The 56176-nt window shown below is 72.9% G+C and carries 55 protein-coding genes (1 of these 55 cut by a window edge); 23 read left to right on the top strand and 32 right to left on the bottom strand.

Annotated elements, in window-relative coordinates:
* The 8 genes in view from DV20_RS08705 to DV20_RS08670 are tightly spaced (at most 11 nt apart) and all read right to left on the bottom strand, a layout consistent with a single transcriptional unit that may run on beyond the window.
* On the bottom strand, positions 1-249 hold the 5' end (the start) of the coding sequence (locus DV20_RS08705; RefSeq protein ID WP_043778164.1) for a CoA transferase. Its footprint begins 1320 nt before the window's first position; 249 of the gene's 1569 nt are visible here — the first part of the coding sequence; its start codon is at positions 247-249; its stop codon lies beyond the left edge, outside the window.
* Positions 246-1031 carry a methyltransferase gene (locus DV20_RS08700; RefSeq protein ID WP_043778162.1) on the bottom strand — a complete coding sequence of 262 codons (786 nt, stop codon included), beginning with the start codon at positions 1029-1031 and terminating at the stop codon, positions 246-248. The genes DV20_RS08705 and DV20_RS08700 overlap by 4 nt, the downstream gene beginning before the upstream one ends.
* A 9-nt stretch (positions 1032-1040) precedes the next feature.
* Positions 1041-2597, bottom strand: coding sequence for a class I adenylate-forming enzyme family protein (locus DV20_RS08695; protein ID WP_043778201.1), 1557 nt, complete (start codon positions 2595-2597; stop codon positions 1041-1043).
* Positions 2598-2608: 11 nt separating this feature from the next.
* Complete coding sequence (locus DV20_RS08690) at positions 2609-3970, bottom strand: protoporphyrinogen/coproporphyrinogen oxidase (protein ID WP_043778161.1); 1362 nt, start codon at positions 3968-3970, stop codon at positions 2609-2611.
* A complete protein-coding gene (locus DV20_RS08685) occupies positions 3967-4932 on the bottom strand; it encodes a UbiA family prenyltransferase (RefSeq protein ID WP_043778160.1) in 966 nt (321 codons plus the stop codon). The genes DV20_RS08690 and DV20_RS08685 overlap by 4 nt, the downstream gene beginning before the upstream one ends.
* Positions 4929-5600, bottom strand: a complete 672-nt coding sequence (locus tag DV20_RS08680) for a class I SAM-dependent methyltransferase (protein WP_043778158.1) — start codon at positions 5598-5600, stop codon at positions 4929-4931. The genes DV20_RS08685 and DV20_RS08680 overlap by 4 nt, the downstream gene beginning before the upstream one ends.
* A complete protein-coding gene (locus DV20_RS08675; protein WP_043778155.1) occupies positions 5597-6736 on the bottom strand; it encodes a DegT/DnrJ/EryC1/StrS family aminotransferase in 1140 nt (379 codons plus the stop codon). The genes DV20_RS08680 and DV20_RS08675 overlap by 4 nt, the downstream gene beginning before the upstream one ends.
* Entirely contained in the window at positions 6733-7938 is a 1206-nt protein-coding gene (locus DV20_RS08670) for a DegT/DnrJ/EryC1/StrS family aminotransferase (protein ID WP_043778153.1), read from the bottom strand. The genes DV20_RS08675 and DV20_RS08670 overlap by 4 nt, the downstream gene beginning before the upstream one ends.
* Positions 7939-8191: 253 nt before the next feature.
* Between DV20_RS08670 and DV20_RS08665 the strand changes: the two genes are divergently transcribed.
* From DV20_RS08665 to DV20_RS08640, 6 genes are read left to right on the top strand one after another with little or no spacing between them, the layout of a single operon-like run.
* Complete coding sequence (locus tag DV20_RS08665) at positions 8192-9178, top strand: Gfo/Idh/MocA family oxidoreductase (RefSeq protein WP_043778151.1); 987 nt, start codon at positions 8192-8194, stop codon at positions 9176-9178.
* Positions 9168-10022 carry a sugar phosphate isomerase/epimerase family protein gene (locus DV20_RS08660; RefSeq protein WP_043778148.1) on the top strand — a complete coding sequence of 285 codons (855 nt, stop codon included), beginning with the start codon at positions 9168-9170 and terminating at the stop codon, positions 10020-10022. The genes DV20_RS08665 and DV20_RS08660 overlap by 11 nt, the downstream gene beginning before the upstream one ends.
* The gene (locus DV20_RS08655) at positions 10016-11284 is read left to right on the top strand and encodes a M20/M25/M40 family metallo-hydrolase (protein ID WP_043778146.1); all 1269 of its coding nucleotides are present in this window, start codon (positions 10016-10018) and stop codon (positions 11282-11284) included. The genes DV20_RS08660 and DV20_RS08655 overlap by 7 nt, the downstream gene beginning before the upstream one ends.
* Positions 11265-12356: an Ldh family oxidoreductase gene (locus tag DV20_RS08650; RefSeq protein WP_043778144.1), complete on the top strand. Its 1092-nt coding sequence runs from the start codon at positions 11265-11267 to the stop codon at positions 12354-12356. Before DV20_RS08655 ends, DV20_RS08650 begins: the two co-directional genes overlap by 20 nt.
* Positions 12353-13255: a Gfo/Idh/MocA family protein gene (locus DV20_RS08645; protein WP_043778142.1), complete on the top strand. Its 903-nt coding sequence runs from the start codon at positions 12353-12355 to the stop codon at positions 13253-13255. Before DV20_RS08650 ends, DV20_RS08645 begins: the two co-directional genes overlap by 4 nt.
* Entirely contained in the window at positions 13252-13656 is a 405-nt protein-coding gene (locus DV20_RS08640) for a DUF6917 domain-containing protein (RefSeq protein ID WP_043778140.1), read from the top strand. The genes DV20_RS08645 and DV20_RS08640 overlap by 4 nt, the downstream gene beginning before the upstream one ends.
* A gap of 62 nt (positions 13657-13718) precedes the next feature.
* Here DV20_RS08640 and DV20_RS08635 read toward each other — a convergent pair whose 3' ends face one another.
* The 6 genes from DV20_RS08635 to DV20_RS42980 form a co-directional block, all read right to left on the bottom strand.
* Positions 13719-14252, bottom strand: coding sequence for an EF-hand domain-containing protein (locus DV20_RS08635; protein WP_043778137.1), 534 nt, complete (start codon positions 14250-14252; stop codon positions 13719-13721).
* Positions 14253-14311: 59 nt separating this feature from the next.
* Positions 14312-15565, bottom strand: coding sequence for a nucleotide sugar dehydrogenase (locus DV20_RS08630; RefSeq protein WP_043778135.1), 1254 nt, complete (start codon positions 15563-15565; stop codon positions 14312-14314).
* Complete coding sequence (locus DV20_RS08625; protein ID WP_235190750.1) at positions 15562-15882, bottom strand: hypothetical protein; 321 nt, start codon at positions 15880-15882, stop codon at positions 15562-15564. Before DV20_RS08625 ends, DV20_RS08630 begins: the two co-directional genes overlap by 4 nt.
* Before the next feature lie 611 nt (positions 15883-16493).
* Positions 16494-16733 (bottom strand): DUF2188 domain-containing protein, encoded by a 240-nt coding sequence (locus DV20_RS08620; protein WP_043778130.1) that lies wholly within the window; start codon positions 16731-16733, stop codon positions 16494-16496.
* 195 nt (positions 16734-16928) lie between these two features.
* The gene (locus DV20_RS08615) at positions 16929-17411 is read right to left on the bottom strand and encodes an OsmC family protein (RefSeq protein WP_084093381.1); all 483 of its coding nucleotides are present in this window, start codon (positions 17409-17411) and stop codon (positions 16929-16931) included.
* Positions 17412-17544: 133 nt separating this feature from the next.
* Complete coding sequence (locus DV20_RS42980) at positions 17545-18258, bottom strand: STAS domain-containing protein (protein ID WP_051735856.1); 714 nt, start codon at positions 18256-18258, stop codon at positions 17545-17547.
* 338 nt (positions 18259-18596) lie between these two features.
* Here DV20_RS42980 and DV20_RS08605 point away from each other — a divergent pair, with 338 nt between their 5' ends.
* Positions 18597-21731 carry a glycoside hydrolase family 2 gene (locus DV20_RS08605; RefSeq protein WP_043778128.1) on the top strand — a complete coding sequence of 1045 codons (3135 nt, stop codon included), beginning with the start codon at positions 18597-18599 and terminating at the stop codon, positions 21729-21731.
* A 215-nt stretch (positions 21732-21946) separates the two neighbouring features.
* Here DV20_RS08605 and DV20_RS42975 read toward each other — a convergent pair whose 3' ends face one another.
* The gene (locus DV20_RS42975) at positions 21947-24025 is read right to left on the bottom strand and encodes a caspase family protein (RefSeq protein ID WP_051735855.1); all 2079 of its coding nucleotides are present in this window, start codon (positions 24023-24025) and stop codon (positions 21947-21949) included.
* A gap of 45 nt (positions 24026-24070) precedes the next feature.
* Here DV20_RS42975 and DV20_RS44775 point away from each other — a divergent pair, with 45 nt between their 5' ends.
* From DV20_RS44775 to DV20_RS08580, 4 genes are all read left to right on the top strand, one after another.
* Positions 24071-24427 carry an effector-associated constant component EACC1 gene (locus DV20_RS44775; RefSeq protein WP_051735854.1) on the top strand — a complete coding sequence of 119 codons (357 nt, stop codon included), beginning with the start codon at positions 24071-24073 and terminating at the stop codon, positions 24425-24427.
* A gap of 115 nt (positions 24428-24542) precedes the next feature.
* The gene (locus DV20_RS08590) at positions 24543-24902 is read left to right on the top strand and encodes a hypothetical protein (protein WP_043778126.1); all 360 of its coding nucleotides are present in this window, start codon (positions 24543-24545) and stop codon (positions 24900-24902) included.
* Between the two features lie 33 nt (positions 24903-24935).
* Positions 24936-25898 carry an SDR family NAD(P)-dependent oxidoreductase gene (locus DV20_RS08585; RefSeq protein WP_063607784.1) on the top strand — a complete coding sequence of 321 codons (963 nt, stop codon included), beginning with the start codon at positions 24936-24938 and terminating at the stop codon, positions 25896-25898.
* Positions 25895-26119 (top strand): DUF6480 family protein, encoded by a 225-nt coding sequence (locus DV20_RS08580; protein ID WP_043778124.1) that lies wholly within the window; start codon positions 25895-25897, stop codon positions 26117-26119. Before DV20_RS08585 ends, DV20_RS08580 begins: the two co-directional genes overlap by 4 nt.
* Before the next feature lie 9 nt (positions 26120-26128).
* On the opposite strand, the gene DV20_RS08575 is transcribed toward DV20_RS08580, so the two are convergent.
* From DV20_RS08575 to DV20_RS08555, 5 genes are all read right to left on the bottom strand, one after another.
* Complete coding sequence (locus tag DV20_RS08575) at positions 26129-27220, bottom strand: spore photoproduct lyase family protein (RefSeq protein ID WP_043778122.1); 1092 nt, start codon at positions 27218-27220, stop codon at positions 26129-26131.
* Between the two features lie 82 nt (positions 27221-27302).
* On the bottom strand, positions 27303-27845 hold the full coding sequence (locus tag DV20_RS08570) for a hypothetical protein (protein ID WP_152603660.1): 543 nt from the start codon (positions 27843-27845) through the stop codon (positions 27303-27305).
* Between the two features lie 356 nt (positions 27846-28201).
* Positions 28202-29140, bottom strand: a complete 939-nt coding sequence (locus DV20_RS08565; RefSeq protein ID WP_043778120.1) for a sensor histidine kinase — start codon at positions 29138-29140, stop codon at positions 28202-28204.
* Positions 29137-29463 (bottom strand): STAS domain-containing protein, encoded by a 327-nt coding sequence (locus DV20_RS08560; protein WP_235190748.1) that lies wholly within the window; start codon positions 29461-29463, stop codon positions 29137-29139. The genes DV20_RS08565 and DV20_RS08560 overlap by 4 nt, the downstream gene beginning before the upstream one ends.
* Positions 29464-29572: 109 nt before the next feature.
* Positions 29573-29881: a DUF3099 domain-containing protein gene (locus tag DV20_RS08555; RefSeq protein WP_043778114.1), complete on the bottom strand. Its 309-nt coding sequence runs from the start codon at positions 29879-29881 to the stop codon at positions 29573-29575.
* A 444-nt stretch (positions 29882-30325) separates the two neighbouring features.
* On the opposite strand from DV20_RS08555, the gene DV20_RS08550 reads away from it, so the two are divergent.
* The 7 genes from DV20_RS08550 (at position 30326) to DV20_RS08520 (ending at position 35488) form a co-directional block, all read left to right on the top strand.
* Positions 30326-30967: a signal peptidase II gene (locus tag DV20_RS08550; RefSeq protein ID WP_043778113.1), complete on the top strand. Its 642-nt coding sequence runs from the start codon at positions 30326-30328 to the stop codon at positions 30965-30967.
* A gap of 84 nt (positions 30968-31051) precedes the next feature.
* Positions 31052-31843: a formate/nitrite transporter family protein gene (locus DV20_RS08545; protein ID WP_043778188.1), complete on the top strand. Its 792-nt coding sequence runs from the start codon at positions 31052-31054 to the stop codon at positions 31841-31843.
* Positions 31844-31897: 54 nt separating this feature from the next.
* Positions 31898-32374 carry a hypothetical protein gene (locus DV20_RS08540; protein WP_043778111.1) on the top strand — a complete coding sequence of 159 codons (477 nt, stop codon included), beginning with the start codon at positions 31898-31900 and terminating at the stop codon, positions 32372-32374.
* A gap of 95 nt (positions 32375-32469) precedes the next feature.
* Complete coding sequence (locus DV20_RS08535) at positions 32470-33303, top strand: alpha/beta hydrolase (protein WP_235190747.1); 834 nt, start codon at positions 32470-32472, stop codon at positions 33301-33303.
* Between the two features lie 167 nt (positions 33304-33470).
* Entirely contained in the window at positions 33471-34259 is a 789-nt protein-coding gene (locus DV20_RS08530) for an ATP-binding protein (protein ID WP_051735852.1), read from the top strand.
* A gap of 180 nt (positions 34260-34439) precedes the next feature.
* Positions 34440-34784 (top strand): STAS domain-containing protein, encoded by a 345-nt coding sequence (locus tag DV20_RS08525; protein WP_051735851.1) that lies wholly within the window; start codon positions 34440-34442, stop codon positions 34782-34784.
* A 347-nt stretch (positions 34785-35131) separates the two neighbouring features.
* On the top strand, positions 35132-35488 hold the full coding sequence (locus tag DV20_RS08520) for a VOC family protein (protein WP_043778109.1): 357 nt from the start codon (positions 35132-35134) through the stop codon (positions 35486-35488).
* Here the strand turns inward: DV20_RS08520 and DV20_RS43750 are convergent.
* Complete coding sequence (locus tag DV20_RS43750) at positions 35472-36017, bottom strand: hypothetical protein (protein WP_235190746.1); 546 nt, start codon at positions 36015-36017, stop codon at positions 35472-35474. The genes DV20_RS08520 and DV20_RS43750 overlap by 17 nt on opposite strands.
* 308 nt (positions 36018-36325) lie before the next feature.
* On the opposite strand from DV20_RS43750, the gene DV20_RS08515 reads away from it, so the two are divergent.
* Complete coding sequence (locus DV20_RS08515; protein WP_200876377.1) at positions 36326-36799, top strand: DUF2231 domain-containing protein; 474 nt, start codon at positions 36326-36328, stop codon at positions 36797-36799.
* A gap of 36 nt (positions 36800-36835) precedes the next feature.
* Here DV20_RS08515 and DV20_RS08510 read toward each other — a convergent pair whose 3' ends face one another.
* Genes DV20_RS08510 through DV20_RS08475 form a run of 8 tightly spaced genes read right to left on the bottom strand, consistent with a single transcriptional unit; the run spans position 36836 to position 44703 of the window.
* Positions 36836-37918 (bottom strand): MSMEG_0565 family glycosyltransferase, encoded by a 1083-nt coding sequence (locus DV20_RS08510; protein ID WP_043778106.1) that lies wholly within the window; start codon positions 37916-37918, stop codon positions 36836-36838.
* Complete coding sequence (locus DV20_RS08505; RefSeq protein WP_043778104.1) at positions 37918-38748, bottom strand: carbon-nitrogen hydrolase family protein; 831 nt, start codon at positions 38746-38748, stop codon at positions 37918-37920. Before DV20_RS08505 ends, DV20_RS08510 begins: the two co-directional genes overlap by 1 nt.
* Positions 38749-39579: a carbon-nitrogen hydrolase family protein gene (locus DV20_RS08500; protein ID WP_043778102.1), complete on the bottom strand. Its 831-nt coding sequence runs from the start codon at positions 39577-39579 to the stop codon at positions 38749-38751. It abuts the gene before it with no gap.
* Entirely contained in the window at positions 39576-40946 is a 1371-nt protein-coding gene (locus DV20_RS08495; protein WP_043778101.1) for an MSMEG_0567/sll0787 family protein, read from the bottom strand. The genes DV20_RS08500 and DV20_RS08495 overlap by 4 nt, the downstream gene beginning before the upstream one ends.
* Before the next feature lies 1 nt (position 40947).
* Positions 40948-42018: an MSMEG_0568 family radical SAM protein gene (locus tag DV20_RS08490; protein ID WP_043778099.1), complete on the bottom strand. Its 1071-nt coding sequence runs from the start codon at positions 42016-42018 to the stop codon at positions 40948-40950.
* Positions 42019-42027: 9 nt separating this feature from the next.
* Positions 42028-42540: an MSMEG_0572/Sll0783 family nitrogen starvation response protein gene (locus tag DV20_RS08485; RefSeq protein ID WP_043778098.1), complete on the bottom strand. Its 513-nt coding sequence runs from the start codon at positions 42538-42540 to the stop codon at positions 42028-42030.
* A gap of 4 nt (positions 42541-42544) precedes the next feature.
* Positions 42545-43381, bottom strand: coding sequence for an amidohydrolase family protein (locus DV20_RS08480; protein ID WP_043778096.1), 837 nt, complete (start codon positions 43379-43381; stop codon positions 42545-42547).
* Positions 43381-44703, bottom strand: a complete 1323-nt coding sequence (locus tag DV20_RS08475) for an MSMEG_0569 family flavin-dependent oxidoreductase (protein WP_043778094.1) — start codon at positions 44701-44703, stop codon at positions 43381-43383. The genes DV20_RS08480 and DV20_RS08475 overlap by 1 nt, the downstream gene beginning before the upstream one ends.
* 693 nt (positions 44704-45396) lie before the next feature.
* Between DV20_RS08475 and DV20_RS08470 the strand changes: the two genes are divergently transcribed.
* Positions 45397-45729 carry a helix-turn-helix domain-containing protein gene (locus tag DV20_RS08470; RefSeq protein ID WP_043778091.1) on the top strand — a complete coding sequence of 111 codons (333 nt, stop codon included), beginning with the start codon at positions 45397-45399 and terminating at the stop codon, positions 45727-45729.
* Between the two features lie 211 nt (positions 45730-45940).
* Here the strand turns inward: DV20_RS08470 and DV20_RS08465 are convergent, their stop codons facing one another.
* The 3 genes from DV20_RS08465 to metK form a co-directional block, all read right to left on the bottom strand.
* Positions 45941-46456 (bottom strand): VOC family protein, encoded by a 516-nt coding sequence (locus DV20_RS08465; RefSeq protein ID WP_043778089.1) that lies wholly within the window; start codon positions 46454-46456, stop codon positions 45941-45943.
* Positions 46457-46574: 118 nt separating this feature from the next.
* Positions 46575-47567: a carbohydrate kinase family protein gene (locus tag DV20_RS08460; protein ID WP_043778088.1), complete on the bottom strand. Its 993-nt coding sequence runs from the start codon at positions 47565-47567 to the stop codon at positions 46575-46577.
* 2 nt (positions 47568-47569) lie between these two features.
* Complete coding sequence (gene metK, locus DV20_RS08455; RefSeq protein ID WP_043778086.1) at positions 47570-48763, bottom strand: methionine adenosyltransferase; 1194 nt, start codon at positions 48761-48763, stop codon at positions 47570-47572.
* A 502-nt stretch (positions 48764-49265) separates the two neighbouring features.
* Between metK and DV20_RS08450 the strand changes: the two genes are divergently transcribed.
* The 3 genes from DV20_RS08450 to DV20_RS08440 form a co-directional block, all read left to right on the top strand.
* Positions 49266-49496 carry an MbtH family protein gene (locus DV20_RS08450; protein ID WP_043778083.1) on the top strand — a complete coding sequence of 77 codons (231 nt, stop codon included), beginning with the start codon at positions 49266-49268 and terminating at the stop codon, positions 49494-49496.
* An 8-nt stretch (positions 49497-49504) separates the two neighbouring features.
* Positions 49505-54586: a non-ribosomal peptide synthetase gene (locus DV20_RS08445; RefSeq protein ID WP_051735850.1), complete on the top strand. Its 5082-nt coding sequence runs from the start codon at positions 49505-49507 to the stop codon at positions 54584-54586.
* Positions 54583-56176 (top strand): condensation domain-containing protein (locus tag DV20_RS08440; protein ID WP_235190745.1); only part of this gene is annotated, 1594 nt, incomplete at its 3' end. The genes DV20_RS08445 and DV20_RS08440, both read left to right, overlap by 4 nt.

Genomic DNA, 56176 nt, shown 5'->3' with positions numbered 1-56176 from the left:
GGTGGCGAGCACGCCGGCCACCGCGGTCGCGTAGTCGACGGCCAGGGGCTCAGGGGTGCCGCGCGCCCGGCCGTGGACGTGCATGATCCCGCAGGCCGCCTGCACGAGCACCTCGTCGGTGAGCGGCAGGTCGACCGGCCCGGCCCAGCCGACGATCGGCTCGACCCCGCGGTCACCCGCGTCGAGGGCGGTGAGGTGGTCACCGGCGAGCCGGGCCGCCGGGTGGGCGGTGGAAAGCGTCGCGGTCATGCCGGCCGCCGTCCACGCACGGTGTAGAACAGGCAGGAGCACGCGCGGAAGTCTTCGTGTGCCATGACGTCCCGCACGCGGGCGAGGTCGTCGTCGGAGAATCCGGCCGCGACGAACTTGTCCCGCAGGTGCCGGGTGTGGTGCACCAGCAGCCGCAGGCCGGCGGAGTCGCGGTCCCACAGCGACACGTGCGGCCGCGCTTCGACCCGCTCCAGACCGGCCGCGGTCATGGCCGCGCCCACCGAACGTCCCCAGGTGCCCAGCGCCCCGGCGTTCCGCATCAGCTCGGCCTTGGCGTCGAGGAACCGCTCGTACAACCCCGTTTCCGGACCGGCCAGCGCCGGCCCGTACGCGATGTCGAACTCGTCGAGCTGCAGCCAGCCGCCCGGTTTCACCGCCCGCACCAGTTTTTCGAGCACCGCGAGGCGCTCGGGAAGGTGGAGCAGGACGAGCCGGGCATGGATCAGGTCGAATCGCTGCTCCGGGAGGGCGTCTCGGACGACGTCGTGCCGTTCGACCGTGAGCCCGGAGGCCGGGCGGATGTGCCGGGGGTTGATGTCGGTGGCCAGGACCCCGCCGGTGGGGGCGACCCGTCCGGCGAGCCAGTGCGCGATGCTGCCGCCGCCCGCGCCGACCTCGAGGCACTGCCATCCCGGGCCCACGCCGGTCGCGGCGAGCGATTCCGTGGTGGCGGGGTCGTAGGCCGCGGCCAGGCAGCGGTGCTGCTCGTCGCTGTGGGTGTTGTCGTTGTCGAAAACGTATCGCCGTCCGACGAGAGTCATCGTGCTCCTTCAGGTCCAGCGGCCGGAACCCGCCGGCGCGGCGTTCCCGGTGAGCGCGGCGAGCAGCGCGGTGCGGCGGACCTTTCCGGTGCCGGTGCGGGGCACGTCCTCCCGCGCCAGGGCTACGGGCTCGGCCAGGGGCGGCAGGTCCGCGACCGCCGCGGACCACGCCGCGGGGTCCAGCGTGCCGTCGGCCGTGACGACCACCGGCAGCGGCGGGGCATCGGCCCGGCCGAGCACGACGCACTCGACGACGGTGCCCAGGCGGTCCTCGACCGCGTCTTCCACGGCGAGGCAGCTCATCCCCGGCACGGTGTCCACCTCACGGTCCAGCAGGCGCACGGACCCGGTCGGGGTCAGCACCCCGATGTCGCCGGTGTTCCACCACCCGTCCGCGCACTTGCCCGCGAACCGCTCGTCCTCGCCGACGTAGCCGAGGCAGCGGGCCGGGGTGCGGACCTGCACGACGCCCGGGCCACCGCGCGGGACCGGGTTGAGCGTGGCCGGGTCGACGACCCGCAGCCGCGTGCGCAGCGGGATCGGGCGTCCGGCGTTGCGCCAAGCGGCCGACTTCCGGCCGAGGAAGCGGAACGTGATCGGCCCCGTCTCGCTCTGCCCCCAGCCCTGCATCCACAGCGGGCGCCGGCGCGCCGACGCAGCGAGATAGCCACGCACGATCGGCGGGTGCACGGCGTCGTAGGTGCTCGCGAACAACCGGACGTCACGGAAGGCGTTGTCCAGCCGGGTGGTCAGCGGCCGCAGCCGCACGTAGGCGGCGGGCAAGGCCTCGATCACCGTCGGCGGGTGGGCGCGCAGCACGGGGTCGGCCCGATCCGGGTCGGCGTCGGTCAGCACCACGATCTTCCTCGGAGCGAGGCACAGCACGCTCGCCGTCCAGCAGAACGTCCGGCCGTGCGCGTACGAGCTGGCGTTCGCCACCGTGTCACCGCGGCGCACGCCGACCACGGGCACCCGGCCGGCCTCCAGCCGGGCGAGGGCTCCGATGATGGTGCGGGTGGAGTGCACCACCAGTTTGGGAAGGCCGGTCGTGCCGGACGTGTGCATGATCACCAGCGGCTCGTCCGCGCGCGGCCGGACCGGTGGTGGCGGTGCCGCGTCGCGGAATTCGCCGACGTGGGCCGCGCGCGGGTGCTCGCGGTCGACGGTCATCGTCATCCGGCAGACGGCGGTCAGGTCGACTCCGGCCGACTCCGCCCCGGCCAGCACCTCCGCGGTCGTGACCAGGACGGCCGGCGAGAGCCGGCCGAGCAGGACGGCGAGGGATTCGGGGGCCAGCTGCCCCGACAGCTTCGCGGGCACGGCGCCGATCCGCACGGCCGCGCAGGCGAGCAGGTCGTAGTCCCAGTGGTTGTCCTTGACGATGGCCACGCGATCACCGCGCCAGGCACCGGCCGCCGCCAGCCAGCCCGCCGCCGTCCGCACCAGCCGGGCGAGCGCGGGCACGTCGTGGGTCGTCCCGGCGTCCGGAGCGATGGCGAACGGGCGATCGAGGTGCACGACCGTCGGCACGCCCCGGTCGGCGCACTCGTCGAACAGCACACCCATGTCGGAGGGCTTCACACCCGCTCCTTCGCGCGAACCGGCGTTCGGAGGCAGGCGAGCACCCGCGAGGCGGTGCGGGCCGCGGAACGCACCGCGCCCTCGCTGCTGGGCCGCAGGAACTCCCAGTCGCCCGCGTAGTCCACCGGGTACCGGCCGTTCCGCGCGGCGAACCCCGCGCGCAGGCGCAACGCTTCCGGGGTGGCTTCGGGCAGCCCGTGGCGGAACCGGTGGGTGAACGTCGCCGTGACCGAGTCCGCCAGCCCGGGTACGTACCGCGCCGCGGGCTCGACGAGGGCGGCGGCGACGGTGTCGTCCGGGGCGTCCAGCAGGCCGGGGATCGCCGAGGGGTTCGTCATCAGAGTGAGCAGGCCACGGCCCGCCGGCGCGCGGCCGGGGTGTTTGACGTGGTCGGCGATGATCCCGGCGAGCACCGGTTCTTCGGCGGCGGGCGTCAGCAGCGTGTAGAGCCGCTCGCGGGCGGGAAGCCGCAGCGGGCGATCCAGCAGGCAGCTGACCTTCAACGTCGGGGTGAACGTGCAGGCGTCGACGAAGCGGCGTACGGGTTCGCGCTCGTCCGTGTGCAGCCGCGCGGCGACGGGCGCCGGGACGCACAGCAGGGCGGCTCTTGCGGTCACCGGGCCGTGGTCGGTGGTGACCAGGGCGATACCGGCATCGGCGGTCACCTGCGTGACGGTGGTGCCGGTACGCACGTCGAGGTGCGCGGCGAGTTCACGGGCGAGGGTGTCCATGCCGTCGCGGTAGGTGCGCCACGCCGACGGCGGCCCGACGTCGAGCATGAGGCTGACGAACGGCGCGGCCGCCGAGCGTTCCGGCTGCCAGCCGAAGAAGCTGCCGACCACGGGCTGGAACAGGTAGTCGTGCAGGTCGGGGTGGTACCGGCGGGCGAGCGCGGCGACGGTCGTCGTGCCCAGCGGGCTCGACTCGGGCACGTCGGCGTCGAACCGGCGCCGGTGCCGGGCCGCCCAGGCCAGGAACCGGGCCAGGTCGAGCCGGGCCCGCGGCCCCAGCCCGGCGCCGCCGACGAGCCCGCGCAGGTCGGAAACCCCGCTGTGCGCCGCACCGGCGCGCCACATCGCGATCGGGCCGCCGATCAGCGGCAGCTCCGCCTCGGACATCCCGTTGCGGCGCAGCAGTTCCCACGTCGCGCGGTATCCGCTCGAGGGGATCTGCTCCGCGCCCTCGTCCATCGTGTAGCCGGCGTGGCGGTGGCTCGCCATGCGGCCGCCGGCCCGGGACCGCGTCTCGAAGACCCGCACCGCGAGGCCCGCGCGGACCAGTTCGTGCGCCGCGGTCAGCCCGGCGATCCCGGCGCCGACCACGGCGACGTCGACGTCCGTCGGCTCTCCCCCGTTCATGGGGTCACCGCCGCGATCAGGTTCGCGGTCACGAGCAACGCGGCGCCCACCCGGTGGGCGGTGAACCCGATCGCCCGGGCGCGCAGGATGTCGCCGCGTGGGCCGAACCCGATGCCGAACTGGCGAGCACGCAGGACGGTGACGGGCAGCATGAGGAGGACGAACCACCACGGTGCCACGCCGGTCGCCGACGCGGCCGCGCCGAGGAGGAACTCGCCCAGCGACAGGGCCGCGACGAACCGCCGGTTGCCCCGGGGAGTCGTCAGCGCGGCCACCGTGGGCCGGCCGACCGAGCGGTCACCCGCGATGTCGTTGGTGTTGGAGTACACGCCGAACAGCAGCGGCCCGAGTCCGAACAGCAGGGCCTGCACGAGGACGAACCCGTCGAAGCGGCCGGTGAGCAGGCCGTAGGGCGCGAGGACCATGACCCACCCCAGCGCGGCGATGTACGCCTCCTGGAAGCCGTGGTAGCTGATCTTCAGTCCGTAGGAGTACTGGATCCCGAAGACGAAGTTGGCCACGATCAGCCAGACCGTCCATTGTGGAGCGTATGGTGCGGTCGCCACCGCGACGGCGAAAACACCGGCGCCCGCGAAGGCCGTGAGCCAGCCGAAGCGCACCACCTCGGGTTCGGTCAGCGTTCCGGCCACCAGCGGCTTGCGCCGGGCGCGGCGCAGGGTCGGATCGGCGCGGTAGTTGGCGGTGTCGCTGCCGTCGCGGTAGCCGGTGAGGTCGTCGAACGCGACCAGCGAGGCGGTCATGAGGACGGCGCCGAGCCCGAACAGGCCGAGCGTCACCAGCGTCCGCGGGTCGAAGCCGCCGATCGGCGGCAGGACCGCGGACAGGACGACCGGCAGGCTCAGGTAGTAGTCGAACACGTCCAGCTTCGCCAGCCGCGCGTAGCTGACGAGCTTGGCCTCGCGTGTGCCGGGCACCGCCGCCCGGACGGTCGCGCGGGTCATCGGCCGGCCCGCTCACCGAAGGCGATGAGCGCGGCGAAGGAGCGGTCGCCGCCGTAGTCGATCATCCGCTCGTCGACGACCTCCGCCCCGGGCAGCAGCCGGACGTAGTCCTCGAGGGAGCGCAGGCGCGACCATTTGCTCACCGGCACACGGGCGTGCTCGTACTCGACGAGCGTGAGGTACCGCGTGGACTCCGCGATCACCCGGCAGGTGTCGGCGAGCCTGCTCTCGTCGAGCACGTGCATGAGCACCCACACGCACACCGCGGCGTCGAACCGCTCGCGGGGCGGGCGCATCCGGTCGGCCCGGACGCATTCGAACTCGACGGCGGGCAGGTGGCGGCAGGTGGCGCGGGCCTGGTCCAGCATCGCCGGCGTCATGTCGATCGCGTGGACCCGGCCGGCCTGCGCGGCGATGGCCGGCGTCAGCCGCCCGATGCCGCAGCCGATCTCCAGGACGTGTCGCGGCCGGCGGCCGAGGCGGTCGGCGACGAGGCCGAGCTGCGCGGCCACGACGGCACGGGTCCGCTCGGTCACACCGGTGTTCAGGCTGTCCGGTTGGGAGGACCGCATGACCCGGCGCAGGCCGCTTCGCCGCGCGCGCTCGCGCCACTGCCCGGCGATCTCCTCCTCGGTGACGGTCTCGAGGCCGCCTGCTGTGGTGTTCACGGTCGGGGATCCTTCCGGTCGGCGAACCGGCACACCGCCGCGGCGATGTACTCGACCTGGGCGTCGGTCAGGTGGGGATACACGGGCAGCGCGAGGATGGTCTCGCCGGCGGCTGCCGCATTCGGCCACCTCGCCCCGGGCCGGGCGTAGCGGGCGAACGCGGGCTGCGCGGGAAGCGGCGCCGGGTAGTACACGTGCGTGCCGATACCGAGGGCGGCGAGGTGCGCGGCCAGCTCGTCCCGGCGCTCGGCCCGCAGGCAGTAGACGTAGTAGCAACGTCCGTCACGACCGGGTGGTGGCGGCGTGATGCCGCGGCCGGCCAAGGGCGCGAACTGCCGGGTGTAGTACTCGGCGATGTCGGCGCGGCGGGCGAGCCGGGCGGCGAGGCCGGGGAGCCGGCGCAGCTGGAACGCGGCCTGCACCTCGTCGAACCGGCTGTTGTACCCGACCAGGTGGTGCACGAAGCGCCGCCTGCCGTCCTGCCCGTGGTTGCGCAACATCCGCACGGTCGCGGCGAGCTCGGGGTTCCTGGTGATCACGACGCCGCCTTCGCCGGGCATCCCGAACGACTTCACCTGGACGAAGGAGAAGACCCCCGCGTCCCCCCACGTCCCCGCGGGCCGGCCGCGCAGGGTCGCCCCCTGCGCGACCGCCGAGTCCTCGACCAGGCGCAGTCCGTGGCGCGCCGTGATCTCCTCGAACGCGGGCATGTCGGCCATGACCGAGAACTGGTGGGCGGGCATGATCGCTTTGGTGCGCGGGGTGATCGCGGCTTCGGCGAGTTCGGCGTCCAACGTCATGGTGTCCGGCCGTACGTCGGCGAACACGGGTGTGGCGCCCGCGGTGACGACGGTCGCGGCGATCGGGGCGCAGCCGAAGGCGGGGACGACTACTTCGTCACCGGGGCCGACGCCCAGCGCGGCGAGCACGAGCGACAGGCCGGAGGTGCCGCTGCCGCAGGCCACCACGTCGGCGCCGGCCACCGTGTCGCGCAGCGCCTGCTCGAAGCGTGCCGTGTGGTCGCCGAGGATGAAGCGCTGGGTGGGGGCGATGCCGAGGTCGTGGACGATGCCGGCCAGGGTGTCGCGGTCGGCCTCGAACAGGTCCGGCGGGAAGAACGGCAGCGTCGCGGTCACGACGTGGTTCCCGTGTAGTGGCGCCGGATCGCGGCACACACCCGGTCGACGTCCCCGATCGTGAGGTCCGGGTAGAGCGGCAGCGCGATCGTGTGGCGGCAGGCTTCCTCGGCGTGCGGGAAGTCGCCCGGCCGGTGACCGAGGTCGGCGAAGCACGGCTGCAGGTGCAGCGGGACCGGGTAGTAGACCTCGGTGCCGATTCCCGCGGCCGCCAACGCGCTCGCCAGGCCGTCGCGGTCCTCGGCTTCGACGACGTAGACGTAGCGGACATCGCGATCGTCCCGGCCGTCCCTGACCGGACCCGGGACCTTGCGCACGCCGGGAACGCCGGTCAGCCGCTCGGTGTAGGCGGCGGCGAGCTCGGCCCGCCGGGCGATGTCCTGTTCCAAAATGGACAGTTTGGCGATGAGCACGGCGGCCTGGATGTCGTCCATCTTGCTGTTCACGCCGGCCAGTTCGCTGCCGGTGTTGATGGCCGGGAAGTGACCGATGGTCGCGCCGGGGCGGCCGTGGTGGCGCAGCGCGGCGACTCTCGCGGCGATTCCGGCATCGTCGGTGAGCACCGCCCCCGCGTCACCGAGGGCGCCGAGCGTCTTGCTGGGGAAGAACGACAGCACTCCGCCCGCACCGTGCAGCCCGGCGTGCTTGCCGTGCCGGCGCATGCCGATCGCCTCCGCGCTGTCCTCCAGCAGAGTGAGCCCGTGCTGGGCCGCGAGCGTGGTGAACGCGGCGACGTCGGCCATCCGGTCGAAGAGGTGCACCGGCATGACCGCGCGTGTGCGGGACGTGATCGCCCGCTCCGCCGCGTCCGAGCACATCCCGTAGGTCACCGGGTCGATGTCGGTGAACTGCGGCCGTCCGCCCGCGTGGACGATCGCGGTGGCGGTCGCCACGAACGTGAACGCCGGGACGAGCACCCCGGCGCCGTCGCCCAGCCCGCACGCGCGCAGCAGCAGGATCAGCGCGTCCGTGCCGCTGTTGACGCCGACGACGTGCGCCGCTCCGGTGTACTCGGCCAGCCGGCGCTCCAGCCGGGCGACCTGCGCGCCATGGGAAAACTTCCCGCTGTCGGCCACTTCGCGCAGCCGCGCCTCGATCTCCGGCCACAGGCGCCGGAAAGCGTTCGCCTGACTGAAGAACGGGATCGGCGCCGACTCGGCAGCGGACTGGTTTTCCGTGTGCGGAAGGGAAGTTACGGACATGGCTCCTCGTCGGTCGCGCAGGGACGCTCTTCGAACCTAGCCCGCCGCAAGCGAATGCGGCGAGGACTTCGGCCCCGAATCATCCGGTCGAGGCGCGGGCATGACTCAATGGATCAACACCGGCGACGCTGCGCGAAGACGCAGAGCCGTCCCAGCGGCCCGAACTGTCGCCGCGGATCGGCCACCGCGCTACGGTCGGCCGTGTTCTCGTTGCCACGCAACGCGAAACCCACGTCACCAGGAAAGGACGGCGATGCCGCACACCGTGGTCGTAGGGCTCGGCCGGTCGGGCGCGTGCCTGCACGTGCCGGTGCTGAGGCGGTTGCGCGCGAGATTCCCGGAACTACTCGGATCTCAGCCGATCGTGGGGTTCGACCTCCGCGCCGGAATGGCTCTGCGTGACGTCGGCGTGGACGTCCTCGCCGACTCGCTCGACCGGCTCAGCGCGTACGTTCCGCCCGGCGACACCGTTGTGCACGTGTGCACTCCGCCCGCCACCCGGATCGCTGTGCTGACATCGCTTGCCGCACAGGGGTTTCGGCGGTTGGTGGTCGAAAAGCCGCTCGCCGGGGATCTCGGAGCGCTCGCGGCGATCGAGCGGCTCCGGAACGGTCACGGCCTCGACGTGATCGTCGTGACGCACTGGCTTTCCTCCGCCCTCACCCGGCGGCTCGCGCGGCTGGCGGGGACGGGAAGGCACGGCCCGCTCGCGTCGATCGCCGTGCGCCAGGACAAGCCGAGGTTCGCCCGGGCGGGCGACCCGGCGCACGCCGACGCGTTCGACGTGGAGGTTCCGCACGCGCTGGCGGTCGCGCTCACCCTCGCGGGACCGGCCGAGCTGATCGATGCCGGGTGGACCGATCCGGCCGCCGGACCGCTGGGCGGAGCCTGGCTGTCGGTGCGCCACCGCGGCGGGCCGCGCACGACGATCCACTCCGACCTCACCTCACCGGTGCGCCGCCGCGAAATCACCCTGCGCCTGCGGGACACGACCGTGGTGGGCCACTACCCGGTTTCCGCCGACGACCACCACGCGCAGCTGCGGGTCGGCGCCGGTCCGCGCGAGGTGTTCGAGGACGAGGCACTCGGTGCCTTCCTGCTCGCGGCCTACCGCTACTTCACCGGCGCGGCGGCCGCGCCGCCCGGTGACTTCGCCGTGCACGCGGCCGTGGTGCGGTTGCTGGCCGCCGCCCGCGACGTCGCCGGGTCGCCCGGGAACGAGCCCGCCCGTGCGCGCTGAAAGCTGGCCGGCCGGCGGACTGGCCGGAATCGGCGACGAAGCGGCCCCGGACCTCGACGGCCAGCTCGCCGCCGTGCGCACCCTGGGCTGGCAGGCGGTGGAACTGCGCACCGTCGACGGACACGCCGTCGCCGACCTCGACCGCCCCGGACGCGACCGGCTGGTCCGCGCGGTGCACGCGGCCGAGCTCCGGGTCGTGTGCCTCGACTCCCGGATCGGCGGCTGGGCGGGCACGATCACCGAACCACTCGACCGGGACACCGAGGAGCTGACCGCACTCATCGGCTTGAGCGCCGAACTGGGCACGCGCTTCGTGCGGATCATGTCCTACCCGAACGCCGGCCTGCCCGCCGCCGAGTGGCGGTCGGCGGTCGTCGACCGGATCCGCGTCCTCGCCGATCTGGCCGCGGCGGCCGGGATCACCCTCCTGCACGAAAACTGCGCGGGGTGGGCGGCGACGAGTGCCGAGCGCAGCCTCGAGCTGCTCGACGCCGTCGGCAGCCCGGCGCTGCGGCTGCTGTTCGACGTCGGCAACGGCGTCGCCCACGGTTACGACGCGCCGTCCATGCTGGCCGAGCTGGTCCCGTTCGTGGCGCACGTCCACGTCAAGGACGCCGTCGGCGAGGGTGCCGGTACGACCTACACGCTGCCGGGCGACGGCAAGGCCGGCGTGGCCGAATGCCTCCGGCTGCTCCGTGCGGGCGGCTACGCCGGCGCGCTGTCGATCGAGCCCCACCTCGCCACCCGCCCCCACGAGGGCTGGTGGGCGGACGTGACGGGCAAGGCGTCGTTCATCGCCGCCGGGCGCCGGCTGGCGGAGCTGGTCGAGGGCACGCCGTGCTGAGCCCCGCCGACCACGACCTGCTCCTCGAGCTGCTGCGCATTCCGACGGTCAACCCCCTCGAGGCGGCGGGCGAGGCCACCGACCTGCCGGCGGCGCAGCGGATCTTCGCCGCCGCGGCCACCGCGGCCGGGTTCACCACCGTCCACCACGCCGCGCCGGATCCGGCCTTCCTCGACCGCGACGACGTGCCCCTGGCCGTGCGGGAACGCGCCCGCGAGCCGGGTTTCCTCACCGCGCAGCCGAGCCTGGTGCTGCGCCACGGCCCCGCGCACGCGCCGGCGGTGATGTTCAACGTGCACCTGGACACCGTCGCCGGCCTCGAGCCCGCGGCGTTCGACGGCGTCCGGTTCACCGGCCGCGGGGCCATCGACGCCAAGGGGCCCGCGGTGGCGATGCTCGCCGGGGTGCGGGCCGCGCTGCCCGTGCTCGGCGACCGGGTCACGGTGCTGGTGCAGGCGGTCGCGGGTGAGGAAGGCGGCGCCATGGGTGTCTACGGCACCCGGCCGCTCGTCGAGGCGGGGTACGTCGGGCGGCTCAACGTGTTCTGCGAACCCACCGGCCTGCGCTTCCTGACCCGCTCGACCGCGGCGATGACGGCGTGCGTGGCCGTCGACGGCACCGGCAGCATCGACGACGAGCCCGGCGCCGGGCACAACGCGACCGTGCTGCTCGGCTTCCTCGCCCAGCACCTCGCCGCGGCACTGGACGGCGCGGAGCCGGGCGGGCGGGTGTGCGTTGCCGGGCTGCACACCGGCACGGCCCACAACCGCGTGTACGGCACCGGCCGCCTGCTGCTCAACCTGTCCTACCCGGCGCCCGCCGCCGGCAAGCGCCTCGAGGAACGCCTGACTCGCGCCCTGCGGGCGGGGGTCGCCGAGTTCCGCGACCGCTTCCGCACGACCAGGGAACTGCGCCGCACCGCGGAGGACGCCGCGGAGATCGTGTCCCTGCGGTGGCGGAAACGGGGCCTGCCCGCCTTGGACTGCCGCGATCGGTGGGCCACGAAGCTGCTCGACGCGGCCGGCGTCGCCGCCTGGCCCCCGGCCGAGCCCGGGTTCACCTGCGACGCCATCTGGATGCACGACGTGCCCGGTACGGCCACCGTCGTCCTCGGGCCCGGTGATCTCGCGGGCAACAACGCCCACGCCGCCGGGGAGTTCGCCGAACTGTCCCAGCTCGACGCCTTCGCCGGCACCGTCACCCGCGTGCTCACCGAGTTCGCGGCGCGCCACGAGGAGGACCATGTCCCTGACGCTCCCTGACACCGATATCCGCGTGCCGTACGCGGATCTGCTGTCGTTCACCACCCGGGTGTTCCGCGACCGCGGCGTGCCCGCCGCCCGGGCGGCCGCCGCCGCGACCGCCCTGCTCTACGGCGACCTGCACGGCCTCGGGTCCCACGGCCTCGCCAACCTGCGCCGGCTGTACCTCCCGCTGTTCGACACCGGCCGGTGCGATCCCGTGGCCGAACCGGCGGTGGTCCGCGACACCGGGCCGGCCGCGGTCGTCGACGCCGGAACCGCACTCGGCCTGTGGGCCGCCACCGAAGCGATGGAACTCGCGGCCGGCAAGGCAGGTGACCACGGCATCGGGCTCGTGTCGGTACGCGGCGGCACCCATTTCGGCTGCGCCGGGCACCACGCGGCCGTCGCCGCCGCGCGCGGCATGATCGGGGTGGTCGCGAGCAACTGCGGTGGCCAGCGGATCGCGCGGCCCCCGGGCGGAGCGGTGGCGATGCTGGGCACCAACCCGTTGAGCGTCGCGGCGCCGGCCCAGCCGGACCGGCCGTTCGTACTGGACATGAGCACGACGGTCGTGCCGACCGGCCGGATCCGGGCCGCCGCGCGGGCCGGCGAGGCGGTCCCGGACGGCTGGCTCGCCGACGAGCAGGGCCGCCCGGTCACCGATCCGGCGGCGTTCGACCGGGGCGAGGCCCACCTGCGCTGGCTGGGCGGCGACCCGGAGACCGGCGCCTACAAGGGTTTCGGTCTGGCGCTCGCGGTGGAGCTGCTCGCCGCGGCGCTGTCCGGCGCCGCGCTCGGGCCCGCACCCGCCGCCCTGGACGGCGACGGCGGACCGCACGGCAGGGACGACGACATCGGTTACCTGGTGCTCGCGATCGCCCCGGAAACGCTGCGGCCCGGCGGCGGGTTCGCCGCGGCGGCCGGCACGATGTTCGGCGCCCTCCTGGACTGTCCGCCCGCGGCGGGGGCGGGCGCGATCCGCTACCCGGGGTGGCTGGAGGCCGAGCGGGCCGCCGCCCACCGGAAGTCCGGCGTTCCGCTCCCCCGGGACGTCTACGAAGACCTGCTCGCGACGGGACTGCCGCGGTGATCCGGGTCGGTCTCGTGGGGCTCGGCGTGATCGGGGCGTTCTACCGCGCCGCGATCGCGGTCCGGGAGGACATGTGCCTCACCGCGGTGTGCGACCTGCGCCCAGAACTGCTCGAGGGGTACGAGCGCACCGCCCGCTACACCGGCCACCGCCGGATGCTCGCCGAAGCCGGCTTGGACGCGGTCGTGGTCACGGTGCCCAACGACGCGCATGCCGCCGTCTGCCGGGATGCGCTCGCCGCCGGTGTCGCGGTCTGCGTCGAGAAGCCGCTGGCCACCACCCTGTCCGACGCCGTCGCCCTCGACCGGCTGGCGCGGGCGGCGGGGGTGCCGCTGTTCACCGCGTTCCACCGGCGGTACAACGACAACCTGCTGGCCCTGCGGGCCGCAGTGGATCGCCCGATCCGGCACGTGACCGTGCGCTACCTCGAACGGATCGAGGAGCACGTCGGGGTGGACGCGTGGTACCTCGACCCGGCGCGGTGCGGCGGCGGTTGCGTGGCCGACAACGGGCCGAACGCGTTCGACCTCGTGAGGCTGTTCCTCGGGGACGTGGCGGTCACCGGCGTCGACATCACCCGGGTCGGTGGGGTGGACCGGCAGGCCGTGGTCGCCTTGCGCGCGCCTTCCGGTGCGACCGCGCGGGTCGAGCTGGACTGGTCGTTCCCCGGCGAGCTCAAGGACGTGCGGGTCGAGCTCGCGGACGGCGCCGTGCAGTACGCGGACCTGCTCGCCGGCCACCCCCGGTTCAAACAGTCGCTGGAACACGAATACCGCGGTGTGGTCGCGGAGTTCGCCGACCTGGTCCGGGCCGGCGGAAGCGCCCCGGGCGATGGGGTTGCCGCGCTCGAACTCGTGAAGTCCTGCTACCGCGAGGAAAGCCGGGTGACCCGGGCGTGAGGAACGAGAACGGCGCCAAGCGGACCGTCCGGGGCGCACTGGTGAAGGTCCTGCTGCATCGGCGCGACGAACGTGGCATGAGCCTCGAACCGCACGCGAGCCGGTGCGTGCGCGGAGGCGAAGTGCACGAACTGGTGACCACCGACCACACCGAGACGGCACCAGGGGCGCGGATCGACCGGGTGGGCTTCCTCGGGTTCGCCGAACTGCACAACGCGGGCGTGATCGACCGCGGCGACGAAGTGTGGATCGGCGACCGGCTGGTCGGCACCGTGCACGGGTTCGACGCCTGCCACTTCCCGAACCACTACAACATCCTCATCGCCGCCGCGGTGCCGGTCTCGGGCGGTGACCTCGAACTGGCCCCCGAGCAGCCGGTCACCTTCCGGCCGGTGGGCTGACCGGTCCGGGCACGCGAAAAGCGGGGCGGCCCGAGAACAGGCCGCCCCGCAACGCGGCCGGCTCAGCCCAGCAACGGCACGTCCAGCTTGCCGTAGTGGAAGTTCCGCACCGCGGCCAGCAGTTCGTCGACGGTCAGCTCACCGCTGTTGTCGGTGTCGATCTGCCGGAAAGCGTCCTGTGCGGTGGATTCGCCGACCCCGACACCCCGCAGGTACGCGACGAACTCGTCCCGGTTGATCATGCCGTCGTCGTTGCGGTCACACAGCCCGACGATGGCCTGCATGACCGGCCGCAGGACCCGGTTGAAGCTCGCCTCGCCCTCGGAGAACATGAGCTTCTCGTTGATCCGGATGAACTGCTCCTCACTGACCGACCCGTTCGGCGGAACGCCCGCCTCCCGGGCGTGGAAGTCGAACAGGTTGCGGAAGGCGTCCCGCAGCGCGGCGGCCTTCTCGGACTTGGGCTGGGCCCCGAACGCGCCGGCGACCCGTTCCGCCTCGCGTTCGAAGTCGGTCCGTTCGAGCGTGCCGCTGCCGTCGACGTCCCATTTGGCGAATCGCTGGCGGAGCCGGTCGGTGGTGATTGCGGTCGTCATACCGGAATATCCCTTCGTCGGATGGAAACAACGGCCCGGGCCGCGGTGGACCGGGACAACTACAAATGCCGGACACGGCAGCCGGACGCCTTGCCCCGGGTGTCCAGGAGCAGCCGGGAGGCGTTCGCCAGCAGGACGAGGTCGTAGTCGCGGTGGTCCTGCAGCAGGATCGTCAGGTCCGCGGCCGCCGCGGCGGCGCGCAGATCGGTTGCCCGGCGCAGTGGCCGGTCGCCGACGTCGAAGCCGGCGGCATGCGGGTCGTGGTAGGTGACCTCCGCCCCCCGCGCGAGCAACTGCGCCGCGATCGGCCGGGCGGGAGACTCGCGCACGTCCGCCACGTCAGCCTTGTAGGTCACCCCCAGGAGCAGCACGGCGGCCCCGCGCAGGTCGCCGAGCAACGTCCCGGCCCGGTCCACCACGCGGACGGGCAGCTGTTCGTTGACCCGCGCGGCCGCGTCCACCAGCGTGAACGTGAACCCCTCCTGACCGGCTCGCGTGGTCAGGTACACCGGGTCGACGGGGATGCAGTGCCCTCCCACACCGGGGCCCGGGTGGAACGAGGCGAACCCGAACGGCTTGGTTCCCGCGCAGTGCACCACGTCCCACACGTCGATGCCGGTCGTTTCGCAGTACCGGGCGAACTCGTTGACCAGCGCGATGTTCACGAACCGGTAGGTGTTCTCGAGCAGTTTGGCGAGCTCGGCCTCCCGCGTTCCCCTGGCCACGACCACCGCGTCGACGAACCGGCTGTAGAACGTGGCGCAGTACTTCGCGCACAAAGGCGTGTGGCCGCCGATGACTTTCGGGGTGCCGGCGAGGCCGAATCGCCTGTTGCCCGGGTCGATCCGTTCCGGCGCGAACGCGAGGTAGAAGTCGTCACCCGCTCGAAGTCCGCTGCACCGCTCGAGGATCGGCAGCACGACCTCCTCCGTCGTGCCGGGAAAACTGGTCGATTCGAGCACGACCAGCGTGCCCGGACGCAACCGGTCGCCGACGGTCGCGGACGCCGCTCGCAGCGGTCCGAGATCCGGCGCCCGATCGGCGGTCAGGCCGGTCGGCACGCAGATCACGACGGTGTCCGCGGCGTCGAGCTGCGCGGGGTCGGCACTGGCGGTGAACCCGGCGTCCAGCATGGCGGCGACGTCGGCGTCGGACACTCCCGTGACAGGTGATCTGCCGGCGGCCAGGGTCTCGACCACGGTGCCGTCCACGTCGAAACCCGTGACGCCCAGTCCCGCCCGGCAGGCCGTTTCGGCGAGGGGCAGGCCGGCGTAGCCCAGCCCGACCACGACCAGATCGGCGCCGGGCCTCACGCGCCGACCGAGAACGAGCCGGTGCCCGGAGCCACGTGCGCGCCATACCCCGGCTCGACGGAGAGACCCGGCGTCAGGCACAGCGGATCGGCGTAGGTGGTGACCACTGCGTCGGTGTCGTTGATGAGCACGTGCGCGGTGACCGGCAGCTTCTGGCAGCCCGCCGGATCTTCCCACTGGTCGAGCGCTTGTTCTTCCGTGGAGAACACGACGACCCGGCCGGTGTCCGCCGTGGGATCGGCCGACGCGCTCGAACCCACGGCGAACACAAGCCCGCAAAACACGACCGCAGCACTCGATATCAGTACTTTTCCCACCATTGCCTCCCCGGATTTCGCGGCTCTCCGATCGAAGCTAGCAATGCCGACGCACCATGTCAGGAGGTTCAACCGCAAATACCCGGAAAGGGTGGAGACCCGACCGCGACGATCACCAGGCCACCGGGAAATGGTGGCACCGGTGGATCGTCTCTCCTGCGGCAGCACCGGTCAGGGCCTGCGGATGTGACAGCGGCGGTGGTGAAGTAGGCCATCCGAGCCACACCGCGAGAGGATGGTTCCTTCGATCGGAGGGGCCACCATCGGTGTTCTGACTCCGAATCGTCATCCCGGTACACGTACGTGTGCTGAATCGCCGAATTGAGTTATGGGCACCAGGGAAATCGCGGCGGAAAAGCAAGTCCCGCTTCCGCTCAGCGGAGGTCTGAGGGGGGTCGACCTGCGAGCGGAAGCGGGAGAATAAGGTCGGTACGGGGGTCGCCTCGCGGCGAAAGGCACGACACGGCTCCAGCGTGACCGGCTTCTTCGGATGAGCACAGCCGTGAAGGCAAGGGGTGAGGCCCGGGGACACCGCCGTACCGACACCTTCTACAACGTCCCGCCGCCTCCGGTGTTCCGGCCGGCGAACGTGACGTCCGTCGCACGACGTGTCACTCGGGACGGCCGGCTGAGCGCGCGGGCCGGGACCGTGGCCGGTAGTCGTGTTCGCTCTCGATCTCGCCGTCAGGAGTGTGGACCACGTGGCCCACGCGGCGCTTCTTCGCGGCCTGGCGGCCCGCGACCACGGCGTCGACGCGCCGCGGGGAGGTGTTCGAGGCGCGGGTGCCGCCTTCGACCCGGTTCTTCCACAAGCCGTCCTCGTAGACGGTGTGCACGTCTCCTTCAGCCACGATCGTTCCCCTGGTCGGTTCGGCGCGGCGGGGTGAAATTCCTCGCCACCTCGTCTCGCGGCAACGCGATCTCCGTTTCCCTCAGTGAGCGCGCACCGCCAGGCAGCCCTCGCGCCGCTCGCCCCCCATGGCTTCCCGGGCAAACGGACGGTAAACCTCCGGCTCGTGCGCGACGGCGCCCCGGACCCCGCGGGCTCAGCGAGCCGCGAATGTCCGGCCACGTTCGCGATCGAAGGTCACCGCGATCTTCTCGCCGACGAGCGGGCACAGCCGCAGCGCCTCGCGGGTCACGGCGTCGTAGAGCGAATCGGTGGTGGCCCCCGGCAGGTACATCTCGACCGTCGCCCGCAGCTCGTAACCGCCGTCGCCCCGGGCGGCCAAGGTGACCTTCGCGGTGACGACGCTCTCGCCGGGCTCGACGTCCAGTGCGGTGGCGGCGATCGTCAGCGACTGGTGCAGGCAGGTGGCCAGCGCCGCGGCGTAGAGCCGCTCCGGGTTCAGCGGGTCCGCCGTGCCGTCGCCGCCGGCCTCACCGACCGGGTAGGTCAGGTCGCCGCGTCCGTCGACCCGGACGCTGCCGCGGCTCGATGTCGCCTCCGTCGTGGAGAGGTCTTCGACCCACGTGCGCCTCCGCTCGGCGGCTTCGGGGGCGTTCTGCGGCTGCGTGGGCTGGGACAAGGGAACTCCTCGGGAATGGGCGGGCGAACGGACCCGGATACCCCTGCGTAGCCAGGCGCACACGGGGTGTCGCCACACCTCACCCGGAAGATCAACCGACGCCCGGCGCCCGGCGCCTTCGCCGGGCGGGTGCTCATCCGCCGAACGCCACGAGCGCGTCGGCCCGGGTGTCGAAGACGCGCAGCAAGGTGCCGGTGAGACCGAGCAGCTCGAAGGTTCGCCGGTTGTGCCTGCCCGCCGCGACGTGCAGGACCACCGCGTCGTCGGCGGCGGCGTGCGCGAGCCGGACGATCTCGTTCACGCCGGTCGACGCCAGGAAACTGACGCCGGTCAGGTCGAGCACGAGCCGCCGGGGCCGCGCCGCGAGGATCACCGCGATCGCGTCGCGCGTGCGCGCGGTGGTCTCCAGGTCGAGCTCGCCGGTGAGGGCGATGACCAGCGTGGCCCGGTCGATCCACGTCGGCACGACCGCGACGTCCGACGCGCTCGCGACCGGCGCGTCGGCCAGGTGCAAGCAGGGCGCCAGCTCACGGCTGCCCAGCCAGGGCAGCAGCGCCGGGGTGACGTCGATGCGCAGGGCGACGTTTTCCCGTGCGCACGTGATCGCCAGCTCCTGCAGCTCCGCCGCCAGCACACCGTCGCAGGAAGTCACGGCGGTCAGCGTGACTCCAAGTGCCGCCGGTTCGGGTGACAGGGCGGTCAGCAGCGCGATCCGCAGGGTCTCGCGCAGCCGCGCGTGAGCCGCGGGACCGAGCGCCCCGGACATCACCACCCGCACCACGCCGGAGGCGGCCTGCGCAGGTGGCATCGTGATCGTCCAGGCGAGCTTCTCGCCCCCGTCGCCCATGCGGCCAGTCTGCCAGCGGCCCGCCCGATCGGCGCGCCGGCGAACCAGGGCCGGCCACGGGCCACGCCCTGGCGCAACGGCGTTCCCCCGGCGACCGCGGTGGACTCGCCGACCGGAGAACCCCCGGGGATGCCGCGCACAGGGGGCGCCGACAAGGGACGTCTCGGCCGCCTCACCAGGAGCCCCCATCGGCGCCGCCATCCCACCGAGCACGCCCGGCATACCCCGGCAGTCGGTCGTCGAGATACCGACATTTGGCGGTATCTCGGAGTCCGGCTTGTCTGATTGGATCCTCCCGAGCGTTTTACAACGTTGTAAAAGTGAAGGGGACCTCGCCCATGAGAAGAGCCGCTTCCGTCCTCCTCGCCCTGCTGGTGGGGCTGGGCGTGGCGTCGGGCACGCCGCCCGCGGGTGCCGCCGAGTCCGTGCACGGCTTGAAGGCCGAATACTTCACGATGTCGGCGCCGGGCGCGCGGGACTTCGCGAACCTGGCCGGTACCGCGCTCGACGGGGCGGTCGACCACCCGGACCTGACCTCGGTCTTCGGACTGGTCGCGGGGCGCACGGAGCACACGACCGCCCGGTGGACCGGGCAGCTCGCCGTGCCGCGGACCGGCGACTACACGTTCTCCGCCATCGGGGACAACGGGTTCCGGCTGTTCGTCGACGGCGCGCCGGTGATCGACCACTGGGTCGGGGACTGGGACACCGAACAGACCAGCGCGCCGATCACCCTGACCGCCGGCCGGCAGTACGCCTTCAAGCTGGAGATGTTCCAGGACACCGGCGGCGCCAACATGTTCCTGCGCTGGTCGAGCGCCGCCATCGCGAAGCAGATCGTGCCGCTGTCGGCGTTCACGCCGCCGGCCGACTACGCGATCGTGCCGCGCACGGCGGAAGTGTCCCCGGACGGTCGCACGCTCACGACCGGCTTCGACGGCCGGATCTCGGGGACGAGCGACCTGGCGGACCACCTGCGCATCGAGGTCGACGCGACGCCGATGCCGATCTCGTCGATCACGACGACCCGCACCGTGGCCACGATCCGGCTGGCCGAACGAGTCCTGAAGGGCCAGCGGGTCACGATCTACTACGACGGCGCCGGCGGTCTCGCGGTGAACGGCACGAAGGTCGGCAAGACCGGACGCACCGTCGCGAACGCGTCCACGGAACGGCTCCGGACGCCGTGGGGCGAGAACGTCGACACGCGTCACCCGTTGCCGGAGTACCCGCGGCCGCAACTCGAGCGCGACAAGTGGGTCAACCTCAACGGCCCGTGGGAGTTCTCCGCCGCCACGGAAGGCCAGCAGCCGGCGTTCGGCAAGCGGCTGCCCGAAAAGGTGGTCGTGCCCTACCCGATCGAGTCGCAGCTGTCCGGGGTCGAACGGCACGAGGACCACATGTTCTACCGCCGCACGGTCACCGTCCCGCGCGACTGGAAGATCGGCGGCGGGCAGCGCCTCAAGCTCAACTTCGGTGCGGTCGACTACCAGGCCAAGGTGTGGGTGAACGGCAAGCTCGTCGCCGAGCACACCGGCGGCTACACGGCGTTCGGCGCCGACATCACCGACGCGCTCAAGCGCGGCGACGAGCAGGAGATCGTCGTCGCCGTCACCGACACGACCGGCCCGTACCAGCCCAAGGGCAAGCAGTCCGCCAACCCCGGCGGCATCTTCTACACCCCGTCGTCGGGCATCTGGCAGACGGTGTGGCTGGAACCCGTGGCGGACAAGGGCATCGACGAGATCAAGACGACTCCCGACCTGACGACCAGCTCGCTGGCGCTCAACGTCAAGTCCGCGGGCAACGCCACCGTCACGGCGGTCGCCAAGGACGCGCGCGGCCGGCAGGTCGGCGCGGTCACCGGACCGGCCAACGCGAACCTGAAGCTGCCGGTGCCGAACCCGCACCTGTGGACGCCGGACGATCCGTACCTGTACCAGCTGGAGATCAAGCTGGGCGCCGACAAGGTGAAGAGCTACTTCGGCATGCGGTCCACCGGCATCACGAACATCGGTGGCACGCCGAAGCTGACGCTCAACGGCAAGCCGATCTTCCACCTGATGCAGCTGGACCAGGGCTTCTACCCCGACGGCCTGAACACCGCGCCGAGCGACGAGGCCCTCGTGTTCGACCTCAAGGCGCAGAAGGACCTCGGCTTCAACTCCGTCCGCAAGCACATCAAGGTCGAGCCCGCCCGCTGGTACTACCACGCGGACCGGCTGGGGCTGCTGGTGTGGCAGGACTTCGTGTCCGTCGAGGACGGCAACAACCCCGCGGCGCAGCAGGCGTGGCTCAGCCAAGGCCTGGAGGAGATGCACCAGCTGCAGAACTCCCCCTCCGTCTACGCCTGGATCGTGTTCAACGAGGGCTGGGGCGAGTGGGACAAGACCGCGACCGGCCGGATCACCGACCAGGTCAAGGCGGCCGACCCGAGCCGGATCGTCAACGCCCACAGCGGGGTGAACTGCTGCGCCTCCAAGGGTGACTCGGGCGCGGGTGACGTCATCGACCACCACGACTACAACAACACCGATCCGGCGCGTTCGGACGGCAGGCGCGTCGCGATGGACGGCGAGCACGGCGGCTTCACGCTGCGCACGCCGGGTCACCAGTGGCCGGGTGCGCCGATCGCGATCTACAGCGGTGTGGCGGACAAGGCGGCGCTGACGGCGAAGTACGTCGACAACACCCGCACGTTCTACCTCGGGCAGGCGCGGGCCGAGCTGTCGGCGTCGGTCTACACGCAGGTCACCGACCTGGAAGGGGAGCTCAACGGGCTTTGGACCTACGACCGCAAGCGCATCAAGGTCGACCCCGGTCCGGTCCGCGAGATCAACCGGCGGGTGATCGAGGCCGGCGCCGACGCGGGCAAGCCCTACCCGTACGCGGGCAAGGGTGAGTGGAAACTGGACGAACGCGGGGGAACCACCGCGAAGGACACCAGCGGCGGCCACAACCCCCTGACGCTCACCCCCACCGGCGCGGCCTTCAAGGACGGCGCGCTGCAGTTCACCGGCGGCTCCGCCGACACCTACGGACCGGTCGTCGACACGACCGGTGACTACACCGTGTCCGCGAAGGTGCGGCTCGACGCGCTGCCCGGCAACTACGCGACCGCGGTGAGCCAGGACGGCAGGGAGCGGGAAAGCCCGTTCTACCTGCAGTACGGGCAGGGCGCGTTCGCGTTCAGCACGCCCGGCGGCAACCGGGCCCGGTACGAGGTCGTGCCGGAGATCGGCCGCTGGTACGAGCTCACGGGTGTGCGGGCCGGCAACGAGATCCGGCTCTACGTGGACGGCGTACGGGTCGCGACGGCCCCGGCCGGGCCGGCGCTGGTCGGCACCGGCGCGTTCACGGTCGGGCGAGCCAAGTACGACGGCCGCAACGTCGACTTCTGGCCCGGCGCGGTCGACGAGGTCGGCGTGGCCGGCAAGGCGCTGACGGATACGGAGGTCGCCCAGCTCTCCTGATGCCCTCCCGTGACGCGGGTGCTGCGCTGCGAAGCGCGGCACCCGCGTCGCGGGCGCGTTCGGCGTGGTTACCCCTTCGCGTCGCGGTCCTGGGGCGAGGGCGTGGCCGACCACCCAAGCGCCGAGCCGGCCGCCGGCGGACGGCAGGTCGACGGTGATCGCATTGCCGGGCTGGTGATCGACCCCTGACCGGCCGGCCCGTGGTGGCCCTGTCGTCAGCCGGTCACGACGAAGTTGTCGAAGTTCAGGGTCACGGTGCCGCACGGCGGGGTTGTCGCGGCCGAAGGGTCGATCGTGATGGAGATCCGGTCGATGCCCGCGAGAGGACCGAACGACGACGGCACGGCGACGCTGGGCCCGGCGCCCAGTCCGACGTGCAGCGTGGCCATGACCTTGCCGGCTCCGAGGACGACGGTCACCGGGCCGCACAGTTTGGCTTTTTCGTCGACGCTCACCGTGCCCCGGAGGTACGGGCGGGACGGCGGGGTCCCGTGGGGGCGGAGGGTCATGACCAGTTCCCGGCGGCCGGCCGGTGAGCCGAGCGTGACGGGCACGTGCCGGCCGACGGTCGCGTCGGCGGTCTGCCCGTCCGGGGTGCCCTCGGCCGCCCAGGTCAGCTCGTAACCGTTCTCGGGGACGACCGGGCGGTCGTCGGCGGAGTCGGCGGACAGGTACAGGCTGAGCCCGATCGTGGCGGCGGCGACCAGGACGGCCGCGATCAGCAAGGCACGCCTCGCGATCAGGCGGGCTTTGCGGGATGTGCGGAAGAGCCGCGGCTTGGTCGCTTTCCGGAGCTGGTCGAGCTCTCGCCGAAGGTCACGGGCGGGATCGGGCCGGCGCCGGCTGGGCAGCCATCGAGCGCGGTTCGGAGCCGGGGAAGGCGGAAGGGGCGATGGGGTCGCCGGGCGGTTGACGTCGGCGAGGGAGACAGCCTGGTGGGCACCACCGTCCGGCTCCGGCGCGGCCAGCTTCAGCGCGGCCACCGCCGACCCGGCCGGCTCAGGCGCGGCCACGGCCGACCCGGTCGGCTCAGGCGCGGCCATGGCCGACCCGGTCGGCTTAGGCGCGGCCATGGCCGACCCGGTCGGCTTAGGCGCGGCCACCCCCGACCCGGTCGGCTCCGGCGCGGCCACCCCCGACCCGGTCGGCTCCGGCGCGGGCGGCTCCGAGGCCGGGCCAGGCCCCGCTCCGGCCGGCTCCGGCTCCGGCGCGGTCAGCTCCAGCGAGGGCGACCGGGATGCGGCCAGCTCAGGCGCGGCCGACTCCGGCGCGGCCACCGCCGACCCGGTCGGCTCAAGCACGGCCACCGCCGACCCGGCCGGCTCCGGCGCGGGCGGCTCCGGTGCCGCCGGCGGGAGCGTCCGGGTGCGCTCGTCGTTCTCCAGCCTCCGCACCGTCTCGATGGCCGTGTGGTCGCCGGCCGCCGCTGAGTTGCGCAAGATCTTCCACGCCTCGGCGCGGAGGCCGGCGCGCTTGCTGAGCAGCGCCGCGCGCAGGTCCGGGTCCAGCTCGTGGGGCAACGACAGCCCCTTCCGGCTGTGCGCCAGGTACAGCGGCCCGCTGCTCCGGTCGTTGCGGGTCGGCGTCTGGTGGGGTGTCCGGGAGCGGACGCGCTCGTAGACGTAGTTGTACAGCTCCACCGCCTCGATCCGGCCGTCCGCGTCCAGGTCCGCGTCGCCGGTGCGCAATCCCGAAATGATCGCCTCGGTGAAGATCGACGGGATTTCCGGGCCGATCGGGGAATGGCCGGTTCCCGTCTCGAACGCGTGCTCGAGGTGGGTCGAGGCTGTCATCACCAGGCAACCGCGGCCCGATTTCGCCGACAGCTGGTCCACCACGTCGACCCGGGTTTCCGATTTGGGCACGTGCCCGGCGGGGAAAGCGCCGCTGAAACAGCAGTCGAGCCACAACACCACCTGCCGCGCGGGGCTGCGGTCCACTTCGTCGCGGACGAATTCCGCCGGCAGGCTGGTGGCGTTCAGCAGGCCGAGCCGGGTGTCGGTCGTCGCGAAGTGGAGGCGGCCGCGGGTGTCCTTCACGCCGTGCCCCAAAATGTGCAGCACCAGCAGGTCGTGCCGGGCGGCCTCGGTGAAGAACCGGCCGATGGCCACCCGGACCTCCTGGATGGACCCGTCGGCGACGACCTGCACCTCGAAGCCGCCGATGTCCGGATCCGCCAGCAACCGGGCCAGTTCGCCGGCTTCCGGCACCGGACCCCGCAACGGCTTCAGCCCGTGGTCCGCGTACTCGCCCGTCGCGACGAGCAGGGCCAGCCGCCGGCCGCCAGGGGTCACCGGAACACCCGCCCCGCCCCGCGCGCATGGGATATCGTGCGGGGCGTGACGGACATTTCGGTGACAGTCGTCGAGGACGATCCCGCGCTCGCCGACGAGCAGCTCCGGCAACTGCGCGAGGAACTGCTCGGGCTCGACGTGGATTCGGTCGAATTCGGCCCCGGCCGGACGCCGCCCGAAGGCGCGAAAGGGGTCGACGCCGCGACGTTGTCCCTCGTCGTCACCCTCAGCTCCTCCCCCGTGCTGATCATCCTCGGCCGTACCCTGCGCGATTGGGTCGGCCGGGCGAAAGACCGCTCCTTGATCATCCGCAAGGACGGCCGGTCGCTGGAAATCACCGGCGCCCGCAGTGCCCGTGATCAGAAACTGATCGAGGCTTTCCTGCGGGACGAGCAACTCTAACGCCCGGCGACCCCCCAGCCGCGCGAGGGCGCCGCGAACGCCTGCATCGGTTTGTCATCGTTTCGGGCGGGTAGTCACCAGCCAGTGTCCAAGCCCGACGCGAAGGATGTGCCCGATGCCCGCGTTGACCCGCGTACTCGGAGCGGCGACCGCCGCCTACAGCGCGACCATCATCGCCGCGCCGAAGGTGCTGGCGAAACCGTGCGGCCTGGTGTCCCCGGGCGGTGAGGTCGCCAAGGAGGTGCGGACGCTGATCGGCGGGATCGGTGCCCGCGACGCCGCCATCGGCCTCGCCATGGTGTTCGCCCCGCCCGGCCGGCCCCTGCAGACGGCCCTCGCCGCCCGGGTGGCCTCCGACGCCGCGGACGCGCTGGTCTTCGGCACCGGCCTGCCCGAGCGCTCGGCCCGGAAGAAGGTCGCGGTGTTCGCCGCCGCCTGGGCCGCGCTCTGTGCCGCCTCCGCCCTTCTCCCCTGACGTCGTGTCTCGCCCCCACTCCCCCGGAGCGTCATGCACAGCCGCCTGAAACCGCCGAGGACCACCGGCCGGGTCGTGCTCGTCGTCGGCGCCACCAGCGGGATCGGCTTGGCCGCCGCGGTCGCGTTCGCGGGCCGGGCCGACAACCTCGTCCTCGTCTCCCGCAGCGCCGAAGCGCTCGACGCCGCGGAAGCGGCCTGCCGGCGTGCCGGAGCCGGCGCGGTGGACACGATCGCCGAGGACCTCACCGACCCCGCGGCCGCCGCCCGGCTCGTCGCCCGGACCCTGGAGCGGCACGGGCGGATCGACGTCGTCGTGCACACCGCGGCGGTGATGGGGTACGGCAGCGTGGAGGCGATGCCGGCCGAGGTGTTCACCACCGTCGTCGACACGGCCGTCCACGGCACCGTCCACCTCGCCCGCGCGGTGCTCCCGGTCCTGCGCAGCCAGCGCGCGGGCACCTTCATCGGCGTCAACTCGCTGCTGGGTTCGATCACTGTTCCGCAGATGGGCGCCTACGCGGTGTCGAAATGGGGCCAGCGTGCGGTGCTGCGCACCCTGCAGCAGGAAACGCGCGACGAGCCCGGGGTGTCGGTCTGCATCGTCAGCCCCGGCAGCATCAACACCCCCATCTACTACCGGGCGGCCAACTACACCGGTCACGCCGCCCGGCCCCCGTGGCCGGTCCTGTCCCCCGAACGGGTGGCCACCGCGATCACCCGGCTGGCTGATCGGCCCCGCCGGCACGTGTCGGTGCCGATCGGGCCGGGCAACCCCCTCATCATCAGCGGCTTCCGGCTGCTGCCCCGGCTGTATGACCGGCTGGTCGGGCCCCTGCTGCGGCTGGCCGTGCTCACCCGCGAACGGGTGGGGCCCACGGCCGGAACCGTGCACCACCCGGCGCCCGCCGGGGAACGCGTCCACGGCCGCTGGCCGGCCCCGGCCCCCGAACAGGAGACGACCATGCCGTCCGACACCCCGGTGGTGCACTCATGACCGCGCCCGGACCGGAACCCGACGAGGTGCCGGGCCTGGAGCGCGGCGGCTCGGTCACCCCGGGCGACACCCCGCCCGACGCCGGGCAGACCTCCGGCCTGTCCCACCCGCAGCCGATGCCGTCGAAGAAGGGGCCGGTTCTCGCGCTCGTCATCATCGGGATCATCGTGCTCGGCGTGGCCGTGTTCTTCGTGCTGCGAGCCATCGATCTCCTGGACTGATCCCCGGGCTCAAGTCCAGTACAGCGCCCGGGCCGCGGGCAGCCGTTCCGCCAGCGCACGGTCGAACCACGTACGCAGCTCGGCCATGTCTTCACGGCGGTAGACGTACTTGACCGCGCCGTACTTGCCGAACTTGCGCGAGCGCCGCTCCGGATCCATCTCGAGCTTCGTGTTCGGGTACCAGCCGGTCAGCACCTCGCGGCTGCCGGGGGTGAACCGGTGGGTGATGCACTCGACGGTGAGGTCGAGGCCGGGCACGCCGTCGAGCTCCGCGGCCGCCGCGTCGAGCAGCGCGCCGTACTCCTCCCGCCAGCCGGGCACGGGCATGATCGGCGCGATCGTCAGGCCGGCGGGATAGCCGGCGCGGGCCAGCCTGCCGAGCCCGGCCAGCCGCACGGCCACCGGATCGGTGCCGCCCTCGAAGCGGCCGGCCACGCCCGCGGCGTTGACCGAGACGCGGATCCGCGTCCGGCCGCTGTGCGGCAGGCCGAGCAGCGGCTCGACCCCGCCGAACTTCGTCGTGGCGCGCAGCTGGACCGGGCCGCCGAAGTCGTGGGTGCCCGCGTGCGCGATCGTGGCCGCGAGGCTGCCGGTGACGTGCTCGATGCCGAGCGGGTCGGTGTAGCACGACGCCTCGAACGTCGTGCCCTCGTGCGCGCGTCCGGCCGTGCCGGAGGTGACCCCGCCGCGCCCGACGTAGGCGTCCATCCCGGCGAGGATCTCGTCGAGGTCGGCGTAGACGCGCGTGACGGGCGGACCGGAGAGCGAGCCGGCCAGGTAGCAGTACTGGCAGTGCGCCGGGCAGCCTTCGGCGAGGTCGAGACGCCAGTCGGCGCTGGGCGGGATCGGCTGGAGCTTCCGCTTCGAGGGCGGGCTGACGACCACGGCGAGCGTCGACTTGGCCCGGGCGTAGGTGGCGCGCTCGTCATCGCCCCGCAAGCCGGTGATGCGGTCGGAGCGCAGGAAGTCGATATCGCCGACGCCCGCGGCCTCGCAGCGCGCCACGATCTCGGCGGCGTGCGGGCGTTCGGCCGCCGAGCGCGTCACGACGACGTGCTTCGGAGTCCACAACCGGGTGCGGGACTGCGGTGAAGGAACCATTGCCTTGTTCAACGCCGCGCTCGAGGCGGTGCATACCGCAGGCCGAGTTGACGCCGGCCACAGCGATCACGACGGCTGCGCGTCAGCGTCTCCGCACGGACCGATCCGGCTCGGACTGGGCGTAGCCGGCGATCAGGGCCGCGGTGAGAGCGGGCACGGCCCACTGCACCCAGCCCAGGCCGCGCTCGGCGCGCACCAGGCGCCGGTGGCGTTGCGCGTCCAGGTCGGCCTCGGTGGTCACGCCGTCGCCGTCGAGGGCCGCGTGCTGGATCTGCTTGCCGACGACGTAGCTGTAGGTGGACGCGGCCATGGCCGCCACGGTGGTCACCGCCTTGATCGCGGTCGCCGGGTCCGGCACGCGCCCGCGGCCGGCGAACCGTGGGAGCCGGGTGTGGCCGCGCCGGAGCTTGAGCGTGCCGGCGACGCCGACGAGGTGCAGGGCGATGGCACCGGCTCCGACGGGTGTCCACCGGGACCAGCCGGTGCTGGTGATCCGCGCCGCCGCCACCCGATCCGCGGCGTGCGCCGCGGTCCCGTTGAGCCCGACCGCGCCCATCAGCGATCCGCCCAGCCACACGGCCAACCCCAGGTCCCGCGCACCGCGCCAGGCCATCTCGCTCTTCATCGGCACTCCCTGCCCTTCGACTGCCGTCGCGGAGCCGGGTACCCGCGAACCGGGCGCGAGTACCCGGCTGGGGCCGGCCGAACCGTCGGCTCGCCGCATCCGGCCCGAGGCCCCGGGGCAGGCGCTCGAACAGCCGGGTCGGCGTCGCGCTCGGAGAGGAGGGCGAAGAAGCGGCGGCGTGTTCCGGGGCGGCCGCCTCGATCGCGTCGCGGCCGGCGGGGCTGATGCGCACCATCGCGCCCCGCGTCGTCGGCCGGCCTCGTCGGCGAACACCTCGACCGAGCCGCCGGGCTCCCCCACGTCTTCTGCCGGGAACTCCAGCTCGGCCGTGGCAGGCAGCCGGCCGCGGCACCGGCTCACAGGTGGAAGTGGGCGCGGACGGTGGTGCTGCGGGTGCCGGTGTGGAGGCGTACCAGGTCGGCGATGTGGTTGACGAGCAGCAGGCCGCGCTGCCGGTACTGGCCGGGCGCGGCCGGGCGCCGTCCGGCCAGCGGGTCGGTCATGGTGCCCTGGTCGTGGACCTCGCAGACGAACTGGCCCTCGGCCGTCCAGATGCGGAGCCTGCCGGTGCCGCCGCCGTGGTCGATGCTGTTGGTCGCCAGTTCGGTGACGACCAGTTCGACGTCGGCGGTCCGGTCGTCGGTCAGGCCCGCCCGCAGGGCGTGGGTGCGCGCGAGGAAGCGGGCTTCGGCGAGGTTGGCGGCGTCGACGGTGAGCTCGGCGGCGTCGGCGGGTTCGGGCAGCGGCCGGTTGTAGCCGGCGATGATCCGCTCCGGGTCGTAGCCGGTGCTGGCTCGCTCGCCGTCGCCGTCGATGAGCAGCGGGTGGGTCGCTTCGGCGTCGGCCAGCACGTCCGGCGCCAGGTTCCGGGTGTCGTACGGACAGAGGATGGTGACGTCCCGGCCGGTGAAGGCGTGGTTGATCAGGGCCTCGTGCTGGACGCACGCCGGGTATTCCTCGTCGGTGCGCGCCGGCCAGATCGGTTCGCCGATGATGCGGACCGGCGCGCCGGGATGGGTGTCGGCGAAGGCGAGCAGCACGCCGGGGATGATGCGGCCCGGGTTGCGGCCGGCGGCGGTCATGTCCATCAGCCGGACCTGCTCGGCGTCGGCGCCGAGCTCGGCGCGCAGCAACGCGAGGTTCGGGCCGGGAACGGCCACCGCGACCGGTTCTCCCGCGGCGAGCCCGGACCGGATGAACGGGACGGTGCCGGCCAGGTACTCGCCGGCATCCCGGTAGAACAGGGCAGGGTGGACGAACGGCTCGGCGCCGGCGGTGTCGACCGACGTGCTCATGACGTCTCCTGTTCTTCGATCACGAGCGACGCCGGCCCGTCCGGGCACAGCACCGCGAGCACCCTGCGCAGGCTCCTCGGCGGCCGGGTGATGGTGAGAGGGGCGGCGGCGTCCGCGGCGGCGATCAGCATGGACGTGCCGCGGGTGTCGATGAACGACAGCTCGGACAGATCCAGCCGGACGGGCGGCCCGCTCGCCGTCGCCGTCTCCAGCGCCTTGCGCCAGATTTCGCGGGTGCCGAGGTCGACCGCGCCGATCACCCGCAGGCCACCCCCACCGGGCAACCGGACCACCCGCAACTGGCTGGTGTGCAAGTCGCTCACCCACCGCAGCTTACCCTGGGCGCCGGCTCCCGTCCGGCCATGCCTCGGCACACCCGTCGGCCGGGCTTGGTGACCCCCGAACGCCTCGATGGGACGTTCCGCGGCGGAATCACTCCGCGTCGATGACTTGGTGCGGTCGGCTTTCCAGTTCCTTCGGGGTGCGGTCGAGCCTGCTGATTTCCTCGGTCCGGCGCGGCGGGCGGTCGTTGGCGATCAGCACCGCCATCCACGGCAAGGGCACCGAAACGGCCAGCACGGCCAGCGCGAGCCACCAGGTGCCGTGGAAGATCCCGGCGAGCACCAGGCACGGGATCCGGCACGACATCATCAGCAGGTACTTGCGCTTCCGCGCGGCGAGCTGGTCGTCGTACGAACGTGCGGCTCCGGTGATCAGCACCGGGGCCCGGTTCGTGGTCATGGTGGGGTCCTTCCCGCCGTCGGGATCGCCGCTTACCGCTTTTCCGGTCGCACAAACGCACCGGCGTGGTCCCGCCTCCGCTCAGCGGAGGTCCGAGGGGGGTCGACCTGCGAGCGGAGGCGGGAGAATGGGGCCGGTACGGGGTCGCCTCGCGGCGAAAGGCACGACACGGCTTCAGCGTGACCGGCTTCTTCGGATGGGCCGAGCCGTGAAGGCGAGGGGGTGAGGCCCGGGGACACCGCCGTACCGACACCCTGTACAACGTCCCGCCGCCGCCGGTGTTCCGGCCGCCGCCCCGCACCCGACGTGACGTCCATCGCTTCCCGTGGTGGTGCCCGGGTTTAGCGCCGCCGACGCCGGGAAAGCCCTTTCTTCCGTCAATTCCCGCTGTCCGGGCGCCCGTTCCGTGGTTCCGCTCGGCTTCCGGTGTGCTGCGAGGAACCGATGACCCGAACCGACGAGACGGCCACGCCACCCCGGTGGACCGTTTCCCTGCTGCTACTGGTCGTCCTGGCGGACCAGGTGAGCAAGTGGTGGGCCTGGCGGGAGGTTCCCCGGGCGCACATCAACTTCGGCGGCAACCCGCTCGTCGGCCCGGTCGTCGGCGGGTGGTACGCCGACCCGGTGGCCGGGGCGGTGCTCGACCTCGCCGGCGGTGCGATCCTGGTCGTGGCGGTGCTGCTTCTCCTGCGCCGCCGGCACCCGGTGCTGCTGCTGGCTCCGGCGGCCCTCGCGATCGGCGGCTGGGCCGGCAACCTCCTCGACCGCCTCGGCCTGCACCACCTCACCGCGCCGGGCAGCGTCCGCGGCGCCGTCGACTTCATCGCCGTCGGCGGCTACTTCTTCAACGTCGCGGACTTCTTCATCGTCGGGGGCACCCTGGTGTTCACCCTCGCCTGCGCCTACCGGTGGGCGGTCCGCGCCACGACCGAGGGGCCCCGCCCCCGGCTCCGGCTGCCCGCCCCGGCGCGCATCGCGACCGCCACCGGCGCGGTCGCCCTCGTGGCCACGGTGACGCTCGGCGCTGCCCACTACGGCGGAACGACCCATCCCCCCGGCTTCGCCCGGACGTCGGCGACCCGGTGATCCGCGGCCATGCGAGACCGAGATTTTCCCAGGACAGGAGCGGCGATGCGCGGCGATTCGAGCCACGAACACGGAAACTTGCCGATGCGGTCGCCGGCCGGGAGCCGGGACGAGCCGGAACTCGAGGAAGCGTTCGACCGGATCGTCGGCGAAGGCCGCGACCGGCTCGGACGTCCCTTGCTCCCGCTGGTGGCCACCGGCCTGCTCGGCGGCGTCGACGTCGCCGTGGGCGTCCTGGCCTATCTGGTGGTCGAGCACGAGACCGGCCGGCCGCTGCTGGCCTCGGTCGCGTTCACGATCGGGTTCATCGCACTGCTGCTGGCGCGCAGTGAGCTGTTCACCGAGAACTTCCTCGTCCCGGTCACCGCGCTGGCGGCCGGAAAAGGTACCTGGCCGCGGCTGCTGCGGTTGTGGCTGGTCACCCTCGTCGCGAACCTGGCCGGGGGCTTCGTGATGGCCGGCATGATCGTCGTCGCGTTGCCCCACCTTCGTGACACCGCCGCCGCGAACGGTCTGCACTACGCCACGCTGGGCGTGTCCTGGCGCTCGCTGCTGCTGGCTGTGCTGGCCGGCGCGGTGATCACGCTCATGACCCGGATGCAGCACGCGAGCGACGATCTGGGAGTGAAGATCATCGCCGCGGTGGCCATGTCCTTCCTGCTCGTCGGAGCACAGCTGTTCCACTCCGTGCTCGACTCGATCATCATGTTCGCCGGCTTGCTGAGCGGCTCGGCCCGCTACTCGTGGGGTGCCTGGGCCCTCGCACTGGCCTGGTCGTCGCTGGGCAACATCCTCGGCGGCATCGGCCTGGTCACCTCCATCCGGCTGCTCCGGGTGTCGCACCGGGTCGAAGAGGCACAGGACGACCCCGCCTGACCCGCGGTCGCCTTCTTTCCGGTTGACCGGGAAACCTCCGGGTACGTCGCCCGGATGACCGACAACCGAGATCCCTCACCAGCGCCGGACCTGTCCGTCCGGCAGTTCACCGGCGACCTGATCGACGCCGCGACGGCGGGCGACTACGACGACGTCGCCGAGGCACTGGCCGTCCTGGCCCGTGCCGGATCGCCACGGGTTCCCGCCGGCGTCGTCGGCGATCTGGTCGGCCGGTGCGCCGCCGCGGTCCGCGGCCACCACGGCCCGGGCGCCGATACGGTCTTCACCGTCGTCCTCGAGGACGAGCAGGGCGAGCGCGCCGAAGTGGAACGGCTGCCACCCGGGCCGAGAGCGGCGATGCGCGCCCTTCTCGCCGCGCTCAACCACGACCGGCCCAGCCGCGACATCCAGGTCGAGCTGGCCACCCGCGGCACGCCGGCGGACATCGTGGGCGTCCTGACCCACCTGCTGGTGTGGCTCGCGGAACTGGCGGAGCCGTCCGCGGCCGCGCTGAGCTGCTTCACCGACTGACGATCGGCGCACCCGGGTCACCCGCACCGCGCGCCGACGGCGGTGACCCCGGCCACCCCCGGGCGTAGCGGCACTACCGGCGGGTAACCACCGGGATGACCGAAACCTCTCCCGCGCCGCCGGCTCCGAGACGCCGTGCCCCGGCGAACCTCACCACGGCGATCCGGGTGGCCACGGCGGACACCGTGCGCCTGCTCGCCCGGGAAAACGCCTTCACGGCCACGCGGGACCTCCCCCGGCTCGTCCGGCACCCGGTGTGGCGCACCCGTCGCCACTGCGGCCAGGGCCGCGGCGTGGTGCTCGTGCCGGGCTTCTTCGCCGGGTCGCCGAGCCTGTCGGTGACCCGACGGTGGCTGCGCGACCGCGGGTTCCGGCCGCGCGATGCCGGGATCGGCTTCGACGTCGGCTGCACCTCGGACCTGGTCACCCGGCTCGAGGAGCGGCTCACCCGGCACGTCCGCGACACCGGCGGCCGCGTCGTGCTGATCGGTCACAGCCGCGGCGGCGGCCTCGCCCGGCTCGCGGCCGTCCGTCGTCCGGACCTGGTCCGCGGGCTCGTCATGCTCGGCTCGCCGGTGCTGGATCCGCTCGGCGCGCACCCGCTCGTCCTCGGCGCGGCCCGCGTCCTCGCCCGGCTGTCCGCCGCCGGGCTGCCCGGCCTGATCGACGCCGGCTGCCTCGCCGGCCCCTGCCGTGACGAGCACCTCGCCGGTCTCGCCGCTCCGCTGTCCCCGGACGTCCCGGCGCTCGCGGTGTACTCCCGCCGTGACGGCATCGTGCCGTGGCGCTCGTGCCTCGATCCCGCCGCCGCCCACGCCGAGGTGCGCAGCACCCACCTCGGGATGAGCGTGGACCCCGACGTCTACTCGGCGATCGAACCCGTGCTGACGGAGTGGGCGAACGACACCGCGGACAGCCGCGTGGCGTGACCGGAACCGCCCGGCCGGTCGTTCACCGTGCCCTTGCTCGCGAGCGGGGCGCGATACCCAGGCTTATCTCGGCCCCAACGGGTTAACCTGGCCGGGTCAGACGAGGACGTGCCACTCCCCTGGCGTAGCACTGCGGCCGGACCCGAGGCCGCGGAAAGGCGAGGGTCATGGCCGAAGTCCGCATGGAGCTCGTCCGGCGGGCGCATTCGACGGTGCTGAAGCTGGTCGGCACCCTGGGCCCGCGATCTCACGCGATCGTGCGCGACGGCCTGCTCAAGGCCGCCACCGAAGCGCCGGACGGCCTGATCGCCGACGTCTCCGAACTCGGCTTCACCCGCGACGCCCAGCTCACCGTCTTCGCGCTCGTGGCGATGCGGCTGGGCGACTGGCCCGGCATCCCGTTCGCGCTCGTCACCCGGCACCCGGACCAGGCCGAGGTGCTCCGGCGTTCGCCGGTGGCCCGCTACGCGCGCGTGCACGGGAGCGCGGCCGACGCCGAGCGCAGGTTCGGCGACCCCGTGCGCCGGCAGGCCGTCCGGGAGTTCCCGCGAGCGGGCACGACCTCGTCTTCCGCCCGGGAATTCGTCACCGAGACCTGCCGGGCGTGGGGCATCCCGGAGCTCGCCGACGACGCGGCCGCGATCGTCACCGAATTCGTCGAGAACACGCTCCAGCACACCGGCTCGCGTCCCGAGGTCCGCGTCGACCTCCGCCGCGGGATCTGCACGGTCGCCGTCGCCGACGAAGACCCGCTCCCGGCCGAGCTGCGCGAGCGCGACACGGCGACCGAACCCGGTCTCGGCCTCCAGCTGGTGGCCCAGTTCGCCCGCGGCTGGGGCTGCAGCCGGTCGTGGAGCGGCGGCAAAGTCGTCTGGGCCACGTTGCGCGTCCCCCGGGACACCGGCCGGATCACCACCCCCCGTTCGGAGAAGAACCGCGATTCCCGCGAATGGTGAAGCACTTTCGCTTTTGTCGCGGCGTTCGGCACTCGCCGCCGGGTTGAATTCGGCAGAACCGGCGCTTATGGTTGGCCGACCCGGTTCAAGCACGAGCCGCCTCACATTCCTCGAGCCCGTTCGATGGAATCGGAGTGTTCCATGCCGCAGAACAGTTTCCGTGGATCCGAGTTTCCCCCTGTGCCCGCGGCGCCGTTCGAGGCGCGGATCGTCCCGGCGGACCCCGGTGTGGTGACCGTGGTGGTTTCCGGAGAATTGGATCTGGCCACCGTCCCCCTCCTGAAGACGACGGTCCGGGAAGTGCTCGCGGCCCGCCCCTGGCGTCTCACGATCGACCTGACCGCGGTGACGTTCTGCGGCTCCACCGGCCTGCGCGCCCTGGTCGTGCTGGACGCGGCGGCCGGCGAGGCAGGCACCCGCGTGGCGATCCGGCCCACCGCCGCGATCCGCCGCCTGCTGCGGATCACCCGTCTGGACGGCGCTTTGCCGCTCCTCGAGCCGACGCCGGAGCGCAAGGCGGTCTGAGGCCGTGTCCGGTTGAGCTGGCCCTGGTAACTACGCGCGGTGGTTGGTCGCGGTGAGTTGACGGACAAGGCCACCGGCGCCCCGTGGCGTGACTGCCCGAACGGTATGGGCCCTGGACGACCGCGCATGAGTGGCTGCGGTTGTGGACCCAGGACGGCACCTGGGCGAAGATCCTCGATCGGGTGATCGTCGAAGCCGATGCTGGATGGCATCGGCGTCGCCCGGATCGGGCCAGGTCGGCCACGCTGTGCGCAGATTTTTGCCGTTCACACGACGAAACCGCAGCTCAACAGCCAGCACCTACCCAAGATCAACGATCTTGAGCCAAAGTCGGGTAAGGTGACGGAATGGTCATGCGGGTGGCGATTCCCGTGCTGCCGTGCCGAGATGTGCAGGCAGCGCGGTCGTACTTCACGGACGTGCTCGGATTCGACACCATATTCACCTGGGAGACCCCACCTAGCTATGCGGCCGTGATCCGCGACACCGCCGAGTTCCACCTGTACGCCGAAAGCAGCGTGGGCCCGGCCAGGGTGACGGTTGTCGTCGACGACGTCGATTCCTGCCACGACGAGCTGCGCGCCCGCGGCGCCGACATCGTCGAGCCACTGGCTGACCGGCCCTACGGGATGCGCGACTTCAACGTACGGACACCCGATGGGCACTTGTTGATCTTCAGCCAGCCGCTTACCGAGCACGGGTGACCATCAGCGGACCAGCCGGAAGAATGACCGGACCTCGTCGACGAACAACGCCGGCTGCTCGAACGCCGCGAAGTGGCCGCCCTTGCCGGGCTCGTTCCCGTACCGGATGTTCGGGCATCAGCGCTCCGCCCACCGCCGAGACGGGCGCTGCAGCTCCTTGGGGAAGACCCGAACAGCCGGTGGGTACGGTCACCGGCGCGCCGGCCGGCCCGGAGATCCATTCGTTGACCTGCCGGAGGCTTTCCCAGTACAGCCGGGCGGATGAGGCACCGGTGCCGGGCAGCCAGTAGAGCATCAGGTTGTCGAGCAGCTCATCCCGGGTAATAACCCGATGCAGGTCGCCACCGGAGTCGGTCCACGACCAGAACTTCTCGACGATCCAGGCGCAGAGGGCGGCCGGCGAGTCGACCAGCCCGTAGCCGACCGTCTGCGGCCGGGTCGACTGCTGCGCCGAGGATCCGGAGCCCCATTCGTCCGCCTCCCGCAGTGTCGCGAGCGCCGCCCGCTCGGCACCGGTGAGGTCGTCCAACGTGGCCGGATCTGGCGGTGCGAGCGGCGACCCGATCGGGTTGCCGTTGACCGATGCTCGTGGCGATGCTGGTGCCCCAGTCGCTGCCCTGGGCGCCGAACCGCCGGTAGCCGAGCCGGGCCATCAGCTCGCACCACGCGTCGGATATCCGCTCGATCCCCCACCCCGGCGCGGCCGGCTTGTCGCTGAAGCCGTGTCCGGTTGAGTGGTTGCCCGGATCGCTGATCGGGTATTCGCCCACCTTCACCGCATCCGGGAGGTTGATCGTGGAAAGTCGCGTCAAGGCGTTCGGTCACGCCGTCCATCCGATGTTGATCGTGTTCCCGTTCGGGCTGCTGGCCACCGCGGTCGTGTTCGACATCCTGCACCTGATCACCGACGGGTCCGGGTTCGCGGTGGCGGCCGCCTACGCGATCGCCGCCGGGATCGTCGGCGGGGTGGTGGCCGCGGTGCCCGGGTGGATCGACTGGTTCGCCATTCCGGCCGGCACCCGCGCCAAGCGGGTCGGCCTGATCCACGGTGCGGGCAACGTCCTGCTGCTGGTGCTGTTCGCGGTCAGCTGGCTGCTGCGCGCGAACGCCGGCGACTGGGTTCCCGGTGCTTGGGCGCTGATCTTCGGCTTCGCCGGGGTCGCGCTCGCCGGGGTGACCGGGTGGCTGGGCGGCGAGCTGGTCGAACGCCTCGGCGTCGGCGTCGACGACGGAGCCGACCTGCAGGCCACCAGCTCGCTCTCGCGCGGCAAGACGGCCCGGCCGGGCCGCGTCCGGCACGAGCCGAGCTGATCGGGACCCCCCCGGGCGGCAGTCCGGGACCGGACCTCACGCAGCCGGGTGCGGCCGGGCCGTCGGCCCGCCGGAGGTTCCGCGCAAGCCTCGGTAGAACCGCCGGTGCGCCTCGGCGGCCGCGGCCCACGGGTACCGCCGGGCCAGGGCGCGCCCCGGCGCCGGGTCGGCGCCCTCGAGCGCGGCCCGCAGCTCACGGGCGAAGCCGGGCGGGTCGTCGGCGAACCGCGCGGCTTCGCCGAAGACCTCCCGCAGCACCGGCAGGTCCCGGGTCACCACCGGCACGCCGGCGGCGAGGGCCTCCATCGCGGCCAGCCCGAAGCCCTCCTTGGTGGACGGGAAGGCGAACACCGCCGCCGACGCCACCAGGGACGGCAGCTCGTCGTGCGCGACCGGGCCCAGCACCACCGGCGAGACGCCCAGCTCGGCGGCGCGTTTCTCCCAGCGCGTCCGGTAGTCGCGGTAGTCGAAGAGCGTCTCGCCGCCGGCGATGATCAGGCGGAGGTCCGGCTCGGCCAGCAGCGCGTACGCCTCCAGCAGGTCCAGCGTTCCTTTCCGCGGCTCGATTCCGCCGACGGCGAGCACGTACCGGCCCCGCGCGGATGAGCGGCGAGCCGTGGCGAAGCGGGCGTAGTCCACGCCGTTGGGGATCACCGCCGCCTCGATGCCCCAGCCGGCTCGGACCTCCGCCGCCACCGAGGCCGAAACGCAGACGTGCGCGTACGGCCGGACGATCGCCCGCTCGTGGCAGGCCGCCAGCTCCGGCGTCGTGAACGTGTCCAGGTGGTGGATCGTCCGGACACACCGGTCGACGGCGTTCGCGCTGATGCAGTCCTGCGCGTGCACGACGTCGTAGGCCGCCGGGGTGAACGCCGCTCGCAGCACGGCGATCGACCGGAGGATCCGCTCGCCGACGGTCTCGTCCGGGACGTCGGGGAAGGGGACGATCGCCAGCCGGACCCGCGGGTCGACCGGCCGGAAGAACCCCGCGTCGCCGCCGCGCCCGAGCGTCCACACGGTGACGTCCTCGCCGAGCTCCGCCAGGGCTTCCGCGAGCGCCAGCGTGTGCACGACCCCGCCGCGGGGTTTCGTCGAGTAGCTCAGCAGGGCGATGCGCATCAAGCCTCCCGGTAGACCTCGGGTTTCCGTTCCCCCAGGTGGTGCAGCACGCGCCGGGCGTTGGCGATCTCCTGCCCGACGTCGAGCTCGGCGACCGCGATGCCGGCCTTCGACCAGGTCCGGGCGAGGACCTCGCCGCCGGGCCCGACGACCTTGGCCTGGCCGAGGAACCGCATCCCGCCCATCGCGCCGGTCTGGTTGGAGGAGACGAGCACGACCTGGTTCTCCGCCGCCCGCGCCTGGTCGTAGAGGTCGAACAGGCGGGACTGGCGGTCCTGCGCCATCCGCGGCGCGCGGTTGGTGATGCTGGTCGGCCACGCGCTCAGGCAGGCGACGATGTCGGCGCCGTCGACCGCCAGCGAGCGGGCCGACTCGGGGAAGGTCTTGTCGTAGTCGATCAGCATGCCCAGCCGCCCGACCGGCGTGTCGAACGCGGCGAAGCGGTCACCCGCCGCGTAGGCGACGCTCTCCCCCGGCGGCTGGTGGACCTTGCGGTGCCGGCCGAGCACGCCGTCGCCGGTGACGCACACCGCGGAGTTGTAGCGCCGCGGCCCGTCGGCCTCGCAGTAGCCCACGCAGACGACCATCTCCGCGGCCAGCGAGGCGATGGTCTTCAGCTCCGCGCAGTCCGGGTCGAGCGCCGGCGGCAGCGCGTCCGGGTCCGGGTGGCGCAGGTCGGCGAGGTAGCCACCGAGGGCCGCGTCCGGCAGCACCAGCAGCGCGGCGCCGGCCGAGCGCGCGTGGTCGATCAGCGTCGCGATGCGCTGGAGGTCGAAGCCGAGGTCGCGGCCGAAGTGCGCGGCCACGGCGGCGATCCGGGTCTGCCCCATTCACGGGACACTAACGGGGTAGGCGTCGGGCCGTCTGTCGGCCAGGTGCCCCATCGACCGCCGGGCCGTGGCCAGCGCCTCCTGGACGTCGAGTTCGGCGATGGCCATGCCTTCGGCGACGCCGGTGTCGGCGAGGATTTCGCCGCCCGGGTCGACGACCTTGGCGCTCGCGACGAACCGGAGGTCGCCGAAGGCGCCGGACTGGTTGGCCGAGAGCCAGACGATCTGGTTCTCCAGCGCGCGGGCCCGGTCGAACAGGTCGAACCGGCGTTTCCAGCGGTCTTCGGCGAGGTCGGCGGCCGGGTTGGTCCGGCTGCCGGGCCAGGCGGACATGCAGACGACGATCTCGGCGCCGTCGAGGGCCAGCGCCCGCGCCGACTCGGGGAACGCCTTGTCGTAGCAGATCAGCATGCCCAGCCGGCCGACCGGCGTGTCGAAGGCGGCGAACTCCCGCCCCGCGCCGTAGCTGGCGTTCTCGGCCAGGGGCTGGTGGACCTTGCGGTGCCGGCCGAGGACGCCGTCGCCGCTGACGCACACCGCGGAGTTGTAGCGGCGGCCGTCGGCGAGTTCGCAGTACCCGGCCGTGACCACCAGGTCGCCGGCCAGCGCGGCCAGCCGCTTGAGTTCCGGGCCGCCGGCGGCCAGCGCGGGCGGGCCTTCGGCGCCCCCGTCGAGGTTGGCCAGGTAGCCGCCGAGCGCCGCCTCCGGCAGGGCCAGCAGCCGGACGCCTTCGGCCTTCGCCTCGCCGATCAGCTTCTCGATGCGGGCGAAGTCGGCTTCGAGGTCGCGGTCGAACGGCGCGGCGACCGCGGCCATCCTCAGTGTCGTCATGAGTTCCCCAATCCGGTGACGCCGCCGTCGATGGCGGTCGTCAGTTCGCCGTCGGGCCAGCGCAGCGCGACGCCGGTGCCCGCGACCAGTTCGCCGCAGGCCGCGGTGACCGACGGCCCGGCGGGTGCCGGGGCGCCGGCGGTCAGCATCGCGAAGCCCGGGAAGCAGGTCAGCCAGTCCCCGGTGGACGCGCCACGCGGGCGCGGCACGCGCTCGACGTCGAGCACCGCACCGCAGCCGGACGCCTCGGCGAGCATGCCGAGCGTGCCGGCGATCCCGGCCATCGAGACGTCCTTGGCCGCGGCCGGTCGCGCCTTCGCCACCGAGCCGAGCAGCTCGCGCAGCTCGGGCGTGCGGCGGAAGCTCGTCGAGTCCCATTGCCGCCCGGTGTAGCCGGGCCGCCAGCCGCCGCCGAGGTCGGCGGTGAGCCAGACGCGCTGCCCGGGTTTCCCGCCACCGCCGGGGATCGGGTCGGTGGTCCGGCCCAGCGCGGTGACCGACAGGGAAGCCGGGACGCCGAACTGCGTGTGCCCGCCGAGCACCGGCACGCCGTACGCCTCGCTCGCCTTCCGCAGTCCACTGAGGACACGGGCGGCGAAGGACGCGTCACGGGCGCCGAGCGCGTCGAGCAGGCCGGTCGGCGTGGCGCCCATGGCGGCCAGGTCGTTGAGGTTGACCAGCACCGAGCACCAGCCCGCCCATTCCGGATCGCGCTCGACCATGGCCGGGATGATCGCGTCGCAGGCGGCGACGACGTCGGTGCCGGGCAGCGGGACGCCGTCGTCGCCGACGAAACCGGGCACGCCGGTCAGCCCGCGCAGCAGCGGGCCGAGCGCGGCCTTGGTCGAGCGGGCCAGCGCGGCGATCCGGCCGATCGGCCACCGCATCAGCACGTGCTCGTGCCCGGCGACGGTCACCGGCCGCACGCGCTGCCAGCCGAGCCGGGTGAACAGCGGCTCGGTGCGGGTCTGCACGGTCGCTTCGAACCGCAGCGCGCCGTCGGCCTCGGCCCGCGCGCAGGCCGCCCGGACCAGGGCCGAGCCGATCCCGGGTGGCGAGCCGGGCGCGACGACCAGGCGCCCGCCCCGCCACCACCCGAGGTCGGGCCCGTCGGTGGCCGGGCCGAGCCGCACCCCGCCGAGCACGGCTCCGGCGGCGTCCCGCGCGACCAGCACGATCGTGCGCGGATCGGTGTCGTGGTCGTCGAGGTCGTGCCCGGCGAACAGGCCCTGCCGCGCCACGAACGCGTCGTGCCGCAACGCGCGGTAGGCCGTCAGTCCACCGTGGTCGGCCTGGGAGATGTGGACCGCCGGGCGGGCGGCGACGCTGCGGACGTCACCGAGCAGCGCGAGGATGTCGTGGTCCACGTCAGCCTCCCGCCGCGCTGAGCAGCCCGCAGGCCCCGCAGGCGGCACAGCCCGCGCCCTGGTCGGCGCCGGTCATCCCGGCCGCCCGCAGCAGCGCCGCGACCCGGCGCGTGACGTCGGCGACCAGCGACGGCGAAGGCGCGGTGGCGCCGTCGCGGCGGGCCAGGGTGCCGAGCATCGGCCGCATCGGGACGACGAACGGGTACACCCCCGCGCCGATCAGCCGCCCGGCGCCCGCGACGAGGTCGTCCGGGTCCTCGCCGAGGCCGATCAGCAGGTACGTCGAGACGCGGTTGCGGCCGAACACCCGGACCGCCTCCGCCCACGCGGCTTCGTACTCCGCCAGCGGCACGGTCGACTTGCCCGGCATCCAGCGCCGCCGGACGGCGTCGTCGAGGGACTCGACGTGGATGCCGATCGAGGTCGCCCCGGCTTCGCGCAGTTCGGTGAGCACGCCGAGGTCGCCCGGCGGCTCGATCTGCACCTGGACCGGCAGGCCCGGCACGGCGTCGAGCACCGCCCGGACGCACCGGACGAGGTGCCGGGCCCCGCGATCCGGCCCGGCGGTCGTCCCGGTCGTCAGCACCATCTGCCGGACGCCGTCGAGGCGCACCGCCGCCTCGGCGACCTCCGCGAGCTGCTGCGGCGTCTTGGCGGCCACGGTGGCCCCGGCCCGCAGCGACTCCTCGATGGTGCAGAACCGGCAGCGCTGCTCCTCGGCGTACCGGACGCACGTCTGCACGACGGTCGTCGCGAGGACGTCCTTGCCGTGCAGCAGCGCGATCTTCCGGTACGGCACGCCGTCCGCAGTGGACAGCTCGTAGAACTTCGGCCGCGCCACCGGCGTCACGCTCAGGCCGAGGTCGGCCGTTCCGCGGCGGATCCGGCCGTCGCGGACCTCGTACGGGCTGTCGGGGTTCAGCGGCAGCGTGGCGTTGGCACCGTCGACGACCAGGTGGCCGTCGTCGCTCGGCCCGGCGCCCTTGCTGCGCTGGACGGGTGCCTCCACCCGCACCCCGCGGACGGCGATGTCGGCGCGGGTGTCCAGATCTTCTTCGATGCCAACGCGCACGGACCGCTCCTAGAACATGTAGGTGGAGTTGATGATCGCGCCCTTGCGCGCGTAGTGGATCAGCGCGTCCTGCACGTCCAGGGGGTGCGCCGGGATGACGCCCTCGATGAGGTCCTCCTCGCGCGCGCCGTGCAGCGAGAGGCCGAAGCGGCAGCAGTAGACCTTGCCGCCCTCGCCGATGAACGTCTTGAGCTGGTCGTTGATGTTCATCTCGCCCGGGAAGGCGGCGTTGCCGGTGGTCGGGAAGCCGCGGGTGGCCAGGCAGTTCAGCGAACCCGGGCCGTAGAAGTAGATCGCGGCCTCGAAGCCCTTCCGCAGCGCGCGGGTGGCCTGCAGGATCGCGACGAAGCTCACCGACGACTCGTGCGCGATGCCGTGCACGAGCGTGAAGTAGCTCTGGCCGGGTTCGGCCTGGTAGTCCGGGAAGACCTTGGTCCCGCCGTAGAGGCTGGACCCCTCCGGCAGCGACGGGTGCGGGATCTCGTCGAGGCTGGTCTTCTCGGTCTCGGTCAGCTCTGCCATCGGTCTATTTCCCTTTCGTCGGTCCGTACAGCACGTCGAACGTGCCGCGGAAAACCAGGTCGGCGAGCTCGCCGTCGCCGGCCGCGGCGGCCAGCTTCGCGAGTTCGCCCTCGTGATCGCCCCACGGCTCGTCGGAGGCGAACAGCACGCGGTCGTGGCCGATGCCCCGCCGTGAGATCTCCTCGACGAGCCAGCGGGGCGTGAAGCCGATCGCCCAGGACAGGTCGGTGTAGACCTGCTTGCCGGCGGCGATCCAGTCGAAGAAGCGGCCGCCGACGAGCTTGATGTGACCGCTCATCCCGCCGCCGAAGTGGACGAGGTGCAGCTTGACGTCGCCGGCGTAGGTGTCGACGAGCGTGCCGACCTCGTCGATGTCCGAGGCCGCGCCGGGCGAGGTGTGGACGTGCACGACGAGGTCGTGCTCCCGCGCCGTGGCGAAGATCCGGTCCAGCTGGGGCCGGCACGCGGGGTCGGAGGCCCGGCCGCCCAGCAGGAAGCTGAGCTTCAGCGCCCGTACGCCGTCCTCGCCCGCCAGTTTCAGGGCTTCTCCGGTCCGGTCGGCGTCTTCGGGTCGCGGCGACACCCAGAGCGCGGCACTGATCCGGTCGTCCTTGGCCGCCGCCTCGACGCAGAGCTCGTTGAAGGAGAATGCGATCGCCGGGTCCGGCACGCCGTAGTTCGGGATCACCAGCGCGCGTTCGGTGCCTTCGCGGTCCAAATCGGACAGCAGCTCCCCGATCGTCGCGCGGGCCCCGACGGCCGGTGCGACCGGCGGGCCGCCGTAGAACGGGTACGCTGGCAGCACGCCCAGGTGCCGGTGGGCGTCGTTCGTCCACTTCATCAGGCCACCGTCCGCGGGGCGACCCAGTCGTCGTCGGCCGGGTAGGTGCTCACCGGCGTGCCGGAGAGCCACCGGACGTCGCCGCCACGGCCGACGTCGCTGATCCGCCGGGTCAGGTACTCCGCGTCCGCGGCGACACCGCAGAACCGGCCGGAGCCCCAGGTGTGCTGCCACGGCAGGCCGAGGAAGTACAGCCCGGGACAGCTGGTGACGCCGCGGTGGTGGGTCGGATAGCCCTTGCCGTCGAACACCGGGACGTCGATCCAGCGGTGGTCGCGGCCGAACCCGGTGCTCCACACGACGGCCGAAAGCGCTTCCCCGTCGAGGGTGCGGGGCCCGTCCGGCGGTTCCCACACCGGCCGGTAGCGCGCTTCCCGCGCCGCCGCGATCCCGCGCTGCGCGATGAACGCGTCGATCGAGTCCTTGATGCCTTCGGACACGGCGTCGGCGGCGTCGAGGTTGCGACGCAGGTCGTCCGCGAATTCGAGCTGCCCGCCGCGGACGCCGGTCAGCCTGCCGTAGAGCCGCATGCCCTGCGCGGCGAACGCGCGCAGGTCGATGTCGCGCCCGCCGTCGCGGCCGGTGACGTAGTGGTTGGCCCGGAACCGCACGGCGTCCGCGTCGGCGAACTCGTCGATCCCCCGGGCGTAGTAGCCCATCTCGTCGAGCCAGGCGACGACGTCGCGGCCGCGGTAGCGCCGGGCCACCCGCGGCGCCGACCCGACGGCCAGGTGCACGCGGCGCCCGGCCAGGTGCAGGTCCTCGGCGATCTGGCAGCCGGACTGCCCGGTGCCGACGACGAGGACGTCCCCATCGGGCAGCTGGGCGGGGTTGCGGTACTCGGCCGAGTGCAGCTGGACGACGTGCTCGGGCAGCCGCTCGGCCAGCCGCGGCTTCAGCGGCACCTGGTAGGGGCCGGTGGCCAGCACGACGTGGTCGGCGGTCAGCTCGCCGGCCGACGTCGTGAGCCGGAACCCGCCGCCGGGCAGCTGCCGCAGCCGCGTCGCCTCGACGCCCTCGTGCAGCGGGACGCCGGACTCCTTCGCGTACGCCTCGAGGTAGGCGACGATCTCGTCCCGGACCATGAACCCGTCCGGATCATCGCCCGCGTAGGGGAACCCGGGCAGCCGGCATTGCCAGTTCGGCGTGACCAGGCAGAAACTGTCCCAGCGGCGGGTCCGCCATTCGTGCCCCGCGCGCTCGCGTTCGAGCACCAGGTGCCCGACCCCGGCGGCGGTCAGGCAGTGGGACATCGACAGTCCCGCCTGGCCGCCGCCGACCACGATCACCGGCCGGTGCAGGCCGTCGAGCTCGAAGTTCATGCCGATCAGTGCACCGGCGAACCATTGCCGGTCGGTTTCCCCCGGAACAACGGGGTGTTTCCAGGCCGCCGCCAGGTGACGCTTTTCCCTGGTGCCGCTTAACATCGCCCGCCGGGAGCGGGGCCGGCCGGCCGGGCGGCGACAGCGGCCCCGCGACGGTAACTCGATCGGGTAACGTAGAAAATCTCTGGTCGCCGCGTTAGACATTCGGTGCTCGGTGTGTGTAGAGTTCTCCTCGTACGGAGAGAGACAACGTCAAGCAGGCGCGGGAGAGGACGTAACTACCCGCGAGGTGAGACAGGGTCAGGCAGCACGGGGCCGATCAGTGAACAGGTCTCGGCTGGTGACCGGAGCAGTACGCAGTGAAGGCGGTCAGGTGGCCGAAGGGTTCGAGCCGGTGCTGACCGCGGAAGCAGTACCCAGTAAGGAATACACACAGGAGAGAAGGGAACGGGAACATCATTGGATCGCCCGCGGCGGCTGGGCAGTAGTGCCGCGCGGGTACCGCAGTCCCATCGGATTGGCAGGTGGTTCTCGGTTACGAATGAGCGATCCCCGCGTCACCGGTCTCACGGCCGGACGGCGCGAGTACAGAAGGCCGGCGGTCGCGTCGGCTGATAATGGTGAAACCCCAACCCTGGGACCCCGGGTGCCGTTCGTGGCACCCGGGGTCCCTTGTGATGCGGAGGTGGAATGATCCCAGACCAACACGCCCCGGCCGGCCCCGGATCGGCCGACAAGTTCGACGACGAGCACTACCCCGGGTACACCATGGGCCGGGCCGCCGAGATGCTCGGCACCACCCAGAACTTTCTCCGCAGCCTGGACGAAGCCGGCTTGATCGAGCCGCAACGCTCCGCCGGCGGACACCGCCGGTACTCCCGCCACCAACTGCGCATCGCCGCGCGAGTACGACAGCTCGTCGACGAGGGCACCGCCATCGACGCCGCGTGCCGCATCATCTCCCTCGAAGACCAGCTCCACGAAGCCCGACGACGCAACACCAGTCCCCACCCCGTCGATTGAGGCTGCGAGGTGTACCGCCGGCCCCCTGCGGGTGGTACACCTCGATTCGACGGCCGAGACCCGCGCGGGGCCGCGTCTCGGCAGGGATCACCGCCGGCACGGCCTCCCGCCGGTGACGTCAGGGGCGGTCGCTGAACCTGGCTCCCGATCCGGGCGTCTCCCCCGCCGCCGAACAGCTGCCGCACTCCCCCGGTGGGGTGCCCGCGCGTCGCTACGGCCTGCGCACCGCGCTCGCCCGGCCCCGGGCGCGGCCGCCGAGTTCGGCGTCGAGCGTTTCCTGGGCGAACCGCATCTGCTCCTGGTACCGCGGCTCGTCCAGGCGGCGCATGCCCTCCTCCGGGGCCACCGTTTCGACCACCGCGGTGATCCACCAGATGTTGCCGAACGGGTCGCGGACCCGGCCGCCGCGCTGGCCGAAGGCGTTGTCCGACAGGGCCGTCACCTCGCGGGCCCCCGCCTGCAGCGCGGCGGTGTACGCGAGGTCGGCGTCGGGCACGAAGACACGCAGCAGCGAGGGCAGGTCCGGCCAGTCGTCGTGCTGGTCGAACGCCAGCACCACGGTGTCGCCGATCCGGATCTCGGCGTGCCCGATGGTGCCGTCCTCCAGCGGTACCCGGCCCAGTTCCACGCCGCCGAACGCCGCGGTGACGAAGTCCAGCAGCGCCCCGGTGTCCTTGGTGACGATCCACGGGGCGACGGTGGTGTAGCCGGCGGGGGTGGCAGTCATCGTGAAATCCCTTCGAGTCGGTGATTTCACGGTATCGGCCAGATAGGTCAGATCCTGTCCGGATCGGCCGCGGAAAAGCTCGTCCCGAACCTCGACGACGACCCGCCCGGGACGCGGTTCACAAGCCGGCGTCGCCGACGAGAACCCGGTGTTCGATGTCGGTGGCCGCCGCGGGGCCGTAGGTGACGTGCAGCCGGGACAGGAACTCCCCGGGCGTGAACACGTACTCCTGCCCGCCCGCCGATTCGAGGACGAGGCTGGCCAGGGTGGCGCCCATCCGCGCCGCCTGCTCGATCCCGGTCCGGCGGCTCAGCCCGGCCAGGAACCCGGCGCGGAAGGCGTCGCCGACGCCCGTCGGGTCGACGACGACGCCGGTCGGCACGGCCGGGATCGTGAGCGCCGGTTCGGTCCGCGACTCGATCCGGACGCCGTTCTCGCCGAGCGTGGTGATCCAGCGCCCGACCCGCGACAGCACGGCGTCACGGGTCCAGCCCGTGACCGAAAGCAGGAGGTCGTGTTCGTATTCGTTGGTGAACAGCAGCTCGGCGCCCTCGACGAGGGTGCGGGCCTGGGGGCCGGTCAGGCGGGCCAGCTGCTGCGACGGGTCGGCGGCGAAGCGGTAGCCGTGCGCGCGGCAGTCACGCGTGTGCCGGAGCATGGCGTCGGGGTCGTTGGGGGCGATCACGACCAGGTCCAGGCCACCGTGGTGGGCGGCGACGCGGGCGAGGTCGATGTCGCGGGCTTCGCTCATCGCCCCGGCGTAGAACGAGGCGATCTGGTTCTGGGCCTCGTCGGTGGTGCAGAGGAACCGCGCCGTGTGCCGGGTCGCCGACACGTGCACCGAGGCGGTGTCGACGCCGTGGCTCTCCAGCCAGGCGCGGTAGTCGCCGAAGTCCGCGCCGACCGCCCCGACCAGGACCGGGGTCAGGCCGAGCTGGGCGAGCCCGAAGGCGATGTTCGCGGCGACGCCGCCGCGGTGGATGTGCAGGTCGTCGACCAGGAACGACAGGGACACCCGCTCGAGCCGCTCCGGGACGAGCTGGTCGGTGATGCTGCCGGGGAACACCATCAGGTGGTCGGTGGCGATGGAGCCGGTCACGGCGATGCGCATGGTCACAGTCCCGTCGCTCGGCGGAGGTCCTCGACGCGGTCGGTGCGTTCCCAGGGCAGGTCGAGGTCCGGGCGGCCGAAGTGGCCGTACGCGGCGGTCGGGGCGTACAGCGGCCGCAGCAGGTCCAGCTCGCGGATGATCGCCGCGGGGCGCAGGTCGAACACCTCCGCGACGGCCTGCTGGATCTTCGCCGGATCGACCGTCTCGGTGCCGAAGGTCTCGACGAACAGCCCGACCGGCGCGGCCTTGCCGATGGCGTAGGCGACCTGCACCTCCATCCTGGTGGCCAGGCCGGCGGCGACGGCGTTCTTGGCCACCCAGCGCATCGCGTACGCGGCGGACCGGTCGACCTTCGACGGGTCCTTGCCGGAGAACGCGCCGCCGCCGTGGCGGGCGAAGCCGCCGTAGGTGTCGACGATGATCTTGCGGCCGGTCAGGCCGGCGTCGCCCATCGGGCCGCCGACGACGAACCGTCCCGTCGGGTTGACCAGCACCCGCAGACCGGCGTCGTCGAGGTCGAGGCCCTCGGTCACCGGGCCGATGACGTGGGTGCGGACGTCGGGGGCGAGCAGGTGGTCCGGATCGATGCCTTCGGCGTGCTGGGCCGAGACGACGATGGTGTCGAGGGTGACCGGCCGGTCGCCCTGGTAGCCGATGGTCACCTGGGTCTTGCCGTCCGGGCGCAGGTAGGGCATGAGCCCGGATTTGCGGACCTCGGTCAGCCGGCGGGCGAGCCGGTGGGCCAGCGCGATCGGCATCGGCATCAGTTCGGGGGTGTCGGTGCAGGCGTAGCCGAACATCAGTCCCTGGTCGCCGGCGCCCTGCTTGCCGATCTCGTCGTCGATATCGTCGACGCGGGTTTCGTAAGCGGCGTCGACGCCCTGGGCGATGTCGGGCGACTGCGCGCCGATCGCGACGTTGACGCCGCAGGAATTGCCGTCGAAGCCCTTGGCCGAGGAGTCGTAGCCGATCCGCAGGATCACTTCGCGCACGAGGCTCGGGATGTCGGCGTAGGCCTCGGTGGTGACCTCGCCCGCCACGTGCACCTGGCCGGTGGTGACGAGGGTTTCGACGGCCACGCGCGAGCGCGGGTCCTCGGCCAGGAGGCTGTCGAGGACGGCATCGCTGATGGCGTCGCACATCTTGTCCGGGTGGCCTTCGGTGACCGACTCGGACGTGAACAACCGTTGCGGCATGGCGGGTCTCCAGGGTGATCGGGTAGGCGTGACGCCGGCGCGGGGGTACACAGTGGACACACGCGGGAAGCCGCTGCCCGGCCCGCGGAAAATGATCACCGGCTTGCCGATTGCTCCCCCGGCGCACGAATGCGGCAGAAGCCACACGGTAAACGGGAGACGATCGGAGGTCAATCACGGTCGCGTTCACGCCTCGATCCGGCCGAATCGGCGCCGCCATTCCGCCTAACGGCTTCCCGCCGCCAGTGATCCACGTCACGGCATTTAGCCGATCGGCGGTGAAATGCGGCCCGTGCAAAAACGGCGGCGAGCACTAGAGTAACTGCCATACTCTATTTTCGGGCACCGATGCGGCCCATGCTGGTGGCGTGGAACGCACGGGGGACGGCCGTCCGCACCGGGGAAAAACCCGGTTGTGCGACGCCGAACGCGGCTTGTTCGCGCGATCTCCCGCAGCGATCGCCATCGCCTCAACCCGTATCCGCCCGAATCGGAGGAACCCTTGGACGGCGACACCCAGTCCTTTGTGGTCGTGCTGAACGACGAGGAACAGTACTCGATCTGGCCCGCCGACCGCGACCTGCCGCTCGGCTGGCGCGGTGACGGGGTCAGCGGTTCCAAGGCGGAATGCCTGGCGCACATCGGCGAAGTCTGGACGGACATGCGCCCGCTGAGCCTGCGCCGGGCGGCGGCGCAAACCGGTCCGGCCACCCACTCTCACAGTGAAGGATAGCGTGCGAGATGGTGCTTGATGAATTCCACGCCCGGGTGGCCGAGGCACCGGATTCGGTCGCGGTGCAGGACGGCGACCGGCAGCTGACCTACCGCAGCCTGGCCGCGCACGCGTCCGGTCTGGCGAGCCGGCTCACCGAACGGGGGGTGGGCCAGGACACCGTCGTGGCCGTCTACGCCGACCGGTCCGCGGAACTGGTCGTCGCCGAGCTGGCCATCCTGCTGGCGGGCGGGGCTTTCCTGCCGCTCGACCCGGCCCACCCCGCCGCGCGGATCCGCCAGCTGCTGGAGCTTTCCGGCGCCGCCGCGGTGCTCAGCACCGCGCCGCTGGTGTCCGGCGGCGCACCGCTCGGCGACGACGTCCTGCTGGTCGACCTGACCGAAGAACCACCGGACGCGGCCGACGCGGCCCCGCTCCGGCCCGACGGGGCCGCACTGGCGTACGTGATCTACACGTCGGGGTCCACCGGCCTGCCCAAGGGCGTCGCGGTGACCCACGCCGGGCTGGCCAACCTGATGCGCTGGCACCACCGGACCTACGACATGCGGCCCACCGACCGGTCCACCCTGCTGGCCAGTCCCGGGTTCGACGTCTCCGTCCAGGACATCTGGTTCACCCTGACCGCCGGTGCCGCCCTGGTGATCCCGCCGGCCCAGGTCCGCACGTCGCCGCCCGAGCTCGCCACCTGGCTCGCCGACGAGCGGATCACCGTCACCTTCCTGCCCACCCCGCTGGCCGAGGCCATCCTCGACGAGACGTGGCCGGCGCACACCGCGCTGCGGTTCCTGCACACCGGCGGCTCGGCGATGCAGCGCGGGGTGCCGGACGGGCTGCCGTTCCCCGTCATCAACCTCTACGGCCCCACCGAAACCACGGTGAAGGTGACCGCCTGCGAGGTGGTCCCGGGCGGGCCCGTGCCGCCGCCGATCGGCGTGCCCGTCGAGGGCGTGCGCTGCTACGTGCTCGACGGGCTCGACCCCGTGCCCGACGGCGAGGCCGGCGAAATGTGCCTGGCCGGCGACTGCGTGGCGCGTGGCTACCTGGGCGACCCGGCGAGCACCGCCGCGGCGTTCGTGCCGGACATCACCGTTCCCGGGCAGCGGATGTACCGGACCGGCGACAAGGTCCGGCGGCGGCCCGACGGGGTGTTCGAGTACATCGGCCGGTACGACGACCAGGCCAAGATCCGCGGGTTCCGGATCGAACCCGGCGAGATCGCCACCGTGCTCAAACAGCACCCGGCGGTCCGCGACGCCTTCGTGGCGGTCGAAAACTCGGGCCGCCCGGACGCGCGCCTGGTCGCCTACGTCGTCTCCACCGCCGTGCCGGCCGAGCTGACCGGCTTCGTCGCGGCCCGGCTGCCCGCCTACATGGTGCCGTCCGCGGTCGTCCAGCTGCCCGCCCTGCCGCTGACCCCCAACGGCAAGGTCGACCGGACCGCGCTGCCCGCCCCCGACCGGGCCGCCGCCGGACTGGCCGACGACGTCGTGGCGCCGCGCACCCCGACCGAGGTCGCGGTGGCCGGGATCGTGGCCGGGCTGCTCGGCCTCACCGAGATCGGCGTGCACGACGACTTCTTCGCACTGGGCGGGAACTCGCTGCTCGTCGGCAAGCTGGCGGTCCCGCTCGCGACCGAGCTGAACGCCGCGGTGAGCGTGGCGGAGCTGTTCGAAGCCCGGACCGTGGCCGGCCTCGCCGCCATCGTCGACGAGCGGGCCGCCGCGACCGCGGGCAACGGGCACGAACCCGTGTCCCCGCTGATCCAGCCGATCCCGCCGCCGCCGCGCCGCGTCCCCCGTGACCGGCCCATCCCGCTGTCCCTGCCGCAGGAACGGGTCTGGTTCTTCGAGCAGGTCTCGCCGGGCAACCTGGCCTACAACTTCCAGGCCACGGTGTCGTTGCACGGCAAGGTGGACGTCGACGCGCTGCGCGCCGCGCTCAACGAGATCGTCCGGCGGCACGAGGTGCTGCGGACGGCGTTCGTCTCGATCGACGGGGTCGGCCACCAGCAGCCGGTGGCGGAAGCCGAGGCGCCGCTGAAGGTGCTCGACGTCCCGGCCGCCGACGCCGACGACGCCGTCGCCGCGGAACTGCGCGAGCCGTTCGACCTGAACAAGCCGCCGCTGGCCCGCTGGGTGCTGCTGCGCCACGAGGACGACCAGAACACCTTCCTGCACGTGGAGCACCACTTCGTCCACGACGGCTGGTCGCTGTCGATGTTCCTGTCCGAGCTGCGGGTCCTCTACCCCGCCTTCGCCGCCGGGAAACCCTCGCCGCTGCCCGAACTGGCCGTCCAGTACGCGGACTACGCGTACTGGCAGCGGGACTGGATGCAGGGCGACGTGCTGCGGGCGCACGTCGACCACTGGACCGCCCGGCTGGCCGGCGCACCGGACACGCTGGAGCTGCCCACCGACCGGCCGCGGCCGCCGGTGATGTCCTTCCGCGGCCGGGCCCCGCGCATCCTGCTGCCGGCCGAGCTGTCCCGCGCGTTGCGCGCCTTCAGCCGGCAGCACAAGGTGTCGCTGTTCGCCACCATGTACGCGGGCTTCGCGGCCCTGCTGAACCGCTACACCGGGCAGCGCGACATGCTCGTCGGGACCGGCGCGGCGAACCGGACCATCCCCGAGCTCGAACCGCTGCTCGGCATGCTCGTCAACACGCTGGTGCTGCGCACGAAGGTCTCGCCCGACCAGTCGTTCAGCGACCTGCTCGAGCAGGTGCGGGTGAGCGTGGCCGAGACGCTGGCGTGGTCGGACACCCCGGTGGACGCGGTGATCGACGCGATCGACCCGGCCCGCGACCCGTCGCGCACCCCGCTGTTCCAGGTCATGTTCAGCTTCCACGACTCCGCGGTGCCGGACATCGACTTCGGCGGGCTCACCGGCCGGGTCACCGAACGCTCGAACCGCACGGCCAAGTCCGACCTCAACGTGATCGTGATCCCCCGCGCCGAGCAGCGCCTCGGCCGGGCGCCCAGTCCCGAGGACGACGACCTCGCGATGATCTGGGAGCACTCGTCGGACCTGTTCGACGAAGCCACCATGACGCGGATGATCACGCACTACCTGACCCTGCTCGCCGACGCGGTGGCCGAGCCGGACACGCGGGTGGGCGCGCTGCGCCTGCTCCCGGACGCCGAGGCGGACCAGCTCGGCCGCTGGGCCCACGGGCCCGCGACGGCCGCCACCGAGCCGGTGACCGAGCTGATCGCGCGGCAGGCGCGGACCCGGCCGGACGCGGTCGCGGTCAGCTGGCCGGAAGGACAGCTGACCTACGGCGAGCTGTGGCGGCGCGCCGCCGGGCTGGCCGGCGAACTGCGGAAGGCCGGCATCGCCGCCGAGGAACCGGTGGCGGTGTACGCCGACCGCTCCGCCGAGCTGGTGCTCGGCGAGCTCGCGGTGCTCCTGGCCGGCGGGTGCTACCTGCCCGTCGATCCGAGCTACCCGGCCGAGCGGGTCTCCTACATGCTGCAGGACGCGGGCGTGCGGAAGGTGCTCGTCGCGCCGTGGCTGCGGTCGCGGCTGCCGGCGCCCGGCACGGGCTTCCGCGTGTTCGACCTGGGCGACGCCCCCGTCGCGGACGGGCCGGTCGACGCCGGTGTCCCGGCCGCCCCGGACCGCCTGGCGTACCTGATCTACACGTCGGGATCGACCGGACGGCCCAAGGGCGTGGCGCTGGAGCACCGGGGGCTGGCGAACCTGACCGGCTGGCACCTGGCCGAGTACGAGCTGGGCCCGGACGACCGGACCACGCTGTTCGCGAGCCCCGGGTTCGACGCGTCGACGTGGGAGATCTGGCCGGCACTGGCGGCGGGCGCCACCCTGTGCGTCGTGCCGCCGAACCTGCGGGCGGCACCGGCGGAACTGGTGCGCTGGCTCGGCGACGAGCGCGTCACCGTCACGTTCCTGCCCACCCCCGTCGCCGCCGCCGTGCTGGCCGAGCCGTGGCCCGCCGACGCCGCGTTGCGGGCGCTGCTGACCGGTGGCGACGCGCTGCCGGCCGCGCCGCCCGAAGGGTTGCCGTTCCGGCTGTACAACCACTATGGACCGACGGAGACCACGGTCGTGGCGACGGCGGGGCTCGTCCCGCCGGGGCCGGCCGGATCGCGGCCGCCGATCGGCCGCCCGATCGGCGGGCTCCGCGCCTACGTGCTGGACGCCGAGGGACAGCCGGTGCCCACCGGCGTCCGCGGCGAGCTCCACGTCGGCGGGGACGGGGTCGGCCGCGGCTACGTCAACCGCGCGGCGCTCACCGCGGAGAGCTTCCCGCCCGATCCGTTCTCCGACCGGCCCGGCGCCCGGCTCTACCGCACCGGCGACCTGGTCCGCTGGCTGCCCGACGGGCAGCTGGAGTTCCTCGGCCGGGTGGACGAGCAGGTGAAGATCCGGGGGTTCCGGATCGAGCCCGGCGAGGTGGCGGCCACGCTCCGGGAGCACCCGGAGGTGCGGGAGGCCGCGGTCATCGCCCGCGCGCCCGAGGGCGGCGGCGAGCTGTCACTCGTGGCGTACGTCTGCCGCGACGGCCGGACCGGGACCGCCCCCGACGAAGAGCTGCTGGCCTTCGCGCGGGACCGGCTGCCCGCGTACCTGGTGCCGGCCGAGGTCGTGGTGCTCCCCTCCTTGCCGCTCACCGAACACGGCAAGGTGGACCACGCCGCGCTGGCCGCCCTGGCGCCGAGCACCCCGGTCGTCGTCCCCGAGGCGGAACAGGTCCCGCGGACCCCGACGGAGGAACGCGTCGCGCAGCTGGCGTCGGCGTTGCTCCGCGACCGGCCGGTGGGGCGCGACGACGACTTCTTCCGCGTCGGCGGCCACTCCATGCTGGCGGCCCGGCTGGTGACCCAGGTCAACGACGCCTTCGGGGTCGAAGTGCCGATCGCGCGGTTCCTCCAGCGCCCCACGGTGGCGAACCTGGCGGACGCCGTGTCGATGGCGACGGCCGGAACGGGTCCCGGTCCCATCCGGCCGGGTACGCGCCGCACGGCCACGCGGCTGCTGTCCGAGCTCGACCGGCTCAGTGACGAAGAGGTCGCGTCGCTCCTGCGTGACGCGGGGGGAACCGCGGAGGGGACCGAGGTGCAGCAGTGAGCACAACCATCGAACCGGAGGCCGGGGATCGGCGGGCGCAGCTCGCCGCCCTGCTGCGGCAGAGGTCCCAAGAGGACAGTGAAACGCCGTTGTCGTACGCGCAGCGGCGGCTGTGGTTCCTCGACCAGCTGCAGCCGGGCAGCGCGGTCTACAACGTCCCGCTCGGCTACGACATCACCGGCCCGCTGGACGTTCCCGCGCTCGAACAGGCGCTGACCGAAGTCGTGCGGCGGCACGAGATCCTGCGCACCGCGTTCCGGTCGACGGGCGGGACACCGCACCAGGTGGTCCTCCCGCCGGTCCCGGTGTCCGTGCCCGTGGTCGACCTGACCGCACCCGGCCGGACGGCGGACGAGGTGGCGCGGCTCGCGGACGAGGAGGCCGGCACCCCGTTCGACCTGGTGGCCGGCCGGGTCATCCGGGCCCGGCTGCTGCGCCTGGCCGACCGGCGGCACCGGCTGCTGATCACCGTGCACCACCTCGCCTGCGACGCGTCGTCGGTCGGGGTGCTGGGCCGGGAACTCGAGGCCCAGTACCGGGCCGCGCTGGCGGGTGCGGACCGGCGAGAGCCCGAGTTGCCCATGCAGTACGCCGACTTCGCCGAGTGGCAGCAGGACACGCTCGACGGGCCCGAACTCGACCGGCTGCTGGCGTACTGGACGGACCGGCTGGCCGGGATGCCCACGCGGCACCTGCCCACCGACCACCCCCGGCCGCCGGTGCAGAGCTACCGGGGCGCGGCGCTGACGTTCGAGCTGCCGCTCGCCCCGGTCCAGCGGCTGGAAGAGCTGGGCCGGGCGGAAGGGGCCACGCTGTTCAGCGTCCTGCTTGCGGCCTTCGCCGTCCTGCTGCGGGCCCACGCGGGCGAGGACGAGGTCGTCGTCGGCACCCCCGTCTCCGGGCGGGAGCGGCCGGAACTGGCCGGGCTCATCGGGTTCTTCACCAACACCCTGGTGCTCCGCTGCGACCTGGCGGCGCACCCGACGTTCCGCGAGCTCATCCGGCGGCTGTGGACCGAGGTCAAGGGCGCGCTGGCCCACCAGGACCTGCCGTTCGAGAAGCTCGTCGAAGAACTGCACCCGGACCGCGACCTGGCCCAGAACCCGTTGTTCCAGGTGCTGTTCAGCTACCGGTACGAGGAGGAGGGCGCGGGGCTCCGCCTGGACGGCTGCGAGGTGAGCCCGGTGCTGGGTGACACCGGCACGGCCCGGTTCGACCTCACGCTGAGCCTCGCCCGCACCCCCGCCGGCCTGACCGGGCGGCTGGAGTACAACACGGACCTGTTCGAGCCCGGGACCGCCGAGCGGATCGCCGAGCGCTACGTCCGCGTCGTGACCGCCGCCGCGCAGGCCCCGGACCGGCCCGTCGATAAGCTGGCCGTGCTGCCGGCGGGCGAGCTGGCCACGTTGGCCGGCTGGCAGGCCGGGACCCCGGCCGAGCTGCCCGGCGCCCTGGTGCACGAGCTGCTGGCGGAGCGGGCGGCCACGACCCCCGACGCGGTCGCCGTGGTCGCCGCCGACGCCACCCTCACCTACCGCGAGCTCGACCGGCTCGCCGAGGGGGTGGCCGGCCGGCTGCGCCGGCTCGGGG

Origin of the sequence: Amycolatopsis rifamycinica, assembly GCF_000695625.1 — a bacterium.
In the GTDB taxonomy this organism is placed as follows: domain Bacteria; phylum Actinomycetota; class Actinomycetes; order Mycobacteriales; family Pseudonocardiaceae; genus Amycolatopsis; species Amycolatopsis rifamycinica.
Note: the sequence above shows the minus strand (reverse complement) of the source record. Positions and strands in the feature narration are given on the sequence as shown.

Excerpts from the sequence above, each read along its gene's own strand:
- DV20_RS08700 (WP_043778162.1), bottom strand. The coding sequence starts at position 1,031 with ATGACTCTCGTCGGACGGCGATACGTTTTCGACAACGACAACACCCAC.
- DV20_RS08695 (WP_043778201.1), bottom strand. The coding sequence starts at position 2,597 with ATGGGTGTGCTGTTCGACGAGTGCGCCGACCGGGGCGTGCCGACGGTC.
- DV20_RS08690 (WP_043778161.1), bottom strand. The coding sequence starts at position 3,970 with ATGAACGGGGGAGAGCCGACGGACGTCGACGTCGCCGTGGTCGGCGCC.
- DV20_RS08685 (WP_043778160.1), bottom strand. The coding sequence starts at position 4,932 with ATGACCCGCGCGACCGTCCGGGCGGCGGTGCCCGGCACACGCGAGGCC.
- DV20_RS08670 (WP_043778153.1), bottom strand. The coding sequence starts at position 7,938 with ATGTCCGTAACTTCCCTTCCGCACACGGAAAACCAGTCCGCTGCCGAG.
- DV20_RS08665 (WP_043778151.1), top strand. The coding sequence starts at position 8,192 with ATGCCGCACACCGTGGTCGTAGGGCTCGGCCGGTCGGGCGCGTGCCTG.
- DV20_RS08650 (WP_043778144.1), top strand. The coding sequence starts at position 11,265 with ATGTCCCTGACGCTCCCTGACACCGATATCCGCGTGCCGTACGCGGAT.
- DV20_RS08635 (WP_043778137.1), bottom strand. The coding sequence starts at position 14,252 with ATGACGACCGCAATCACCACCGACCGGCTCCGCCAGCGATTCGCCAAA.
- DV20_RS42980 (WP_051735856.1), bottom strand. The coding sequence starts at position 18,258 with ATGGGCGACGGGGGCGAGAAGCTCGCCTGGACGATCACGATGCCACCT.
- DV20_RS08605 (WP_043778128.1), top strand. The coding sequence starts at position 18,597 with ATGAGAAGAGCCGCTTCCGTCCTCCTCGCCCTGCTGGTGGGGCTGGGC.
- DV20_RS08590 (WP_043778126.1), top strand. The coding sequence starts at position 24,543 with ATGCCCGCGTTGACCCGCGTACTCGGAGCGGCGACCGCCGCCTACAGC.
- DV20_RS08585 (WP_063607784.1), top strand. The coding sequence starts at position 24,936 with ATGCACAGCCGCCTGAAACCGCCGAGGACCACCGGCCGGGTCGTGCTC.
- DV20_RS08580 (WP_043778124.1), top strand. The coding sequence starts at position 25,895 with ATGACCGCGCCCGGACCGGAACCCGACGAGGTGCCGGGCCTGGAGCGC.
- DV20_RS08575 (WP_043778122.1), bottom strand. The coding sequence starts at position 27,220 with ATGGTTCCTTCACCGCAGTCCCGCACCCGGTTGTGGACTCCGAAGCAC.
- DV20_RS08570 (WP_152603660.1), bottom strand. The coding sequence starts at position 27,845 with ATGAAGAGCGAGATGGCCTGGCGCGGTGCGCGGGACCTGGGGTTGGCC.
- DV20_RS08565 (WP_043778120.1), bottom strand. The coding sequence starts at position 29,140 with ATGAGCACGTCGGTCGACACCGCCGGCGCCGAGCCGTTCGTCCACCCT.
- DV20_RS08555 (WP_043778114.1), bottom strand. The coding sequence starts at position 29,881 with ATGACCACGAACCGGGCCCCGGTGCTGATCACCGGAGCCGCACGTTCG.
- DV20_RS08550 (WP_043778113.1), top strand. The coding sequence starts at position 30,326 with ATGACCCGAACCGACGAGACGGCCACGCCACCCCGGTGGACCGTTTCC.
- DV20_RS08545 (WP_043778188.1), top strand. The coding sequence starts at position 31,052 with ATGCGGTCGCCGGCCGGGAGCCGGGACGAGCCGGAACTCGAGGAAGCG.
- DV20_RS08540 (WP_043778111.1), top strand. The coding sequence starts at position 31,898 with ATGACCGACAACCGAGATCCCTCACCAGCGCCGGACCTGTCCGTCCGG.
- DV20_RS08535 (WP_235190747.1), top strand. The coding sequence starts at position 32,470 with ATGACCGAAACCTCTCCCGCGCCGCCGGCTCCGAGACGCCGTGCCCCG.
- DV20_RS08530 (WP_051735852.1), top strand. The coding sequence starts at position 33,471 with ATGGCCGAAGTCCGCATGGAGCTCGTCCGGCGGGCGCATTCGACGGTG.
- DV20_RS08520 (WP_043778109.1), top strand. The coding sequence starts at position 35,132 with ATGGTCATGCGGGTGGCGATTCCCGTGCTGCCGTGCCGAGATGTGCAG.
- DV20_RS08515 (WP_200876377.1), top strand. The coding sequence starts at position 36,326 with ATGTTGATCGTGTTCCCGTTCGGGCTGCTGGCCACCGCGGTCGTGTTC.
- DV20_RS08510 (WP_043778106.1), bottom strand. The coding sequence starts at position 37,918 with ATGCGCATCGCCCTGCTGAGCTACTCGACGAAACCCCGCGGCGGGGTC.
- DV20_RS08505 (WP_043778104.1), bottom strand. The coding sequence starts at position 38,748 with ATGGGGCAGACCCGGATCGCCGCCGTGGCCGCGCACTTCGGCCGCGAC.
- DV20_RS08500 (WP_043778102.1), bottom strand. The coding sequence starts at position 39,579 with ATGACGACACTGAGGATGGCCGCGGTCGCCGCGCCGTTCGACCGCGAC.
- DV20_RS08485 (WP_043778098.1), bottom strand. The coding sequence starts at position 42,540 with ATGGCAGAGCTGACCGAGACCGAGAAGACCAGCCTCGACGAGATCCCG.
- DV20_RS08480 (WP_043778096.1), bottom strand. The coding sequence starts at position 43,381 with ATGAAGTGGACGAACGACGCCCACCGGCACCTGGGCGTGCTGCCAGCG.
- DV20_RS08475 (WP_043778094.1), bottom strand. The coding sequence starts at position 44,703 with ATGAACTTCGAGCTCGACGGCCTGCACCGGCCGGTGATCGTGGTCGGC.
- DV20_RS08470 (WP_043778091.1), top strand. The coding sequence starts at position 45,397 with ATGATCCCAGACCAACACGCCCCGGCCGGCCCCGGATCGGCCGACAAG.
- DV20_RS08465 (WP_043778089.1), bottom strand. The coding sequence starts at position 46,456 with ATGACTGCCACCCCCGCCGGCTACACCACCGTCGCCCCGTGGATCGTC.
- DV20_RS08460 (WP_043778088.1), bottom strand. The coding sequence starts at position 47,567 with ATGCGCATCGCCGTGACCGGCTCCATCGCCACCGACCACCTGATGGTG.
- metK (WP_043778086.1), bottom strand. The coding sequence starts at position 48,763 with ATGCCGCAACGGTTGTTCACGTCCGAGTCGGTCACCGAAGGCCACCCG.
- DV20_RS08445 (WP_051735850.1), top strand. The coding sequence starts at position 49,505 with ATGGTGCTTGATGAATTCCACGCCCGGGTGGCCGAGGCACCGGATTCG.